Source organism: Streptomyces sp. NPDC047043 (assembly GCF_040644055.1).
In the GTDB taxonomy this organism is placed as follows: Bacteria; Actinomycetota; Actinomycetes; order Streptomycetales; family Streptomycetaceae; genus Streptomyces.
In genome coordinates this window covers 111,323-167,584 of the sequence record NZ_JBEYVO010000009.1, presented here as the reverse complement: position 1 = coordinate 167,584, position 56,262 = coordinate 111,323, and the positions used below count along the sequence as shown (strand labels likewise).

Sequence of the window (56,262 nt, the reverse complement as noted above, 5' to 3'; positions counted from 1 at the left end):
TCGCGGACCTCCTGGTAGATCACGAAGGCCAGCAGCGCGAAGCCGAGCAGCAGCGTGAGGTTGTGGTAGTTGGTGTTCGGGCCGACCTCCGGCAGGAAGCCGTTGCCGAGCTTCTGCAGGCCGTTCGGGAAGGGGCCGAGGGTCTGGCCCTGCAGGAAGATCTCCGTCAGGCCGCGGAAGAGCAGCATGCCGGCCAGGGTCACGATGAACGACGGTATGCCGAGATAGGCGATCAGGAAGCCCTGGATCGAGCCGGCCAGCGCGCCCACCAGCAGGCACAGCACCAGTGCGACCGGCCAGGCCACACTGTGCTGCACCGTCAGTACGGCCGCGAACGCGCCCACGAAGGCGGTCAGCGATCCGACCGACAGGTCGATGTGGCCGGCGATGATCACCAGCATCATGCCGATCGCGAGGATCAGGATGTAGCTGTTCTGCAGCACCAGGTTGGAGACGTTGCGCGGCAGCAGCAGGTCGCCGCCGGTCCACACCTGGAAGAGGACCACGATCAGGCCGAGCGCGATCAGCATGCCGTACTGGCGCATGTTGCGGCGCAGGCCGCCCAGGATCAGCTGCAGCAGATTGCCGTCGGCGGCCGGGCCTCCGCTCTTGCCGGGCGGCGCCGAGGCCGGGACCTTGTCCGTCACATCCGTGCTCATCGGGTTACCTCTTTGTCCTTCGTCATCTGGCGCATCAGCACTTCCTGCGTGGCCTCGGCCCGCGGGACCTCGCCCGTGAGCCGCCCGGCGGCCATGGTGTAGATGCGGTCGCACATGCCGAGCAGCTCCGGCAGCTCGGAGGAGATGAAGACGACCGCCTTGCCCTCGGCGGCCAGCTGGTCGATGACCGTGTAGATCTCGTACTTGGCGCCCACGTCGATACCGCGGGTCGGCTCGTCCAGGATCAGCACCTCGGGACCCGCGAAGATCCACTTGCTGAGGACGACCTTCTGCTGGTTGCCGCCGGACAGCCGGCCCACCGTCTCGAAGACGGTCGGCGCCTTGATGTTCATGGACTTGCGGAAGCGCTCGGAGACCTTCCGCTCCTCGTGCTCGTCGACCACACCGCGCTTGGCGACCTTGCCCAGGGCGGTCAGCGAGATGTTCCGGTTGATGTTGTCGATGAGGTTGAGGCCGTAGTGCTTGCGGTCCTCGGTGACGTACGCGATGCCGTGCTCGACCGCCTCCGCGACGGTCTTCGTACGGATCTCCTTGCCGTCCTTGAGGACCGTGCCGGTGGCGTGCCGGCCGTAGGTGCGCCCGAACACGCTCATCGCGAGCTCGGTGCGGCCTGCGCCCATCAGGCCCGCGATGCCGACGATCTCCCCGCGCCGCACGCTGATCGACACGTCGTCGACCACCTTGCGCGACTGGTCGATCGGGTGGTGCACCGTCCAGTTGCGGATCTCCAGCGCGGGAGCCGCGGCCACCTCGCCCTCGAACGGCGTGCGCTCGGGGAAGCGGTGGTCGAGGTCGCGGCCGACCATGCCGGAGATGATCCGGTCCTCGGTGGTCTCCGCCGACTTCACGTCCAGGGTCTCGATGGACTTGCCGTCGCGGATGATCGTCACCGAGTCGGCGACCCGGCGGATCTCGTTCAGCTTGTGGGAGATGATGATCGAGGTGATGCCCTGCTTCTTCAACTCCAGGATGAGATCGAGGAGTTTGCCGCTGTCCTCGTCGTTCAGCGCCGCGGTCGGCTCGTCGAGGATGAGCAGTTTCACCTTCTTCGACAGCGCCTTGGCGATCTCCACCAGCTGCTGCTTGCCCACGCCGATGTCGGCGATCCGGGTCTCCGGGTGGTCGGTCAGACCGACCCGGCGCAGCAGCTCGGTGGCGTGCTTCAGCGTCTCGTTCCAGTTGATGAGCCCGCGCGAGGCGTGCTCGTTGCCGAGGAAGATGTTCTCCGCGATCGACAGGAACGGCACCAGGGCCAGCTCCTGATGGATGATCACGATGCCGTGCTGCTCGCTCGCCCGGATGTCCTTGAACTCGCAGGTCTCACCCTCGAAGAGGATGTCGCCCTCGTAGGTGCCGTGCGGATGGACGCCGGAGAGCACCTTCATCAAGGTGGACTTTCCGGCGCCGTTCTCGCCGCAGATGGCATGGACCTCGCCCTGACGGACGGTCAGTGTGACGTCCGACAGCGCTTTGACGCCGGGAAAGGTCTTGACGATCGAGCGCATTTCCAGGACGGGTCCCGCCATGGTGTGCCCTTTCAATCCGTAGGAATGGCCGGCCTGTTCACCGACAGGGGGACTACTTCAGCTCGCTGGCCGTGTAGTAGCCGGTGTCGACCAGTTCCTTCGTGTAGTTGGTCTTGTCGACGCTCACCGGCTGCAGCAGGTAGGCGGGGACGACCTTGGTGCCGTTGTCGTAGGTCTTGGTGTCGTTGGTCTCGGGCTTCTTGCCGTTGAGCACGTCGTCGACCATCTTCGCGGCGACGTCGGCGAGCTTGCGGGTGTCCTTGTAGACGGTCTGCGTCTGCTGGCCCGCGATGATCGACTTCACCGAGGCGAGCTCGGCGTCCTGGCCGGTGATGACCGGGAGCGGCTTGCTCTTGGAGCCGTAGCCGTCCGACTTCAGCGCGGCGAGGATGCCGATGGAGATGCCGTCGTAGGGCGACAGGACGGCGTCGACCTTGGCGCTGCCGTAGGTGGAGGTGAGGATGTCCTCCATGCGCTTCTGGGCGGTGGCACCGTCCCAGCGCAGGGTGGTGACCTGGGTGAGCTTGGTCTGGCCGGACTTGACGACGAGCTTCTTCTTGTCGATGTACGGCTGGAGCACGCTCATCGCGCCGTTGAAGAAGTACTTGGTGTTGTTGTCGTCGTTGGATCCGGCGAACAGCTCGATGTTGAACGGGCCCTTGCCGTCCTTCAGGCCCAGCTTGTCGACGATGTAGCTGGCCTGCAGCTCGCCGACCTTGGTGTTGTCGAAGGACGCGTAGTAGTCCACGTTCTTCGTGCCGAGGATCAGGCGGTCGTAGGCGATCACCGGGATCTTGGCGTCGGCGGCCTGCTGCAGCACGTTGTTGAGCGACTTGTTGTCGATGGCCGCGACGATCAGGCCCTTGACGCCCTGCGTGATCAGGTTCTCGATCTGCGAGACCTGCTGGTCGGGGTCGTCCTCGCCGTAGACCAGCTTGGTCTTGTAGCCCTTGGCCTCAAGGTCCTTGACGACGTTCTTGCCGTCGGCGATCCAGCGCTCGGAGGACTTGGTGGGCATCGCGATACCGATGGTGCCGCCCTTGGCACTGCCCTTGTCCTCCTTGCTGCCGCCTTCACTGTTCTGTCCGCAGGCGGACAGGGTGAGGGCGAGGGAGGCGGCTCCGGCTATGAGGGTGAGGGCGCTTCTGCGAGTACGCATGGTGATCAGTCCTTGTTCTTCTCGTCGTTGAGAGGTCAGGCCCGGCAGGGCGGTCAGACGGGGAAGCGGTTGAGCGGTCCGGGCAGCCGGGAGCCGAGCGGCGCCATATCGCCGTCCGCACCGTGCCGGGCGAGCAGGTCGAGAGCGAGACGGCCGCGCCGCACCCGCTCCCGGGCGGTGTCCAGGGTCACGTCCCGCAGGTGGGTGCCCCACGGGTAGATGCCGGGAGCCTTGGACAGACCGAACTTCAGGTAGAGCGGTGCGCCGCGCCGGATGAGCTCGGCGACCTCGTACATCCGGATGTAGCCGCCGAGGTCGTCGGGGGCCTCGATGTACATGTCCATGGGGGCGGCGGAGACCCGCCGGATCTCGGTGAGGTGATCGAGCGTCAGATCGCTGGGCACGTTGAGCGAGTCGGCGCCCAGATGCTCGTAGACCGCGTAACTGGCCGGGTTGACCGGCCCGATGAGCGCGGACACCTTCAGGGTGGTGTCGGCCGGGATGATGCCGGTCTCGCGGGCCCGGTGCAGCGTCCACAGCACGCCCTCGTCGGCGACGAGGAGGCACTTGACGCCCAACTCCGTTGCGCGGACGGCGTCTTCGACACAGCCGGCCACGGCGTCATGGCCGCGTGCGCGCAGTCCGGCCCCCCGCGAGTCGGAGCGCACGGAGCCGCCGATGTCCCACGTGCCGCGCGGGCCGGTGAACAGGCAGAGCTCGATGTCGCGTTCGGCGGTGGCCTCGACCATCTCGGTGATCTCGGCGTCGGTCAGCATCCACACGCCGCTGCCCTGGCTGATCCGGTGGATCGGCACGTCCAGGCGCGAGGACTCCTTGAGGATGACGGCCAGCGCTTCGGGACCCTCGCACGAGGGGATCTCGGTGCGCCAGCGGCCGCCGCCGGGGAAGGTGTGCGGCGAGGCGTCGGCGGGGTCGAGGGCGGGCGCACCCAGGCCGAGAGCGGTGAGCGCCTGCTCGCCGGGTCGGCGGGCCGCCGTAGCGGAAGCGTCGGTCGTCACAAGCTGTCCTTCGTGTTCGATATTTCGGACAAGGTTCGCGGCTCAAAGCGTGGGGGGCTTGGGTGTACGCCGGTACGGGGGCCGTCAGGTCGCCCCCGTACCGGCGTACGTCTAGGGGCGGAGCAGCACCTTGCCCACCTTCGGATCGCCGGACCCCACCAGCTCGATGGCCTCCGGGAACTCGCCGAGCGGCAGCTCGTGCGTGACCAGCGGCAGCGGATCGAGCAGACCGGCCCCGAACACCCGCACCGTGTGCGCCCAGGCGTCCGGCGGCGCCCCGAAGACGGTGTGCACCTCCAGCTGCCGCACCACCAGATCGGTCGGGTCGAGGCCCTCGGCGCCCGGCGCCGGGATCCCCGTCAGGACCAGGCGTCCGCCGCGCCTGAGCAGGGAGGCGGCGGTGCGCGCGGCGGACGCGGACCCGGCGGTCTCGATGACGACGTCGAAGTCGTCGGGGAGCTCCTGGTCCTTGGTACGGAAGTCGCTGGCGCCGAAAGTTCTCGAAAGTTCCGCCCGGTCGGGCCGCGTCCCCACGACGAGCAGCTCCGCCGGAGAGCCCGCCTTCAAGAACTGCACGGCGAACATCCCGAGCGTCCCGGTGCCCACGACCGCGACCCGTTCACCCGGCAGCGCGTTCGCCTTGATCGCGGCGGCCGCGATACAGGCGGCCGGCTCCAGCAGAGCGGCGGCCGTCAGATCGGCGTCGTCCGGCAGAACGTGCAGGAGACGGGCCGGAAGCGTCAGCGTGGCGGCCATCGCGCCCGGCTGGGTGAACCCGGTCTCCTCGTACCCGGCGGTGCACAGCGTGGTCTCGCCCGCGTGGCAGCGGTCGCACACCTGGCAGTTGCGGAAGCCCTCACCGACGACCTTGCGGCCTACGAGAGTTGAAGGCACCCCGGCGCCCACGGCCTCGACCGTGCCGGACCACTCGTGGCCCGGCGTGAGCGGATACCGGACGTATCCCTCGGGCCGGTTTCCCTGGTACACCTCGCGGTCGCTGCCGCAGATGCCCACCGCGTGGACGCGCACCAGCGCCTCGCCGGCCTCCGGCTGCCGCGGCTCGTGCGAGGTCACCCGGTGCTCGCCCGGCGCCTCGACGACGACCTGGGTGCTCACTTCGTGCCCTTCGGCTTGCGCTGCTCCCAGCCCTCGGCCCACAGGTCGAAGCGCGCCTGCTGCTGCGGGAACTCGGCGGCCGCGTCGACGTCCAGCTCGACGCCGAGACCGGGGGCGTCGGAGAGGTGGAAGTACCCGTCGACGACCTGCGGCGCGCCCTTCACGACCTTCTTGATCTCCGCGTCCGCGAAGTCGTTGAAGTGCTCAAGGATCTTGAAGTTGGGGGAGGTGAAGCCGACCTGGAGGGAGGCCGCGGTCAGCACCGGCCCGCCCACGTTGTGGGGAGCGACGAGCACGTAGTGGGTCTCGGCGGTCGCGGCCAGCTTCCTGGTCTCCCAGATACCACCGATATGGCCGACGTCCGGCTGGATGATGTCGACGGCCTGGCTCTCGAACAGCTCCCGGAACTCGATCCGGTCGTGGATGCGCTCACCGGTGGCGACCGGGATGTCGACCTTGGCGGCGACCTTCTCCAGCGCCTTCAGGTTCTCCGGCGGGCAGGGCTCCTCCAGCCAGGCGGGCTTGAAGGGCGCGAGCTCGTGCGCGAGGCGGACGGCGGTGGCGGGCGAGAAGCGGCCGTGCATCTCCAGCATCAGCTCGGAGTCCGGCCCGATGGCGTCCCGCACGGCCTCGATCAGGGAGACGGCGTACAGGGTCTGCTCGTGGTCCAGCTCGAAGTGCCCCGTCCCGAAGGGGTCGATCTTCAGCGCCTTGTACCCGCGCTCCATGACCCCCTGCGCGGCCTTGTGGTACGCCTCCGGAGTCCGCTCCGTCGTATACCAGCCGTTGGCGTACGCCTTGACCTTGTCGGTGACCTTGCCGCCCAGCAGCTGCCAGACGGGCACACCCAGGGCCTTGCCCTTGATGTCCCAGCAGGCCATCTCGATCACCGCGATGCCGGACATCACGATCTCGCCGGCCCGGCCGTAGTCGCCGTACTTCATCCGACGTACGAGGTCTTCCACGGCGAACGGGTCGGAGCCCAGAATGTGGTTGGCCTCCGCCTCCCGCAGATAGCCGACCAGCGCGTCGGTGTGGCCCAGCATCCGGGTCTCACCGACGCCCGTGATTCCTTCGTCGGTGTGCACCTGGACGTAGGTCAGGTTCCGCCACGGAGTCCCGACCACGTGTGTGCTGATTCCGGTGATGCGCACGGCAGTTGCCCCTCGCGTTTCGTCGGCTCAGTTCTGTGTGTTCGAAATTTCGGCACACGTTCGAAATGCTGGCGTGACAGTAAGGACGGGGCGACGGGAGTGTCAATGGGTCGAACACATAACGGTTTCGACACTGCTTTCGACACGGCTGTCGGCGGCGGTTTCGGTGTGATCGGGAGGGGATGCCCGGGAGGTCCCTGCCGCAAGGCCGGGTGTCTCCTCAACTCGCCACGCCGGAAGCGGTAGTTCCGCACACAACCTTCACAGGCGTGACTATGAACGTTGCCTGTGAGGAACTTAGTCTTCCCGCGTCATGGACTTCTGCCACCCGTGCCGACGGCACCTCAATGGCGCCCTCGCCTGCCCCGGGTGCGGCGCGCCCGTCGAAGAACTCCGCGCGTACGCGGACGGTGGTGGCATGCCCGCGTACGGGTCCGAGGGCGGGCACGGAGTCGCCTACGACGGCCATGAGGGCGACGCGGAGGGCTCCTACGACGACGAGGGCGACGGGGACGACGCCGAGGATGCCGAGGACGCCGAGGGGGCCGGTGAGCCCGTCGGGCGGGCCGCGCGGCGCGGGCAGAGCCGCGGCCGCGGACGCGGTCGCGGGAGTGGCGGCCGGGACGCCGAGAGCCCCGCGGGTGCAGCCAGTCGACGCGATCGCAAAGCCGCCGCACACCGCCGGCGCCGCCGCCGGGTGCTGCTGATCACCGCGGCCTGCGTGCTCGCGGCCGGCGGCCTCAGCCTCGCGGAACTCGGCATCGACGCCCCCTTCTCCACCCCCAAGCCGGCTGCCGCCGGGGACGATTCGCCGGAGGGCGCGGCATCGTCCGAGGTGACGGCCAAGCCGACCGGCGACAAGACGGGCGCGGGGACGGACTCCCCCTCGCCGGGAGCCTCCGCGTCCCCCTCGCCCTCGAAGTCCTCGAAGGACAAGCCGAAGAAGGACAAGACCGACAAGGACACCGAGTCGGCCACGACGGGCAGCAATCCCGGCACCTCGACCACGGCCCCGGCGGCCACACCGCCCGCCTCCACTCCGACGCCGACGTCCGAGCCGACGAAGTCCGATCCGACGCCGGACCCGTCACCGTCGCAGACGTGCAATCGGTTCCTGTGGTGGTGCACGTAGCCCCGGGGGCTACGTGCACCTCAGGCGTCCAGCATCCGCTTCAGCAAATCGCGCAAAGACAGCCGCTCCTCGTCGGACAGCCCGGCGAGCGGCTCGCGCGCGAAGCGCAGACCGTCGCGCAGCTCTCCGGCAACCCGTCGGCCCTCGTCCGTCGCGGCCGCCAGCTTCACCCGGCGGTCGGCCGGGTCGGGGCGCCGCTCGACCAGTCCCCGTGACTCCAGCCGGTCCACGATCCCGGTGACATTGGACGGCTCGCACTTCAGCTTCTGCGCCAGCTTCCGCATCGGCAGCGGCTCCAGCGACAGCAGGCTCAGCAGCCGCGCCTGCGCCCCGGTCAGCGTGTGCTCGCCGGCCGCCTCCTCGTAGTCCGCGTAGAACCGGGCCACGACATCGCCGATGAGCTCGACGACCTCCATGGTCAGCGGGTCGGGGCGGCGGGTCTTCTGTGGAGTGGGCATGGTGTCAGGGTACCCCGTTACTTGACATACTGAAATATTCAGGAGCATGGTTGTTTCAGGTACTGAAGTATTTTCCCCGCACTCGGAAAGGCGCGTCTCATGATCAACCGCGAATGGCACCTGCTCAGCCGCCCCGTCGGCTGGCCGAAGCCCGAGGACTTCGCCCTGGTCGAGGCGGAGGTCCGGCAGCCCGGTGAGGGGCAGGTCCTCGTGCGGAACAAGTACCTCTCCGTCGACCCGTACATGCGCGGCCGCATGAGCGCCGCCAAGTCCTACGTCGCCCCCTTCGAGCTCGGCAAGGTCATGCAGGGCGGTGCGGTCGGCGAGGTCGTCGCCTCCAACGCCGAGGGCATCGCCGCCGGCGACCACGTCCTGCACTTCGGCGGCTGGCGCGAGTACGCCACCATCGACGCCGGGCAGGCCGTCAAGGTCGACCCCGAGGCCGCGCCGCTGTCGACGTACCTCGGCGTGCTCGGCATGACCGGCCTGACCGCGTACGCGGGCCTGCTGCGGGTCGGTGCCTTCAAGGAGGGCGACGCGGTCTTCGTCTCGGGCGCCGCGGGTGCCGTCGGCAGCCAGGTCGGGCAGATCGCCAAGCTCAAGGGCGCCTCGCGGGTCATCGGCTCCGCCGGATCCGACGAGAAGGTCAAGCTGCTGGTGGAGGAGTACGGCTTCGACGCCGCCTTCAACTACAAGAACGGCCCGGTCTGGGAGCAGCTCAAGGAGGCCGCCCCCGACGGCATCGACGTCTACTTCGACAACGTCGGCGGCGAGCACCTCGAGGCCGCGATCGGCGCGCTCAACCTCAAGGGCCGTGCCGTGATCTGCGGCATGATCTCGCAGTACAACTCGACCGAGCCGACCCCCGGCCCGCGCAACATGGTCAAGATCCTGCAGAACCGGCTCCGCGTCGAGGGCATTCTCGTCGGCGACCACTACGACCTGCAGCAGCAGTTCGTCCAGGAGGTCGGCCCGTGGGTCGCCTCGGGTCGGCTGAAGTACCGCGAGACCGTCGTCGAGGGCATCGAGAACAACCTGGAGGCCTTCCTCGGGGTGCTGCGCGGTGACAACACGGGGAAGATGATCGTCAAGCTCTGACGTCGTCCACCGGCCCTGCGGGCCTTCACTGGATTTCCGGCATGCGGTAACTTCTTTCCGAAATCCGTCGTCGATCGTGGGCGCGAGTCGCGGCGGACCGAGGAGGAAGACAACCGCATGTCCATCCAGCACACCGACGTCCTCTACACCGCCGTCGCCACCGCCGAGAACGGCCGCGACGGCCGCGTCGCCACCGACGACGGCACCCTCGACATCGTCGTCAACCCGCCCAGGGAAATGGGCGGCAGCGGCGCCGGCACCAACCCCGAGCAGCTCTTCGCCGCCGGATACAGCGCCTGCTTCCAGGGCGCCCTCGGCGTCGTCGCCCGCCAGGAGAAGGCCGACGTCTCCGGCTCCACCGTCACCGCCAAGGTCGGCATCGGCAAGAACGACGACGGGTTCGGGATCATCGTCGAGATCTCCGCCGCGATCCCCAACGTCGACGCGGAAACCGCCAAGGGCCTCCTCGAGAAGGCCCACCAGGTCTGCCCGTACTCGAAGGCGACCCGCGGCAACATCACCGTGACGCTGGTCTGACGACGCTCGTTCTGCAGCGGGGAGGGCCGCACCCTTGGACGTGGGGTGCGGTCCCCCTTTTTTTGCTTCGTTCGCCTACGGGGCGCCTTACGGCTCGGTCCGCGATTGATGGTCGAGAGTAGCTCCGTCTCGGGGGCAGCTGGTCTGGGGTGTTGCGACGACCGTTGACCTGCCCGGGGCATTGTGATGGGCGGTGCTCGGTCGGGATATTCGCTGGTCGCCGCTTGTTGATGGTGGTCATACTGCCGCGATGGATCCAGTGACTCTTGAGACCGACCGTCTGGTGCTGCGGGCCTTCACACCTGCCGACGTGGATGCGGTGTACGAAGCCTGCCAGGACGAGGAGATCCAGTTCTACACCCCGGTGCCGGTGCCGTACCGGCGTGCGGACGCCGAGAAGCTCGTCGGCGAGAAGCTGCCCGCTCAGTGGGCCGAGGACAGGGACTACACCCTCGGCGCGTTCCGCAAGGACACCGGCGCCCTGGTCGGCTCGTACTGCCTGACCCTCATCAGCCGTGGCGTCTGGGAGCTCGGTTACTGGGCGGTCAAGGAGCAGCGCGGACGCGGGTACTCGGCGGAGGCCGCCCGGGCCCTGTGCGACTGGGGCTGGGGCACGCTCGACGTGCACCGCATCGAGTGGTGGGCCATGGCCGGGAACACCGGCTCGCGTGCCGTCGCCGAGAAACTTGGCTTCACCGTCGAAGGGACGCTGCGCAATCGCGGCATCGCCAACGATGGCAAGCCGCACGACTGGTGGGTGGGCGGACTGCTGAGGCCCTGATGCTCGGGCCGGTGCTTGGCCGGCTGCGTTTGCTCTTCTGCAGGGAAGTTCCCAGCTCGGCCAGTTCCCGCAGACGAACCACACCCATTGACCATCGGCGGGCAGTGGTGACGTGGCAGTGGCCGCACGGGTTCTTCGAGTGTGACCAAGAAGTGGGCCCGTGCGGCCTTGACTCATCCTGCCTTCTGCGGCGTCTCGCATGCACATCTCGGCGATTTGATCGAAGAGTTGGCCGATCTGTGGCTCGCCCGGTGCGAGTCGGAGCTTCGTGAGCGGCGTGGTGCCGAGCGGCAGCGGGAGGCCGGTGCCGGCCCGAAGCACGACCTGGTCTTCACCGACCGCCTGCTCGTCACCCTGGTCCACCTACGCACCGGGCTCCCGCAGGCCGCGCTCGCCGCGCTGTACGGCATCGCCCGCTCCACGATCTCCCGCGCCATCGGGGAGATCCGCCCGTTGCTGGCCATGCGTGGCTTCGCAGTCCCCGACCACCACTCCGGCGTGCGACTTCGGACCCTGGCGGACGTGTTCGCCTACGCTGAGGCCGCGGGGATCCGGTTGCGGATCGATGGCGCCGAGACCCAGGTTCGCCGCCCGAAGGCAGGCAGGCCCGGACGGCGGGCCTTCGTCTCCGGCAAGAAGAAGCAGAACACCATCAAGACCACCACCATCAGCGACGGCCAGGGCCGTCTGCTGTGGTCGGGTGCGGACCGCCCGGGCCGCATGCACGACCAGACCGCGATGCGCACCGAGGGTATCGCCGAGCAGTTCCGGCTCCACCCGAAGGTGACGGCCGAGGTCGACGAGGGCTACAGGGGGCTGGCCAACGAGTTCCCTGAGCAGATCAGCGCCCCTCCGAAGAAGCCGAAGGGCGGCGCGCCGCTCGGCGAGCAGTACGCCTGGCGGGAGATGCGCCGACGGCAGTCCTCGGAGCGGATCTGCGTCGAGCACGCCAACGCCGAATTGCGGCAGTGGTGTCCGCTCCAGCGCTACACCGGCCCACGCGAGGACTACGCCGCGACCCACCAGGCGATCGCTTCATTGGTTTCGGACCGTTCGGCTCGCCGACCCACCCGACGCAAGCCGAGCACCGAGCTCGTGCTCGCCCGGCAGGCTTCCTGCTGATCAACCACCAGCCGACCCGCCAGGCCAGCACGCCCAAACCTCAATCGCGGACCAAGTCGTTAGTCGGTGTCGAGACGGCGATCGTGCTCAGCGCTTCGCGCCTCCGCGCGTTCGCCCTCTCGACACCGACGCGCCCCTTCGGCTCTCTACGCGGCCGGTGTCCGGCGGTGCGGTGGGCGTTGAAGGGCTCTCGCCGGAAGTGGGGTGTCTGGGGAGGGCGGTTTTGTGGCCCCGGTGGTCAGTGCTGTCTTGTGGCTGTCGTGAGGGCGGCTGTGTGTACTGCCTTGACCAGCTGGTTGTTCTCGGGGGCCGCTCCGCCGGGGAAGGCCATGCGGCGGCGGGTGTAGCCGTAGGCCAGGCCGCTGCGGGGGTCGGCGAAGGCCTGGGAGCCGCCTGCTCCGCTGTGGCCGAAGGCGCCGGCGCCCAGGAAGGGGTGCCAGGTGTCGGCGGTGGCCTGGAAGCCGAGGCCGTAGGAGCGGTGGGCGCGGGCCACCAGGTCGTAGCCGACGGAGTGGATCTGGCCCACCTCGGCGATGGTGTCCGGCTTGAGCAGGGGCGCCTTCTCGTCGACCTCGCTGATCGCCGCCGCGTACATCCGGGCCAGGCCGCGCGCCGCGGCCACGCCGCCCGCCGACGCCGGGCCCTTGGCGCGCACGGTGCGGGAGTTGGCGTAGTCGACGAGTGTTCCGGGGCCCTCCGCATGCGCGTTGAACGCGATCGAGGCCAGGGTGTGCGGGCCGGTCGGCGCCGCGTCCAGGATCGCCTGCTGCTTGGGGGTTGGGGCCATCGGCTGTACCGAGCGGAAGCGGGGTTCCAGGGCGGCCGGTAGTCCGAGGTGGAAGTCCAGGCCGTACGGCGCCCGGATGCGCTCCTCGTAGATCTCCTGGAGCGAGCGGCCCGTCGCCCGCCGGACCACCTCGCCCGTCAGCGCGCCTATCACCAGCGCGTGATAGCCGAAGGCGCTGCCCGGGCGCCAGAACGGCTTCTGGTCCGCGAGGCGTTCGGCCATCGCGCGGTCGTCGGAGAGCTCCTCCGTGGTGAACCCGGCGTCCGTGCCGACCAGGCCCGCCCGGTGGGAGATCAGGTCGCGCAGCGTCAGCGTGCCCTTGCCCTCGGCTGCGAACTCCGGCCAGTAGTACGTCACCTTGCGGTCCAGCTCCAGCGTGCCGTCCTGCACGAGCAGGGCCACCACGAGATGGGCGGCGCCCTTGGTGGACGAGTACACGCCGTAGAGGGAGTCGGCCTCGGCGCCGTCACCGGCCCACAGGTCGACGACCCTGCGGCCGTGCACGTACGCGCACAACTGGCCCTCGTAGTCCGGCAGTTCCCCCGCCACGAAAGCGGCGAACTCCTCGCGCACCGCCTCGAAGCCGGCGGCGACGGTGCCGTGGATCTCCTGCGTCATCCGCTCTCCTCACCTGAACCGATGTCCGGCTCGTACACGAAACCGTAGCCCGGGGCACTGACAGTCACCGGAGATCGGTACGGCGAGATGTGCCTATTCGACTCAAAGGCGACTCAACCGCTACAGGAGGTGGCCGATGTCACGGATGCCCCGGAGCACGCATCCCGAGGGGGCCGGAGGGGGCATGCTGAGGACGACCGCTGGCACCGCCCGTGAGGCGAGGAGAGCCCATGGCAACGATTCCTTCGCTCCCCAGCAGGGACGACGTGCTGCGCATGGCGCGCAACACCACCGATATCACCGGCCAACTCCTCGACACGGCCGGGAACATCACCAGAATCGCGATCAACACGTTCGACCCGCGGGACGGTTCGGGCGCGGAGGTGCTGCGCGTGCTGCGCGAGACCACCGCGGAACTGGCGGAGGCGAGCGCCTCGCCGCAGGCCCAGGAGGCGTTCTACCGGATCGTCGACACCCTGACCCGCTTGGGGACGAGTGGGGCCCCGCTGGCCGTCCACCCGGTGAGCGAACCCGCCCAGGCGCTGCTGACCGCGCTCGGCGACAGCCTGCTCCCCGTGCTGGACGCCGTGGAGCCGGCGGTCGAGGAGTTCGCGGACGCGTTGGGTGATCTGGTCGAGGCGACGTCTCCGCTGCTCCCCGCCGCGGCCGGACTGGCCGCGGGGGCGCTGCTCGCCGTGACACCGGTGCTGCGGGCCGCGGCCGACACCCTGCGCGACTCGTCCCCCGAACTGCGGCGCATCGCCGACGCGTTGACCGCGGCGCTGGCCCCGCTGATGCCGCTCCAGGTCGCGCTGGCGGAACGTGCGGCGGCCGCCGGGTCGGGCGTGGTCCGCGCGACGCTCCCACCCCTGGCCGACCTCACGGAGGCGGCAGCGGCAACGGCCAAGGCGGCCCGCCCGATGCTGATCGCCGGCGAGGAACTGCTGGTGTCGGGCCTGGAACAGATCCAGCCCCTGCTGCTGGCCGCCGCTTCGAGGGCGGGCCGTGTGGCGCGTGCGGCGGCGATACGAGTGCAAGCAGCGGTCTCACCGGCGGGCGACCAGGGAATCGTCGTAGCGGTGTCACCGGCGTGACGGCAGCCACCTCAGGGGCGCGGGGCTGTATCGATGTGCGGCTCCGCCGCGCGGGCGCGACCAGCCACAACGAACCCGCACCCCGCAGCCCGCGCAAGCCCCCCACCCCGCCCCGATAAAGTTCCCCCATGCGCGATCTTGGCACAGGCTTTACCTACCTCCTCAAGGGTCAGCGATGGGTGGCCCGGCACGGCAAGCAGTACGGCTTCGGCCTGCTGCCGGGCCTGATAACCCTCGTCCTCTACGCGGCAGCGCTCGTCGCGCTGGGCGTATGGGGCGAGGACACCGTCACCTGGGCAACCCCCTTCGCCGACGACTGGTCGAGCCCCTGGCAGGGAGTGTTCCGCGGCTTCCTCACCGCCGTGCTGTTCGCCCTGGGGCTCCTCCTCGCCGTCCTCACCTTCACCGCGGTCACGCTTTTGATCGGCCAGCCCTTCTACGAGAACCTCTCCGAGAAGGTCGACCGCGACGTCGATCCGAACGGCACCGCCCCCGAGTCCGGCCTCCCGCTCTGGCGCGAGCTGTGGATCTCGGCCCGCGACAGCCTCCGTGTCGTGGCCCGGGCGTTGATCTGGGGTGTGCTGCTGTTCGCGTGCGGCTTCATCCCGTTCGTCGGCCAGACCGTGGTCCCGGTGATCGGTTTCTTCGTCACCGGTTTCTTCCTGACGGAGGAGCTCACCGCCGTCGCCCTGCAGCGCCGCGGCGTCGAACTGCGGGCCCGCCTCACCCTCCTGCGCTCCCGCAAGACCCTGGTCTGGGGCTTCGGCACCCCGCTGGGCCTGTCCTTCCTGGTCCCGTTCGTGGCGGTGTTCCTGATGCCGGGCGCGGTCGCGGGAGCGACGCTCATGGCGCGGGACCTGCTGGGCGAGGAGATCGAGGAGGGTGACGGCGAGCGGGCCGAGGAGCCCGAGGACGTCACCTCGTGACCGAGGCGTTGAACGCCACGGTCACGATCGCCCGCACCTGAGCGATGATGTCGACCCGGTTCCGCACGAACTCGGGGTCGGTGATCGTCCCGGTCGCCGGATCGGTGTTGCCCGCCCCGAACTGCAGGACCGGCGTGTGCACATGGCCGCCCGGCAGCGTGTCGTGCAGCCCGAGCCGGTCCCGCAGCAGGGTGGCCCGGTAGGCGATCTCGTTCGAGAGGTAGTTGCCGCCGCCCCCGGCCCGCGCGGTCGACCCTTCCGTCGGCCCGTCCGGCCGTACGACCGCCGTCGTACCGCCCGCCGGGATCTCCGTCACCTCCGTGTGGTCGTACACCGGGAATCGTCCGGTGTTCGCGGCCACAATCTCCTTGTACGGCAAGGTCGTCGACGTCCACTGCGGCTGCGAGGCGGGGTCGGTGACCGGGATGGTCTCCGTCCTGCTGACGTTGTCGTTGTCGGGGAACCCGCCCCGCCAGGCCCCGTTGGTCCGCTCCACGTCGAACCGCCCGACCCGCCCCTGGCTCACGGTCGTGAACAGATCCACCGACTTCAGATACGGCCGCAGCGTCCGCTCCACCGTGCTGTCCGCGAAGTCCTGCCACCGCACCGGGAAGACGACCGTCTCGATGCGCGCCGGCCCGTGCTCCGTCTCGATCACCGTGCCGTCGAGGGCGAGCGCGGTGGCACCGGAGGGGTTGGAGATCCGGATGTCCCGGTCGAGCGTGAACGGGTCGAACCCGGTGACGAGGATCCGCGGGATCTTCCGGCCGTGCGGGTAACGGACGTCGGTCTGCCCGCGGGAGGTCCGCTCCAACTGATCGAGCAGAGCGGCCCGTCGACTGTCGCTCAGTGCGAACTCCGGCTCCCAGGTCCGCACTTCCCGCGTCAGCCCGAGCCGCGCCCAGTACAGGGGCCGGTCGTCGTCCCGGCTGAGGTCCCCGCCCGCCGGGCCGCGCCCCTGAGCCCGCTCGACCGCCCGCCGCCACAGCGCCGACCCTTCGCGTACGACGATCCGCCGCGCCTCGGCATAGGAGTGGGCGCGGCCCAACTCCTGTGCGAAGCGCGGGGTCACGTCGTCGAACCCGGACCGCTCGAGGATCTCCTGCGGCACCGCCTTGTCGAGCCGCTGTTCCTCCACGGTGGGGGAGGGGGCGGTACCGGCCGCCGTCGCCGTCGCGGGGGACGCGAGCCCCGCCATCAGTGCCAGCCCGAGGATGCCCATCCGAACACGTATGGAATTCAAGGGAGTTCAGGTCCTTCCGTCGCCGTCGTGGGGGAGCGTGGTGCGGACGGCCGCAGTATCGCGTGACGGAAGTGGTCTACGCCATGGGGTGGGGCTCAGGAGGACGACAGCATCAGCGTCGCGCGCACGAGGACGGGGATGAGCGGGAACACGGCGGCACTCCGCAGCCGGGCCGGCCACAGCACGGCGCCGCCGGCCGCCACCGCCCCGCAGAGCACACCCAGTCGGGCGAGCGGTGCCTCTTGCGGCTCGTCGGCCCAGACCACCGCCATCCAGCCGTAGCCCATGGCCGGCGCGTCGAGCGGCAGCAGCACGAGGACGGCGACGGTGTTCCTCCACCTCATGGGCTCATCGTCGTCCCGGGGGAGAGCGGGCGCCCGAGTACGGCTACTCAGCTACCCCGGAATGCGGGCCGCCGCCTCCCGCAGCGCCCCGATGAACGCCTGTGCGGCCGCTGTCGCCGAGCGGCCCCGTGGCGTTGCCGCGTACACCGCCCGGGCCGGGGCGTCCTCGTCCAGTACCGGCAGCAGGGTGATGTCCGGGCGTACGGACTCGGCGGCCAGGGCGGGGACCAGAGTCACGCCGAGGCCTGCGGCGACGTAGCCCTGCTTGGCGGTCCACTCGCCGACGACATGCGCCACGCGCGGGCGGAAACCCTGGCGCAGGGCCGCGTCCAGGAGGGTGCCCTCGGGGCGGGAGCTGCCGGAGATCCAGTCGGCGTCGGCGAGTCGGCCGAGGCGGACGGGGCCGGTGGAGGCCGCCAGGGGGTGGTCGGCGGGGACGGCGATGTACAGCGACTCGTCGAGGAGGTGGTGGAGTTCGTAGGACTCCAGGGGCGCGCCGCCCGTCGTGGAGACCACGGCCAGGTCGAGGTGGCCCGCGGTGAGCCGGTCCAGAAGCCGGGGGGTGAGGCCCTCCTCGCGGGAGAGGCGGACGCGGGGGTGGCGGGCGCGGAACGTGGCCAGGGCGTGCGGCACCAGTGCGGCGTCGGCGGTGGGGAACGCCCCGAACCGCAGCCGTCCGCCTGCCACTTGACGCAGCGCGGCCAGTTCCCGCCCGGCGCCGTGCAGGGCCTCGACGACGGCCTCCGCGTGTGGCACGAGGACGTGTCCGGCCTCCGTCAGCCGCACACCGCGCGGCAGCCGGTCGAAGAGCGGTCCGCCGCCCAACGCCCCCTCCAGCGCGGCGATCTGTCGCGACACCGCGGACTGCGTCCACCCCAGCGACTTCGCGGCGAGAGTGAACGACCCGTGCCGGGCCACGTCCAGGAACACCCGCAGCCAGACGGTGGAGAGCTCCGGCTCGCGATGCGTGTTCGGCATGGCTGCCATGCTAGACATTCGCTTGTCGCATCCCGCGGCCGTGCCTAGCGTCGAGGGCATGCAGGTCACCATCGGAAACCCCGCCTCCGCACCCCAGCCGCTGAGCCCCTACTACTCCCAGGTCGCCCGCGTCGAACACGCCGACGGCAGCGCCCTGTTGTTCCTCTCCGGGCAGATCGCCGAGGGCGCCACCCTCGCCGAGCAGACCCGGGGCGTCTTCGAGACGATCGACGCCCTGCTCAAGGCCCACGGTGCGGCCCTGGCCGACGTCATCAACATCCGGACGTACCTGACGGACATCGGCCGGCTCGAGGAGTACGGCTCCGTACGGCGGGAGTTCCTCACCGGGACGCCGCCCACCAGCATGACGTTCGAGGTGCCCCGGCTGTTCCGGCCGGAGGCCCTGGTCGAGATCGAAATCGTGGCGGCGGTACCGGCCGGCAGGTGATACTGCCGCGCGTGAAGACAGCGAAGGCAGCGAACCTCGGCGTCCTCTTCCTCATCGAGCTAGGCGCTCTGGCGGCCGTCGGCCACTGGGGGTTCACTCGGGACGTGGCGACCCCGCTCGCCTGGCTCCTCGGCCTCGGCGCCCCGGCCGTACTCATCGTGCTCTGGGCGCTGTTCGGCTCGCAGAAGGCGTCGTACAAGACCCGCGGCGCGGTCCGCGTCGTCTTCGAACTCCTCTGGTTCGGGGCGGGAGTTGCCGCGCTGTTCGCCGCCGGGGCGGATGCCTGGGCGATCGCCTTCGCCCTCGTGTGCGCCGCCAGCAAGACCCTCGCCGTCATCTGGCGCCAGTAGCGGGCGCGTTCACGCCTGCTCGCCCAGCAGCGCCAGAAAGTCCCGGAACGCCGCCGGCATGTCCACCGACTCCGGGTCCAGCAGCCACTGGTACTGCAGGCCGTCCATCACCGCGACGAGGAGCGGGGCCGTCCGCTCGGGCGTCAGGCCGTTCGGCAGGCGGTCGCCGTACTCCGTGCGCAGCACCGCCGCCATGCTCGACCGCACCTGCCGGTAGCGCTCGGTGAAGTACTCCCGCGCCGGATGCCCCTCCGTGACGCTCTCGCCCAGCAGCGCCGAGAAGGTCTGGATGATGCCGGGCCGCATCGCGTTGTACTCGACCAGCGAGGCCAGCAGATCCACCCGCCACTGGGTGGCCGGCACCGCGTCCCACTGGTCCCGCTCCTCCAGGACGGCGACCAGCAGCGCCTCCTTGGTCGGGAAGTGGTGCAGCAGTCCCTGCTGGGTGAGCCCCACGCGCTCCGCGACCGCGGCCAGGCTCGCACCCCGGTAACCGCGCTCGGCGATCACATCGAGCGCCGCCCGGACGATCTCCGCGCGCCGCTCCTCGCTCCTGACCCTGGCGTTCATGGCGTCACCGTACGGCATCGACACCCAGTCAATATTACGGCAAGATAACGAAACCTACCGGTCTACAGGTAACCGGTGCACGATGGGCCCAGGACGACACCGCACGCAGACGACATTGCACGGAATCAACGAGGAGGCACCCCGATGGCGGGAACCCCTGGAACCTCACCGGCCGACCGGGCGCGCGAGGCCGCCGTCGAGGCCGCCCTCGGCAAGCTGGACCTGGACGCCAAGGCCCGGCTGCTGTCCGGCCAGGACACCTGGTCCCTGCCCGCCCTGCCGGAGATCGGCCTGAAGTCCCTGGTGATGTCCGACGGCCCGATCGGGGTGCGCGGTGTGCGCTGGACCGCCGACGACCCCTCCATCGCCCTGCCCTCCCCGACCGCCCTCGCCGCCACCTGGGACCCGCAGCTCGCCCGCCGCGCCGGCACGCTGCTCGCCCAGGAGGCCCGCCGCAAGGGCGTGCACGTGCTCCTCGCCCCGACCGTCAATCTGCACCGCTCCCCGCTCGGCGGGCGCCACTTCGAGGCGTACAGCGAGGACCCGTATCTGACCGGGCTGATCGGCGCCGGGTATGTGAACGGGGTCCAGTCGGGCGGCGTCGGCACCACCGTCAAGCACTTCGTCGCCAACGACGCGGAGACCGACCGCTTCACCGTCAACAACCTGGTCTCCCAACGCGCCCTGCGCGAGCTGTACTTGGCCCCCTTCGAGATCATCGTCGAGAACGCCCACCCCTGGGGCATCATGACCGCCTACAACACGGTCAACGGCACGACGATGACCGAGCACCGCTACCTGGTGAACGAAGTCCTGCGCGGCGAATGGGGCTTCGACGGCTACAACGTCTCCGACTGGATGGCCGCCCGGTCCACCGTCGACGCCGTCGAGGGCGGCCTGGACGTCGCCATGCCCGGGCCGCAGACCGTGTACGGCCCGCCCCTGGCCCAGGCAGTCCGGGACGGCAAGGTCGAGGAGGCCGTCGTCGACGAGGCCGTCCGCAACGTCCTGCGGCTCGCCGCCCGCGTCGGCGCCCTGGAGAGCGCCGAGCCGGCCGTCACACAGCTGCCCGAGGCCGTCGACGGCGGCGAACTGGCCCGCGAGATCGCCCGCCGCGCCTTCGTCCTCGTACGGAACGAGAACGGCGCGCTGCCTCTCGAGCCCGGGACCGTGGCGTTGATCGGCGCCGCCGCCCGCGACGCCCGCGTCCTCGGCGGCGGCTCCGCCACCGTCTTCCCCGCCCGCGTGGTCTCCCCGCTCGACGGCCTCACCGCCGCCCTCCCCGAGGGCACCGTCAGCTACTCCCTCGGCGCCGACATCAACACCGAACTCGCCGTCGCCGACAAGGAATTCGAGCTGCGCGCCGTCTGCCGGGACGCCGACGGCAACGTCCTCGGCACCGGCTCGGCGCCCAACGGGCAGATCCAGTGGATGGGTTCGGACCTCCCCGAGGGCGTCACCCACGACCGTCTGCACACCGTGGAGTTGACCGGCACCTTCACCCCGCGCGCCACCGGCCCGCACACCTTCGGCATCAAGGGCACCGGCCACTTCACCCTCACCGTCGCCGGCACGACGTACTACGAGGACGTCCAGCGCCCCGCCGACGACAGCGACCCCTTCGAGGCCTTCTTCGGCGCCCCGGTGCCCCGCGCCCAGGCCGAACTCACCGCCGGCAAACCGGTCGAGGTCTGCCTCACCTACGTCTTCGCGCTCCCCGAGGAGATCCCCTTCAAGGTGGTCGCCTTCGCGCTCGCCCACCAGGAGCCGCAGCGCGACGGCGACGAGCTGATCGCCGAGGCCGTCCAGGCCGCACGGAACGCCGACACGGCCGTCGTCGTGGTCGCCACCACCGAGCGCGTCGAGTCGGAGGGCTTCGACCGCAAGGACCTCGAACTGCCCGGCCGCCAGGACGAGTTGGTCCGCGCCGTCGCCGCCGCCAACCCGAACACGGTCGTGGTCGTCAACTCCGGCTCCCCGGTGGAGCTCCCGTGGCGCGAGGACGTCGCCGCCGTCCTGCTCAGCTGGTTCCCCGGCCAGGAGGGCGGCGCGGCCCTGGCGGACGTGCTGACCGGCGCGCACGAACCGGGCGGCCGGCTGCCGACGACCTGGGGCTCGCTGTCCGACGCCCCGGTCACCCGGGTCATCCCGACGGACGGCGAACTCCCTTACGACGAGGGCGTGTTCATCGGCTACCGGGCCTGGGACAAGCAGGGACGCACCCCCTCGTACCCCTTCGGCCACGGCCTCGGCTACACCGACTGGACGTACGAGTCCGTCGAGGTCGACGGCACCACCGCCAGGGTCCGCGTCCGCAACTCCGGCGAGCGCCCGGGACGCGAGGTCGTCCAGGTCTACCTGGCGCCGAGCGGCACCGACCCCGACCGCCCCGCGCGTCTGCTGGCCGGGTTCGCGGCCGTGCAGGCGGGCCCGGGCGAGACGGCCGAGGCGGTCGTCGAGATCTCCCGCCGTGCCTTCGAGGTCTGGGACGAGGCGGCCAACTCGTGGTCGTTTGTGAAGGGTTCGTACGAGATCCAGGTGAGCCGCTCGATCACGGACCGCCGCCTCACCGCGACGATTAACGTCTGATGGGGGACAAGCCCTCCCACGAACAGCCCCGGTCCGGGACCTGACCCCTGGACCGGGGCTCGTGCGTTTTTCAGGAGCCGTACGGCCTACCGGACGCCGAAGCCGTACACCGTCTCCGACCGGAAGACCTCTCCCGGCCGCAGCACCGTGCTCGGGAAGTCCGGCCGGTTCGGGGAGTCGGGGAAGTGCTGGGTCTCCAGCGCGACGCCGTCGCCCGGCGCGAAGGGGTCGGACAGATGATCCGCGGTGTACAGCTGGAGCCCGGGCTCGGTGGTCGCCACGGTCAGCACCCGGCCGGACGCCGGGTCGTACAGCTCGGCGACCTCCCGGGCGTCCTTCGTCACCCCGCCGTCGAGCACGAAGTTGTGGTCGTAGCCGGCACTCACCTTCCGCGCCTGACGGAAGTCGAAGCGCGAGCCCGACACGTCCTCCAGGACACCGGTCGGGATCAGGTCGTCGTCGACGGGCGTGAAGCGCGCGGCGGCGAGCCGCAGTTCCTGACCGCCCGCGTTGCCCGAGCCGCTCAGGTTCCAGTACGAGTGGTTCGTCAGGTTCACGAGGGTCGGCGCGTCCGTCACCGCCTCGTACGCGATCCGCAGCGCACCGCCGGAGTCCAGCGTGTACGTCGCCGAGACCTCGACACGCCCCGGGAACCCCTCTTCCCCGTGCGCGCTGACCCGGCTCAGCCGCACCCCGTGCTCCCCGGCAGGCGTCACCTCCCACACCCGCTTGTCGAAGCCGCGCTCGCCGCCGTGCAGGGAGTTGGGCGCGTTGTTGGGCTCCAGGGCGTACGTCACGCCGTCCAGCGGGAAGCGGCCGCCCGCGATCCGGTTGGCGTACCGGCCGATCAGCGCGCCGAGAAACGGCTCCGGGTGCCCGAGATAGCCGTCCAGGTCCGCGAACCCCAGCACCACGTTCCCGGTACGCCCGTCCCGGTCCGGGATCTCCACCGACTGCACGATCCCGCCGTACGACAGGATCCGTACCCGTACGCCCGCCCGCTCCAGGGTCCACCGGTGAACCGGGGTGCCGTCGGAAAGTGTGCCGAAGAGTTCGTTCATGTGCGGAACACTAGGTCACGTCTTCTTCGCGGTGACGGTGCGGTAGGCGATCTCCGCCAGCCGGGCCTGGCCGTTCACACTCGGGTGGAACCAGTCCCAGTGACTCAACTGATCCGTGCCGAACCGGTATTCGTACACCGCGCCCCCGTCGAACCGGCAGCGCCGGTCCTTCTCGCACACCTCCTTCAGCACCTGGTTGTACGACTCCACCCGCTTCTGCACCGTGTCCCGCCGCAGCGTCGCCGCCGAGTCCAGCGCGTCCGCGTCGCCCAGCATGGAGGGGCAGATACCCAGCTTCCACACCTGCTTGCCCAGCGGGTTCGTGCGCCCCTGGGACCACAGCCGCTTCAGGTTCGGCACGCTCGCCACGTACACCTGGGTCTTGGGCAGCGACTCGCGCAGCGTGCTCAGCGCGTCCTCGAAGTCGGCGCGGAAGCTGGCCACCGAGGTCATCGCGGTGGTGCTGGCCCGGCAGGCGTCGTTCGCCCCCGCCATCACCGTCACCAACTGCGGCCTGCGCGTCGCCGCCTGCGCCATCTGCCCGGGCAGGTCCGCCATCCGTGCCCCGGTCACCGCGTAGTTCCAGCTGCGCGCGGCCGCCTGCGCCCTCCCCAGCAGCCGTACGGCGAGGCTGTCGACCTGGGCGCTGCTGCCGGTGGCCCAGGACACCTCGGGGCAGTCCGACAGGACCGTACAGGCGTCGAAACCACGGGTGATGGAGTCACCCACGGCGGCGATCGAACTCGGGCTCACGTCCCACGTCGGCGTCGGGGACGGCTTCGCCTTCTGCGCCTTCGTGCCGCTCGGCCCGGCGGAGTTGCCACCGACGGCGTCACAGCCGGCGACGCCCAGGACGGCCGCCACGACCATGGCGAGAACGGCCCGTGAGCGGTGGCTCTGCTTCCGCATCGGCTGCTGATCCCCTCGGTCGACGTACAGGACATGAAGACGAGACAGGAAGAGATGTCCCCCTCCATAACAACGCTCGAGGGTTCCCGATCCACGGCACCATGCAACGGTTCACACCCGTACAAGCGTCCTGCCGGGTGAATGGGGGGCGTTTCGGCGCATCGGGACCGACGGTACGTCACACTCCTTGCGCCGCCGCACGGTAGCCTCGCCATCAACGTGGCTGCCCGGCCACACCGTCCGCCAGTTCGCAAGATGTCCTGCTCTGCCCGGAGGTCCCGGTGACGACACGTGGAGTTCTGTACGTGCACTCCGCGCCGCGCGCGCTGTGCCCGCACGTCGAGTGGGCCGTCGCCGGCGTGCTCGGCACGCGCGTCAACCTCGACTGGATCCGGCAGCCCGCCGCGCCGGGCACCTGGCGCTCGGAGTTCTCCTGGCAGGGCGAGGTGGGCACGGCCTCCAAACTGGCTTCCGCGCTGCGCGGCTGGCACCTGCTGCGCTTCGAGGTGACCGCCGAGCCCTGCCCCACCGCGGAGGGCGAACGCTACAGCTGCACCCCCGACCTCGGCATCTTCCACGCGGTCACCGGCATCCACGGCGACATCCTGATCCCCGAGGACCGGTTGCGGGCCGCACTGGTCCGCTCCCAGCGCGGCGAGACCGACCTGGAGGCGGAACTCGCAAAGCTCCTGGGCAAGCCGTGGGACGACGAGTTGGAGCCGTTCCGGTACGCCGGTGAGGGCGCCCCGGTGCGCTGGCTCCACCAAGTGGTCTAGGGAACCGACACGCCCGAAGGGCCCCCACCGGGCGGTGGGGGCCCTTCAGTTGCGTGGGGGCGCTTCTCAGACCGTGCGGAACGCCAGCACCACGTTGTGGCCGCCGAAGCCGAACGAGTCGTTCAGCGCGGCGATACGGCCCTCTACGGGCAGCTTGCGCGCCTCGCCGCGGACGATGTCCGCGTTGGCCTCGGCCTCGGGGTCGAGGTTCTCGACGTTGATGGTCGGCGGAGCGACGCGGTTGTACAGCGCGAGGACCGTCGCCACCGACTCCACGCCACCGGCGCCGCCCAGCAGGTGACCGGTCATCGACTTCGTCGCGGAGACCGCCATGTGGTCCGCGTCGTCGCCGAACACCTTGCGCAGCGCCTTGAGCTCGGCCACGTCGCCGGCCGGCGTCGAGGTGGCGTGCGCGTTGACGTGCACGATCTCCGCCGGGTTCAGGTCGGTGCGCTCCAGCAGGTTCTGCAGGGCGTGCGAGATGCCGCGGCCCTCCGGCTCCGGCTGCACGATGTCGTGGCTGTCGGCGGAGATGCCCTGCCCGACCGCCTCGGCGTACACCCGGGCACCGCGCCGCGCGGCGTGCTCGGCGGACTCCAGGACGAGGACACCCGCGCCCTCGCCGAGGACGAAGCCGTCACGGGCGACGTCGTAGGGACGCGAGGCGCCCTCGGGGTCGTCGTTGTTCTTGGACATCGCCATCATGTTGCCGAACGCGGCGATGGGCAGCGGGTGGATGGCCGCCTCCGTGCCGCCCGCGACGACGACGTCGGCGCGGCCCGTGCGGATCATCTCGATGGCGTAGCCGATGGCCTCGGCGCCCGACGCGCAGGCGGAGACCGGCGTGTGCACGCCCGCGCGGGCGCCCACGAGCAGGCCCACGTTGGCGGAGGGGCTGTTCGGCATCAGCATGGGGACGGTGTGCGGGGAGACGCGGCGTACGCCCTTCTCCTTGAGCACGTCGTACTGGTCGAGCAGCGTCGTCACACCGCCGATGCCGGAGGCGATGACGGCACCGAGCCGGTCGGGGTCGACGGAGTCGTCGTCGCCCGCCTTCTCGGTGAAACCGGCGTCCGCCCAGGCCTCCTTGGCGGCGATCAGCGCGAACTGCGCCGAGCGGTCCAGGCGGCGGGCCTGCGGCCGCGGGATGACCTCGGTGGGCTCCACGGCGACGGGCGCGGCGATGCGGACCGCCTGGTCGGCGGCCCACTCCTGCTCCAGGGGCTTGACGCCGGACTTGCCGGCGATCAGGCCCTCCCAGGTAGAGGCTGCGTCGCCACCCAGCGGTGTGGTTGCGCCGATACCGGTGACGACCACGGTGCGATTGGTCGGGCTCACGGGAATTCTTTCTCCAACGATTACGAGGATTCAGCGGCGCCACCGCCGGGTGGCGGGGCAAGGCAGCCGGAGCTGAGACCCCTAAGGGGTCACTCAGGCCTGGTGCTTGAGGATGTAGTTCGTGGCGTCGCCGACCGTCTTGAGGTTCTTGACGTCCTCGTCCGGGATCTTGACGTCGAAGCGCTCTTCGGCGGCGACGACGACCTCGACCATGGACAGCGAGTCGACATCCAGGTCGTCGGTGAAGGACTTGTCCAGCTGGACGTCCTCAACCGGGATGCCGGCGATCTCGTTCACGATGTCGGCGAGACCGGCGACGATCTCTTCCTGAGTGGCGGCCATGTCAGGCGCTCCTTCTTTGTGATCCAGAGGGTTTGGCACCCGCCGCGGCAGCGGCAGATTGTTGCTGCTCCCGCACCGGACCCGTTGATGATCCGGCACGGAGTGCCTAGGGGAGGGTAACGACCGTCGCGGCGTACACGAGACCCGCCCCGAAGCCGATGACGAGCGCGGTGTCGCCGCTCTTCGCCTCGCCGGTCGCCAGAAGCCGCTCCATCGCGAGCGGAATCGAGGCGGCCGAGGTGTTGCCGGTGGTGCGTACATCACGCGCGACCGTGACGTGCTCCGGCAGTTTCAGCGTCTTCACCATCGAGTCGATGATCCGCTCGTTGGCCTGGTGGGGAATGAAGACGTCCAGGTCGTCCGCGGTGATTCCGGCCGCGTCCAGCGCCTGCTGGGCGACCTTCGCCATCTCGAACACGGCCCAGCGGAACACCGCCTGGCCCTCCTGCGTGATCGCAGGGAACTTGGCGACCTCGCCGTCGCGGTAGTCCGTCCACGGCACGGTCTGCTTGATGGTCTCCGACTTGTCGCCCTCGGAGCCCCAGACGGTCGGGCCGATCTCGGGTTCCTGGGACGGGCCGACCACGACCGCGCCCGCGCCGTCGCCGAACAGGAAGGCCGTGGCGCGGTCCTCGAGGTCGGTGAGGTCGGACAGCCGCTCCACGCCGATGACGAGGACGTACTCCGCGCTGCCCTCGACGATCATGCCCTTGGCGAGCGTGAGGCCGTAGCCGAAGCCGGCGCAGCCCGCGGAGATGTCGAAGGCGGCGGCCTTGTCCGTGCCGAGCTTGTCGGCGATCTCGGTGGCGACGGCCGGGGTCTGCTTGAAGTGCGAGACGGTCGAGACGATCACGCCGCCGATCTGCTCGGCGGAGATCCCGGCGTCGGCGATCGCCTTGCCGGACGCCTCGATGGACATCGCGGCGACGGTCTCCTCGTCGGAGGCCCAGTGCCGGGTCTCGATGCCGGAGCGCGAACGGATCCACTCGTCGGACGAGTCGATCGTCTCGAGGATCACCTCGTTCGGCACCACCCGGGTCGGACGGTAGCCGCCCACGCCGAGGATGCGCGCGTACGGGGCGCCCTTGCTGGGCTTGATCTTCGACATGTTCGTACGGCTCCTTGGGGGTCAGGCTTCGGCGTGCTCGGCGATGAGCTCGCGGGCCGCGTCGAGGTCGTCGGGGGTCTTCAGCGCGAGGGTCTTCACACCCGGCAGGGCGCGCTTGGCGAGGCCGACCAGCGTGCCGCCGGGTGACACCTCGATGATCGCAGTCGCGCCGAGCTCCTTGAAGGTCTCCATGCACAGGTCCCAGCGGACCGGGTTGGCGACCTGGCCGACCAGGCGCTGAAGCACCTCGGCGCCGGAGGCGACCGGCTGCCCGTCCTTGTTCGAGACGTACGTGAACTTCGGGTCGGCGGGGACCAGTTCGGCGGCGGCCTTGGCCAGCGCGTCGACGGCGGGCGCCATGTGGTGCGTGTGGAAGGCGCCGGCGACCTTCAGCGGGACGACCTTGCGGACGCCCTCGGGCTTGTCCTCGTTCAGCACGGCGAGCTGCTCCAGCGTGCCCGCGGCGACGATCTGGCCCGCGCCGTTGACGTTCGCCGGGGTCAGGCCCAGCTTCTCCAGGTGTGCGACGGAGACCTCGGGGTCGCCGCCGAGCAGCGCCGACATGCCGGTCTCGGTGATCGCGGCGGCGTCGGCCATGGCCAGGCCCCGCTTGCGCACGAGGGTGAGCGCGGCGGTGTCGTCCAGGATGCCCGCGAAGGCGGCGGCGGTGATCTCACCGACGGAGTGGCCGGCGACAGCGCCGGGAGCGACGTCACCCAGTGCCGCGGCGGACAGGATTCCGGCGGCGACCAGCAGCGGCTGGGCCACGGCGGTGTCGCGGATGGCATCGGCGTCGGCCTGGGTGCCGTAGTGGGCGAGGTCGAGGCCGATGGCGTCCGACCACGCGGCGACGCGGTCGGCGGCACCGGGCAGTTCGAGCCAGGGAGTCAGGAAGCCGGGCGTCTGGGCGCCCTGGCCGGGAGCGACGAGTACGAGCACTCTCACACTCTCTCTTGTGGACGGGCACGGCCGCCCGTGGGGACAGGGACGAAGAACACGAGGGGGTTTTGTATAGCCCCGACAAAAGCCTAGGCGGGGAGATCTCCATCGGCCAGACGCCCCAGGATCAGCGCGATCCGCAGCGTGAACGCGGAACGTACATCAGAGGGCGACCAGCCGGTGACGTCAGTCACACGTCGGAGCCGGTAGCGCACGGTGTTGGGATGGACGAAGAGCATCCGGGCCGCGCCTTCCAGACTGCTCGCCTGTTCGAGATAGACGGAGAGCGTCTCCAGGAGCGCGGACCCGGCCTCCTCGAGCGGTCTGTAGATCTCCTCCACCAACTGCTCGCGCGCGCTGGGATCGCCGGCGATGGCACGTTCCGGAAGCAGGTCGTCCGCCAGAACCGGCCGCGGGGCGTCCTGCCAGGCGGAACACGCCTTGAGCCCGGCGGCCGCGGCCTGCGCGGACCGGGTGGCGGCGAGCAGATCGGCTACGACGGGCCCGGCGACCACGGGTCCGGCGGCATAAGGCCCGATCAGCGACTTGGCGACGCCGATCGGATTGTCGCTGCCGCCGGCGATGACGACGAGCCGGTCGCCGAGCACGCCGGTGAGCACCTGCAGCTTGGCGTGCCGGGCGGCTCGCCGAATCGCCTCGACGGTCAGCTCGGAGTCCCCGTCGGGCGCGGTCCCCAGCACCACGCACACATGCTCGGGAGCGTTCCACCCGAGGGCGGCGGCCCGGCTGACGGCCCCCTCGTCGGCCTCTCCGCTGAGGACGGCGTTGACGACCAGGGACTCCAGCCGGGCGTCCCAGGCACCGCGTGCCTCGGCGGCCTGGGCGTAGACCTGGGCGGTGGCGAAGGCGATCTCGCGGGCGTACACGAGGAGGGCCTCGCGCAGCACGCTCTCGTCCCCGGGCGCCGCCACCTCGTCGATGGCGGACTCCATGACCTCGATGGTCGTCCGCACCATTTCCACGGTCTGCCGCAGTGTGATGGCCCGGGTCAGCTCGCGGGGAGCGGTTCCGAAGACGTCGGTGGAGATGGCCTGAGGGGCGTCCGGATGCCGGAACCACTCGGTGAAGGCCGCGATACCGGCCTGGGCGACCAACCCGATCCAGGAACGGTTCTCCGGGGGCATCGCCCGATACCACGGCAGCGTCTCGTCCATGCGCGCGATGGCCTGCGCGGCGAGCGATCCGGACGATTTCTCCAGCCGCTTCAGCGTCGCTGCATGCGCATGGACGTCGAGCGAGGCGGCTTCGGGCTTGCGGGATACGGGTTCGGGCACGGGGACAAGACTGCCTTATCCGGACGGGAGTGTGCGTTGCCGGGTCACGGGTGACCGCCACGGGGGCGTGCCCGCGCCGCTACCGTGGGGTTCGTGATGGACGTACGGCGCGCTGCGGAGCGCTACCCGGGGGGCGATGCGGCGGCCGGCATCGAGTCGTGGCACGCCTTCTCCTTCGGCCCGCACTACGACCCCGACAACCTCCGCTTCGGCGCGGTGATCGCCTGCAACGAGGAGCGCCTGGCCCCCGGCGCCGGCTTCGACGAGCATCCGCACAGCCACACCGAGATCGTGACGTGGGTGGTCGAGGGCGAGCTCACCCACCGCGACTCCACCGGGCACGAGACCCTGGTCCGCCCCGGCGACGTGCAGCGCCTGAGCTCGGCGGCGGGCGTCCGCCATGTCGAGCGCAACGACGGCGACGCCCCGCTGACCTTCGTCCAGATGTGGCTGGCCCCCCTGGAACCGGGCGGCGACCCCGCCTACGAGATCGTCCACGGCATCGCGGACTCGACCCCGTACGCGGTCCCGGAAGCGGCCGCCATGCTCCATGTACGCCGCCTGGCGGCGGGGGAGCGGACGGCGGTGCCCGACGGGGCGTATGTGTACGTGCATGTGGTGCGCGGTGAAGTGCGCCTGGACGGCGAGGAGTTGGGGGCGGGGGACGCGGCCCGGATCACCGACGCCAAGGATGTGGAGTCGACCGCCCTGACCGACACGGAGCTGCTGGTCTGGGAGATGACGGGCACGGCGTAGGAACGGGCAGGGCGGGACGGTCTCTACGCCTCCGGGCGTGTCAGACGCTCCAGTTGGGCGGCGAGGGACTCGCGGCCGGTGTTCTCCGCGCCCTTGCGCAGCTGCCACAGGTCGGGCACGTCGAGTTCCAGTTGCCGGGCCAGCCGGTCCACGAGTGCTTCCGCCCCGGCGCGGTCGATGCGCCGCACGGCGCCGAGACGCAGGTCCAGCCGCTCCAGCAGGGCCCGCTTGCGCAGGTTCTCGGCGGCGCACCACACGTGGAAGAAGCTGGCGCCGCGCACGGTGTAGGAGCCGACCCGGGTCAGCGGGACGCCGTCGTCGCCGAACGCCGACGCGGGCAGCGCCACCGAGTACGTGCCGTCGGGCCGGCGCTGCGGGCGGTGGTCGTCCAGACCCTGCTTCTGCAGCCACTCCTCGGCGGCCCTGCGGCCCGCTTCGGCGCGCTCCGCCTCCCGCTCCTCGGTCTCGATCGCCGTGAACACGTGCTCCGCCCGCTCGCACACGGCGGTCAGGTCCCGGTCGGGCTCGGCGCCGGCCTGGCCGTAGACGAGCAGCCCCGGGCGTCCGTTCTCACGCAGCCCGCGCACCACGTGGACCGGCAGGAACACCAGCTCCTCGCCGCCCAGGTTCTGTACGTCGTCCAGGGCGGCCGGCAGATTGAGCCGGTCCCGCTCCTTGTCGCCGGTGTCGCGGGTGAGGCGGGTGAGCGCCCGATCGTCGAAGCCGGACGTGGGATACACGCAGGTGAAGCGCGGGTAGTGGCCGCCGAGGGCCTTCTGCAGGGCGTCGCCGGACAGCATGGTGACGGTGCGTTCGTCGTAGTGGGTGCGGGCCAGCGGGGCGCAGGTGAGTGCTTCGAAGTACAGCTTGCGGCGGTCCTCGCGGGTGACGACGTAGCGCCGGTCGTCCTGGACGGAGCGCAGGCCGAGCGGGGTCAGGGCGAGCCGCCCGCCGCGCTCCTCGATGTGGCCGGTGCGGCTCAAAAACCGCACGGCCTGGGCGACCAGCGACTCCTCCAGGGCGAAGAATCCGGCCAGTTCGGCGACGGTGTCCAGACCGCCGTAGGCCAGTCCCCGTTCCAGGAAGCGGTCGATGAGGTGGAAGTCCTCGCCCTCGGTGACCGTGGCCCGGATCTCGACCCGCCACACCGGCAGCAGCAGGGCGTGCAGCCTGGTCGGCCTGAGTCCGCGCTCGACGGCGGCGTCCTCCAGGACGCGTTCCGGCGGGAACGGCATCAGCCGCCGTCCGTCGCTCATGCTCCGTCCCCTTCCGCCGCGGACTGCCGCAGCCGTTCCAGCACGTCGCGGTACGCCCGGATGTCGCCGCAGCTCCTGAGGTGTTCGTGCAGGTCGTGGACCAGGGCGCGGAAGTCCGGGTCGTCGGCGCGCAGCAGGGTGTTGAGGTCGCCGACCAGGACGAGCTGCCGCTGGGCGCGGGTGAAGGCGACGTTGGCGCGGCGCAGTTCCTTCAGGAAGCCGATGCGGCCCTCGGCGTTGCTGCGGGTGAAGCCGTAGAGGATCACCTCGCGCTCGCCGCCCTGGAAGGAGTCGACCGTGCCGACCGAGGCCGCGGCGCGCTGGGCGTCCCCGATGAGCCGGGTCACCTCGGCCACCACCGCGGCGACCTGGGCGCGGTAGGGCACGATGACCGTCCAGTCGCCGCCGCGCCGGTGGTAGAAGGCCGCGAGCCGCGCGAGCAGCCGTGCCTCGCAGCGGTTGAACACCCCGGTGCGGCCGAAGGACTCCTGGGCCCGGCCGCCCGAGGACTCCTGCCGTTCCCGGGCCGGCAGTGCGCCGGTGTCGACGAAGGCGATCGGGCTGTCGAACAGCGGGTCGTGGTGGGTGTGTTCCTTGTCGGTGCGCAGCAGGTTGCCGTAGAAGGCCGAGGAGACGAAGCCGGCGATCTCCACGGGCATACGGCGCTGCACGCTCAACTGGACGACGTGCGAGGACGGCAGCCCGTCGACCAGCCGCTCCAGGGCGCTCTTCGCCATCAGCCCGCGCAGCTCGGCCGAGGCGATGTCCTTGCCCCAGTCGGCCACTTCGGTGTCCAGGAACGGCGGAAGCTGCTTGTGGTCGCCGACGAGCACCCCGCGCCGCGCCCGTACGAGGGGGACGAGGGCGTCGGCGATGCCGATCTGGCCGGCCTCGTCGACGATGGCCAGGTCGAAGTCGATGCCGGACAGTTCGGGCCGCGAGGCGGTGCCGATGCAGGTGGCGCCGACGACATGGGCGTAGCGGATGAACTCGGGGACCAGCTGCTCCGGTTCGGCCGTGACGGCGGCCCGCCACTCGGCGGCGAGCCCGCGCCGGGCGGCGAGGAGCGGCAGCCGCTGCTCCAACCAGCCGTGCAGCGAACGCAGTTCATCGCCCTCGGGGGCGGGGCTCAGCGCGGGCGGGGCGTCCAGGTGGGCGGCGGCGGAGGCGGCCAGTTCGGCGGCACGGCCCGCCCGCCCCAGGCACTCCGTCCGGTCGGCGGCGGCCTGCCGGCGGGTCTGCTGGGCGTGGCGCACGGCGGGGTCCTCGCGGGTGATCCGCTCGAGCTCGCGGCGGGCCTCGGCGACGGCGGTGTCGGCGGCCGCGAGCGTGGCGTGCAGTTCGTCGTCGTGGGCCCGCAGGGCGTCGAGCCGCGTCTGCCGGCGCTGGGCCTGGGCGCGGAAGTACCAGCCGAGGGCGCGGCCGCCCGAACGCTCCTGTGCGCGGCGGTGCTTGGCCGACTCCTGCGTGACACTCCGTGCGACCTGCTCCCGTGCGGCCCGGTCGCTCTCGCGGCCGGCGGTCAGGGCGTCCAGCCGCTCCTGCGCCGGGCCGCCGGCGGCCCGGCGGGCCGCGTCCAGCTGCGCGGCCGCGGCGGTCTCCGCGGCCGACAGCGCGTCCAGCCGCGCCAGTTCCTTCGCCAGTTCGTCGGCCCAGGCGCGGGCGGTGTCGACCTGGGCGAAGCGTTCCTCGCGCAGGGTCATGGCGTTCACCACGACCCCGGCCAGATCGTTCATCTGGCGGTCCAGCAGATAGGCGCGGCCGTCCTCGTGGACCTTGCCCTCGTTGCCCACGCGGACCACCACGAGGTCGTCGGGCAGCTTCGCCAGGACGTTGTCCACGGCGCGGTTGGTGTGCGAGGTGATCAGCACCCGGCCGCCCGTGTCGTCGTCCGCCGGGCCGCCGGCCGGGCCGGTCGCGCAGGCGTGTGCGATCTGGGTGATGGTGCGGGTCTTGCCGGTGCCGGGCGGGCCCAGGACCACCAGGACGTCGTCCGTGGCGAGGGCCTTGCGGAACGCGGTCAGCTGATCGGCGTCCAGCGTCTCGGCCGGCGCCACGGACGCGGGCCGCACCTCGCGCACCAGGTGCTCCACCAGCGCGGGCAGCAGCCGTGGATTGCGGCTCTCCCCACTGCGCAGCAGGGCCACCGCCTCCCGCTGCTTGTCGAAGACGACCGAACTGGGCGTCACCGCGAGCTCGCCCTGTGGCGGAATGTGCGCGAACGACACGGGCTGGTCGAAACGGACTGTGACCAGGCCGCCGTCCGCGCGTGTGATCTGGCCGCGCATCCCTTCGGCCCCGCGCACCTCCACGAAGGCGCCCTCCTGCGGCGCGTCGGGAAGCGCGAGCCGGAACTCGTACACCGCGCGACGGCTGTGGCGCTGTGCGCCGGTGGCGGCGACGGAGGCGTACGGGTAGGGGCCGTCGCGTCGTTCCTCCCGGGTGGTGATCCGCTGGGTGGCGTCGACGAGTTGTCCGACCGTCTCGAGGAAGGCGGACTGCGCGAGGCTCGGTCCCGCGGTCTCCCGGTGCTCGGCGGGCACGGTTGCGAGGCGCTCCCAGGCCCGGCGCAGCCGGTCCCAGCCGGCCTCGGAGCCCTGCGGTATCTCGCGCAGCGCCAGGACCAGTTGCCACCGCGGCGGCCGCACCAGCAGGCAGGACCTGGCGAGTTCGTGGTGGTCGCGCAGCCGCACCGGGTCGACGCCGGCCAGGAAGTAGCCGGTCCTGCGGTCCGTCGGATACAGCCGCAGCCGGTAGGAGGCCGTGTGCAGCAGCAGGCTGGCGTCGCGCTTGCCGCCGCCGTCCTCGATCCGCGCGGGCACGCCGTTCTTGAGGGCGCCCAGGTCCTGGGCGATCCGCCCCAGCGAGGGCAGCCCCGGGTGCACGCGCGCCTTGTCGCGCAGTTGCTTCTCCAGGGAGTTGCCGGGCACCAGCACGACAGGGTGCGGCAGGTCGAGGGTGGCGAAGGACACGGGAGGGCTCACTGCTCCTCAGGGGCCAGGTTCTCGAGGCTGTCGATCAGGGCGTCCAGCGCGGTGAACAGCCCGCGCAGATCCGGGCGGACCCGGGGATCGGCGGCGACCGCGTCCTCGACGGTCTCGACGGCGGGGTCGGGCAGGGGTCGGCCGGGCCGCCGGAGGGCCGACGGCATTCCCGGTACGGGCGGGGCCCCGGCGAGCACATGGTGGGCGATCGCGCCGAGCCGGTAGACGTCCGTGGCCGCACCGCTCCCGCCCCGGCTGCGGTGGCCCAGCCGCTGCTCCGGCGCCTGGTAGGGGCCGGGTGCCTCGCCCGGCACGGGAGGGGTCGCCGCCAGCCCGAGATCGCGCAGGAGCAGGCGGCCGTCGTCGTCCAGGATCAGTGCGCTCGGCCGCAGCGCACGGTGGGCCAGCCCCTTCTCGTGCAGCCTGCCCAGGATCGGGTACGAGGCGGCCAGTCCCCGCAGCACGCGGTGCGAACGCCAGGTGTCGAGGGGCTCGGTGCCGTCGCCCAGCAGCGCGGCGAGGGTCTCGCACGGTGTGCCGGAGCGCCGGGACAGCGGCCACGCCAGCGCGAGGGTCGTGGTGTCGCCGCGCCGCCCGTGGTGGACGACGTCCGGTCCGCGGACCGGTCCGCGCAGCAGATCGTGCTCGTCGGACAGCGCGCGCAGCGCCGCCTCGGCCGCCGGGCCGTCGTAGGACACCACGACCTGCCGCAGCCACACGAAGCGCGAGCCGCTCCCCGGGCCGGACAGCGCACGGGCGAGCGCCTGCCGTCGTACGACGGAGTGGTCGGGGGAGGCGGTCTCTGCCAGCAGGTCGCTCGGGCCGTCGTGCAGCAGATACTTCTCCCCGTTCACGGCGACGACCGCCCCGCCCCGCCACTCCGCCGTCGCGTCGCGCAGGCCCGCGACCGGCGGGGAGGCGATCACGACGGTGGGCACCTGTGGAGGCTCCCGGCGCTCCGGCCGGGTGCGGGGAAGGGGCAGTTCGCGCAGGATGCGTACGGCCACGGCGGCGGCGTTCCGGGCGGCCACCGGCTGCGAGCCCTTCGCGTCCGCGACCGCTTTGCGGCCGTCCGCGAAGTCGCTGATGCCGCGCACGGCGAGCACCGGTAGGTCGTTGAGATGCGCGGCCTGCGCCATGCCCGCGCTCTCCATGTCGAGGGCGACGGCGTCGTTGTAGCTGCGATCGATCAGGTGGGCGAGGCGGGACGTCCGGGAGTTCAGTACGACATCACCCGCGACCAGCGGCTTGAAGTGCACCGAGGGGTCCTCGCGCACGACCCGGCGCACCCGCTGCTCCACGTCGTGCCGCAGTTCCCAGGCGCGGGGGCGGGCGCGGAAGCCGTCGTCGCCCTCCTTGCCGCCGTGGTGCAGATAGACCTTGCTGGCCACCACCACGTCGCCCAGCCCGACGTCGTCGCGCAGGGAGCCCGCGACCCCGACGAAGAACACCGCGGCGGGCCGGAAGAACGCGATCGCCCGCTCCGTGAGCGCCGCGGCGCCGAGGTTGCCGTCCCCGATCTCGACGAGCGCCACCTGCCAGGGCAGACCGGGCACCCGGCCCACGTCGAAGAGGGTGCCCTGCGGATGCGGGACGTCGTGGACGTGCGACAGAAGGCGGCGCACGGCCTGGAACTCGAGCGACAGTGCCGTCAGGACGACGACCGTGGGCGGCACTGACCCGTTCCCTCCCCCGACAGACAAGTGGCCTTGCACGCAAGGGAGTTACTTTAGCGAAAGAATCACAGCACGGGTGCGGGCGCTCAGATCTCCCCGAGCACGGCGTCCGTGAACGCCGGCCACACCTCGACCGCCCAGGGGCCGAACGCTCGGTCGGTGAGGGCGACGGCCGCCGCGCCTGCGACCGGGTCGATCCACAGGAACGTACCCGACTGCCCGAAGTGACCGAAGGTGCGGGCAGAGGAGGAACTCCCCGTCCAGTGCGGTGACTTGGAGTCGCGGATCTCGAAGCCGAGGCCCCAGTCGTTGGGGTTCTGGTGGCCGTAGCCCGGCAGGACGCCCTTGGTGCCCGGGTACTGGACCGTCATCGCCTCGGCGAGCGTACGGGGATCCAGCAGCCGCGGCGCCTGCACCTCGGCGGCGAAGCGCAGCAGGTCGTCGACGCTCGAGACGCCGTCCTTGGCGGGGGAGCCCTCAAGGGTCGTCGACACCATCCCGAGCGGCTCCAGCACCGCCTGGCGCAGGTACTCCCCGAACGGGATGTCCGCTGCCTTGGCGATGTGCTCGCCGAGCTGCTCGAAGCCGGCGTTGGAGTACAGGCGGCGCTCCCCGGGCGGCGCGGTCACCCGGTGCTCGTCGAAGGCGAGCCCCGAGGTGTGAGCCAGCAGATGGCGCACCGTCGAGCCGGGCGGACCGGCCGGTTCGTCGAGCTCGATCGCCCCCTCCTCGTACGCGACGAGGGCGGCGTACGCGGTGAGCGGCTTGGTGACCGAGGCCAGCGGGAAGCGCCGGTCGACCGGCCCGTGCGTACCCAGGACCGTCCCGTCCGCCCGGACGACACCCGCCGCGGCGGTGGGAACCGGCCAGTTTTCGATCAACGCAAGGCTCTGCAAGGACATGCCGACGAGCCTAAGCCGCTCAGAGCCTGCGCATCATCGTGGGGTCGGGCTTGTGGACGAAGCCGAGGGAGGCGTAGAGCGGCTCGGCCTCCGCGGAGGCGGTGAGCATGACCTGGCCGGCGCCCCGTTCGCGGAACCACTCCATGAGCTCCTCCATGCACGCGCGCGCGTACCCGCGACGGCGCGCGTCGGGGTCGGTGGCGACGCTGAAGACGTATCCGGCCCGCCCGTGCGGGTTGCCCGCCTTCCCGATCCGGTAGTCGACGGTCCCGACGACCAGTGCCGCCAGCGCCCCCGGCCGCTCCGGGTGGTCGACGACGAACGCCGCGAAGTCAGCGTCGGCCTCGCCCAGCCGCTCCCGCAGGATGGGCAGCGACTGCTCGTGCCAGTCCACGGACTTGTCCCCGCCGGGCAGATCGTCGATCATCACCTGGCGCAGCCGCAGCACTTCCGGCGCGTCCTCGGGCACGGCACGGCGTACGAGACTCATGAACCGCACGGTAGCCAGGGCCGCCACGTCGTGTCCTGCCGATTTCTTACGGGTTCTTACGGGTTCCGCTTGCTTGGAGTGCACTCGAAGGTCATAGCGTTGAGGCCATGACGGTGATGGAGACCACGCCCACCAGGACCGACAGCTGCGCCGCCCCGCCCCACCCGCACCGGCGCCCCGAAGGCCAGGACAGCTACACGATCAGCGAGGTCGTCGCCTTCACCGGGCTGACCGCGCACACCCTCCGCTGGTACGAGCGCATCGGCCTGATGCCCCACGTCGACCGTTCCCACACCGGCCAGCGCCGCTACAGCAACCGCGACCTCGACTGGCTCGACCTCGTCGGCAAGCTCCGGCTCACCGGCATGCCGGTCGCCGACATGGTGCGGTACGCGGAGCTGGTGCGCGAGGGCGACCACACCTTCGGCGAGCGGTTCGAACTCCTCGAGGCGACCCGCCGGGACGTGCTGGCCCGGATCGCCGAGCTGCAGGACACCCTCGCCGTACTCGACCGGAAGATCAGCTTCTATGCGGACGCCGGTCGCCCCTCGGCCCACGAAGCGGAGAAGGCTGCCCGATGACCGACAGCAGGATGGCGACCGCACGACTCGGCGAGGCCGGCCCCGAGGTCGGCGTACAGGGCCTGGGCTGCATGGGCATGTCCTTCGCCTACGGCCCCTCCGACGCGAAGGAGTCGCGGGCCGCCCTGGAGCGCGCGCTGGAGCTGGGCGTCACGCTGTTCGACACGGCGGACGCGTACGGGGCGGGTGAGAACGAGAAGTTCCTGTCCCCGTTCTTCAAGGCCAACCGGGACGAGGTCGTCATCGCGACCAAGTTCGCCCTGTCGATCCCGCCCGACGACCCCACGCGCCGGGTCATCCGCAACGACCCGCCGTACATCCGCCAGGCCGTGGAGGCCAGCCTGCGGCGGCTGGACGTCGACGTGATCGACCTCTACTACATGCACCGGCGCGATGTGAACGTGCCGATCGAGGAGACCGTCGCCGTCATGGCCGAGCTGGTGCGCGAGGGCAAGGTCAAGCACCTCGGGCTGAGCGAGGTGACGGCCGACGAGCTGCGTGCGGCTCAGGGGGTGCACCCCATCGCCGCCGTGCAGTCGGAGTGGTCGCTGTTCAGCCGGGACATCGAGGCCAACGTGGTGCCGGCCGCCCGCGACCTGGGCGTGGCCCTGGTGCCGTACTCGCCGCTCGGCCGCGGTTTCCTCACCGGCTCCTTCACCAACGCCGACAAGGATCTCACCTCCGACGACTTCCGCCGCCAGCAGCCCCGCTTCACCGGCGAGAACGCGGCCGCGAACGTGGCCCTGCTGGAGCCGGTCCGCGCGATCGCCGAGGCCCACGACGCCTCACCGGCCCAGATCGCCCTGGCCTGGGTCCAGCAACAGACGACGGTCCACGACCTCCCGGTCATCCCGATCCCGGGCACCCGCAAGCCGGGCCGGGTGGAGGAGAACGCGACGGCGACGGAAATCAACCTGACGGCGGACGAGCTGGCCTTGCTGGAGCCGATCGCGGCGAAGGTGGCAGGGGACCGGTACGCGGACATGTCCTTCGCCTCTGCAGGCAGGGAGTAGCGCACCGCCCCAAGGGGCGCGGGGCTGTATCAATATGCGGCTCCGCCGCGTGGGCGCGAGCAACCACGAACCACCCGCAGTCGGCGACCTACCTACAGTTCCGCGAGCAATTCCGCCTTTTTCACCGAGAACTCCTCATCCGTCACCAGGCCTGCCTGATGCAGTTCCCCCAGGTGACGGATCCTCTCGGCGATGTCGGCAGGGTCCCGCCGCACCGGCCCGGAGGGCACCGCGGCGGGCCCGCAGTCCCGCACAGCGGCCAGCACCGCCGCCGCGAACGGCAGTGACTCGTGCACCGGCCCGTACCCGAGCCCGAACACCACGGCCGCCGGATCCTGGTCGGCCTGTGCGGGCGCCGGTGCCCCGTCGCGCCGCATCAGCCGCAGGTGCCCCTCGAAGACCTCGGGGGAGCGCCACTCGACGCCGCTCAGCTCCGCGACCGGAAAGCTCTGGTCGCCCGCCTTCCACTTGGCCGAGGAAGCCCCGGTCCAGAACCAGCGGAAGTTCACCGTCCTGCCGTCGAAGGACGCCTTCGCGTCGTAGGCCTTGAACTGTCGGGGCGCCTCGGGTGCGGCCACCAGATACCGCTCGGCCGGCTCGCCGTCCGCCTTCAGCTTGGTCCGCAGTTCGTCGGCGTAGTACTCGGCGAGCGTCTCCCGCTCGGCGGGCAGCACGAGCCGATAGGGATCGCACACTTCCTTCAGCTGCCCGGCGGCCGCCTCCAGCAACGGGTCCGCGCCGGGCCGCACCTCGACGCGCAGGACGACGGTGCCGCGCTTGCCGGGGGCCAGCGTCACCCCGGAGATCGCCTCCAGCGGAACATGACGCTCACCCAGCGCCTGGAAGAGCTTGGGTGTTCGAATCCCCCGTTCGTAACGGATGCGCACGGAGTCGGACTCGAACTCCCAGGCAGCATGAAATCCGGCCAGTACGTCACCCATGCGGCTCATCGTATGCGGGACCCGCTCCTTCGTCGCCACCCTGCGCACACCGCAGTTTCTGCGCTTCTACGCGCGTCCGGCCGCGGCCGTGCCGGACAAACCGGCCCGGCACACGGCGTCCTCGTGCGCACAGTGCACCGACTGGTACGCGCCAATGCCGATCTCGGCGAAGTTCAGCAGGCTCTCCGTGTCCGGCTCGAAGTAGCCCGCGTGCCCCTTCGCACCCTGTGCGGACAGCACCCGTGCCCCGAAGGCGCGCGACACCGGGTCCGCTCCGTGGCCCAGCCCGCCGACCTCCATGTAGGGCACGTCCTGGATCCAGTCGCTCGCGTCCCGCATCGCCCACACCCGGGCCGCGGTGTGCAGGTTCGCGGCCTTCTCGACCCGCATGCCGGGGCTGCCGGCCACCGCTATGTCGGCCACCCGGCCCGGCAGCGAGCGCGCGGCGACACCGCACACCACGGAGCCGTAGCTGTGGCAGAACAGGGAGACGGGCGCGCTGCCGGGCAGGGCGCGCACCAGCGCGTTCAGCCGGACCGCGCCGTCCTCCGCGCGCATCGCCGTCGCCGAGTCGATGCCGAGACCGGCGGGCGCGGTGTAGTCGGCCCAGGCGATCACGGCCGTACGCGTCGTGGGGCTTGCCGCCTGCTCGGCCGCGTACAGCGATTTCGCCATGCCGACGGGCGCCGAGTACTGGCGATAGGTCCGCTGGAAGGTGAGCAGGTCGGTGTCGACGCCGGGGACGACGACCGACACGCGCTCGGCCTTCTGCAGGTTCCCGAACACCTCCGCGACCCGCCCCGAGCCCTCGGGGTCGAAGGCGAGGATCTGCCGGCCCTCGCTCATCAGGGCCTCGTAGCGGTGCATACGGCGGCCCGCGTCGTGCTGCCCGGCGGGGGAGAGCCGGGTGTCGTGCATGCGTTTGCGCTCGACCGTGCGCTGCTGCTGGAGCGCGAGACGGTTGGCGCTGTAGCGCAGCGCGACGGGGGCGCCGTTCATGTTGCCGACCGCGAGGGGATAGCGGCGGGCGAGGTCGGCTTGCTCCTGAGCGGTGAGCGAGGCGAAGAAACGGGACAGGCGCGCGGGGCTCGCGTCCGTGTCGGGCAGGTGGTGTCCGTGCAGGCGGCCGTGGTCCCAGGCGGAGAGGGAGGCGTGCAGCGGAGTGGCGCTGCGATGGCTGCGCAGGGCCGTCCATCCGGTGGTCGCCAGCATCACGAACACGACGGCCAGAGCGAGCAGTGCGCGCCAGACGTTCAGTTGCGGGGAGGTGTCGAAGGAAGTCACTGGGAGGACACACTAGGAGAACGAGAGGGTCTCGCGTGAGCCGAGTGACGACTATCACGTTTCGATAAACGTGGCGGTGACCTCGTCGTGTCTCAGTGTGTCCGCCAGTTCTCGGTGAGTGCGGGCCCCACCTGTTCGAGGTAGGCGATCGTCAGTGCGCGCATCGCCTCGAGGCTGAAGTCCTCGCCCGTGCTCCACTGCCGTTCGGTCACCCGCATCACCCCGCTGAAGACCGCCACGGCCAGGCGCGGGCGCGGATCGGTGTCCACGTCCAGGCCCTCGCGGTCGGCGAGGAGGCGGGCGAGGACGTCCTCGGTCTCGAGGTTGCGCCGCAGATGGGCGGCGAGCAGCACCGGCGTCGACTCGATCACCCGGTACATGCGCAGATACAGCTCGACGGGTACGACGGACTCGATGACGTCGTGCAGGCTGTCCCAGCCCTCCAGCACGGCCTGCCGCAGCGCCTCCAGCGGCGCCTCGCGGGCCGGCCGCTCGCGCACCGCCGCCACGAACCGGGCCACCGCCAGCGCCTCCAGGGCGAGCGCGGCCTCCTCCTTGCCGGCGAAGTAGCGGAAGAAGGTGCGCTGCGAGACGTCGACGGCCTCGGCGATGTCGTCGACGGTCGTGCGCTCGTACCCGCGCGTGGTGAACAGCTCGACGGCGGCTCTGAGCAGCGAGTCCCGGGTGCGCTGTTTCTTGCGTTCGCGCAGCGTTTCCATATGCGTCAGTTACTGACTTGTGAATTGGTTTGTCAACTGTCAGTGACTGTCATTAGCCTCGAACGCATGACTAGTCAGACCATCGACACGACGGGGTCGGGGGACAAGGCGCCGGTAACCCCGTCGGACCGGTCGCCGTCCTCCGGACTGCGCGGCCACCCCTGGTTCACCCTCATCACCGTGGCCGTCGGCGTCATGATGGTGGCCCTCGACGGCACCATCGTGGCCATCGCCAACCCGGCCATCCAGAAGGACCTGAAGGCGAGCTTCGCCGACGTCCAGTGGATCACCAACGGCTACTTCCTCGCCCTCGCGGTCTCCCTGATCACCGCCGGCAAGCTCGGCGACCGCTTCGGGCACCGCCAGACCTTCCTGATAGGCGTGACGGGCTTCGCGGCGGCCTCCGGCGCCATCGGCCTGTCCGGCAGCATCGCCGCGGTCGTCACCTTCCGGGTCTTCCAGGGCCTGTTCGGCGCCCTGCTGATGCCGGCCGCGCTGGGCCTTTTGCGGGCGACCTTCCCGGCCGAGAAGCTCAACATGGCCATCGGCATCTGGGGCATGGTCATCGGCGCCTCCACGGCCGGCGGCCCGATCCTCGGCGGCGTGCTCGTCGAGCACGTCAACTGGCAGTCGGTGTTCTTCATCAACGTGCCGGTCGGCGCCCTGGCCCTGGTCCTGGGCCTGCTGATCCTGCGCGACCACCGCGCCGAGAACGCCCCGCGCTCCTTCGACATCCTCGGCATCGCCCTGCTGTCGGGCGCGATGTTCTGCCTGGTCTGGGCCCTGATCAAGGCCCCGACGTGGGGCTGGGGCGACGGCAAGACGTGGGCGTTCATCGCCGCGTCGATCCTCGGCTTCGCCCTCTTCTCCTTCTGGGAGACGAAGGTCAGGGAGCCGCTGATCCCCCTCGGCCTGTTCCGCTCGATCCCGCTGTCGGCGGGTGTCGTACTGATGGTGCTGATGGCCATCGCGTTCATGGGCGGCCTGTTCTTCGTGACGTTCTACCTGCAGAACGTGCACGGCATGAGCCCGATCGACGCGGGCCTGCACCTGCTGCCCCTCACCGGCATGATGATCGTCGGCTCCCCGCTCGCGGGCGCGATGATCACCAAGCTGGGCCCGCGCATCCCGCTGGCCGGCGGCATGGCGGCCACCGCGATCGCCATGTACGGCATGTCGACGCTGAAGGTGGACACCGGCAGCGCCGTGATGGCCGTCTGGTTCGCCCTGCTCGGCCTCGGCCTGGCGCCGGTCATGGTCGGCGCCACCGAGGTCATCGTCGGCAACGCGCCGATGGAGCTGTCCGGTGTCGCCGGCGGTCTCCAGCAGGCCGCGATGCAGATCGGCGGCAGCCTCGGTACGGCCGTGCTGGGTGCCGTGATGGCGTCCAAGGTGGACGGCGACCTCGCCGGCAACTGGAAGGACGCCGGCCTCCCGCCGCTCACCCCGACCCAGCTGGACCAGGCCTCCGAGGCCGTCCAGGTCGGTGTGGCACCGGTGGCCAAGGGCACCCCGGAGGCGATCGCCGCGAAGATCGCGGACGTCGCGCACGACACGTTCATCTCCGGCATGAGCCTCGCCTCCCTCGTCGCCTGCGGGGTGGCGGTCGTCGCCGTCTTCGTCGCCCTGCTCACCAAGCGCGGCGAGAACGCGGAGGCGGGTGCGGGCGCGGCCCACATCTGAGGCGGGGAGACGCACCGAACCTGACGGTGTTTCAACGGACTTCGCCTATCAGGGTGAAGAGGCTAAAGATTCCTCGCACCCGGTGCGCAGCGCAGGCCACAGTGGGTCCAGCCCTCCACGCGGCATGTTCCACGGGCACGTTCGTACGGCGTGGAGGGCGCCCGGGCTGCGGCGCGCTGCCGGAGGGGGACAGCGCGCCGCATCCCGAGGATTAGGAGACGCACCGGGGGTACCCGGCCCGTTGAACCCCGAACAGACCCCGGGGTTCAGGGAGTTGATGATGGCGGGCTTCGGACACGGAACGCGCAGGTACCCCCGCTCACGTGGCCGTACGGGGTCACGGACCGGGCCGGATCGCGCGACGCTCGGAATCATCGGAGTCATCTGCGCGGTCGCGGGATTCTTTGTGCTGGGGATCATCCTCGGACCCGTGGCGATCGTCTGCGGCTGGCTCGCCATGGGCCGCAGCTGGGCGGGCAGCCGCTCGATCCCGGCCCTGGTCGCCTTCGTACTGGGCGCCATCGACACGCTCCTGGCGATCGTGTGGCTCGCCGGAGCGGCAACCCCGGGCAACGGGCTGTTCTGACCCGGGGCGAGTGAGGGAAGGGCCTCCGGCGGATGGGCCGGGGGCCCGCCTCCTCATGGCCTGCCGGACGGTTCCCGCGCAGTGCCGCGATCTCGTGTGGTCACGGACCGGGCCGGATTGCGCGACGCGCGGAATCATCGCCGGCCTCGTGGCCGCCATGGCTGCGGGCAGTCGTGCCGCTGGGGCCGCGCCCCTCCCGGTGAGAGCGGCACCCCGCAGGTGCGGGCGAGCGAAACCGCCCCCGCACCCCAGCGCCGGTCAGGTCTTGGCCGACGGCTCCCGCAGTGCCGCGACCTCGGCGCGCAGTGCCCGTACCTCCTCCGTCAGCGCCTCGATGGCCTCCGTCTGCCGGCGTTCCTCCACGTCGTCCATCTCGAACCGGGAGATGAACCATGCGGCGATGTTCGCGGTGACCACACCGAGCAGGGCGATCCCGGAGAGCATCAGCCCGACCGCGATCATCCGTCCCAGCCCGGTGGTCGGCGCATGGTCGCCGTACCCCACGGTCGTCATGGTCGTGAACGACCACCACACCGCGTCACCCAACGTGCGGATGTTCCCGTCCGGCGACTCGCGCTCGACCGACAGCACGGCCAGCGACCCGAACATCAGCAGCCCGACCACGGCCCCCGCGACATACGTCGTGAGCTGGATCTGCGAGGCCATCCGGGCCCGGCGTCCGACGAGTATCAGCGTCGACACCATGCGCAGCAGCCGCAGCGGCTGCAGGATCGGCAGCACCACCGCGCACAGGTCCAGCCAGTGTGTGCGGACGAACTCCCGGCGGTTGCGGGCCAGTCCGACCCGCATCAGATAGTCGATGGCGAACGCGCCCCACACCACCCACTCGATCGTCGTGCACACGACCGTGAGTGACCGCCCGGCCGAGGTGTCCACGATCGGCACGGCATACGCGACGGCGAACACCACGGCGAGCGCCAGCAGAGGCCGCTGGGTGAGGTGTTCCCAGCGCGCTTGCGCCGAATGTTGCTCCATGACCGCATCGTAAAGAAGAAGTAAGGGTGGGGAACGCCAAAGGCGGCGAGGCCCTTGAGGCCCCGCCGCCCTCGCACCGCGATCACTGGCGTTACGCGTCGCCTCCGGCGGCCCCCGGGTCCGCCGCCGACACGTCGAGCAGCTGGTAGCGGTCGATGGCCTGCTTCAGCACCGACCGGTCGACCTTGCCCTCCTTCGCCAGTTCGGTCAGCACGCCCACCACGATCGACTGCGCGTCGATGTGGAAGAAGCGCCGCGCCGCACCCCGGGTGTCCGCGAAGCCGAACCCGTCGGCGCCCAGCGACTGGTACGTCCCCGGCACCCACCGCGCGATCTGGTCCGGCACCGCCCGCATCCAGTCCGAGACGGCCACGAACGGCCCCTGCGCACCCGACAGCTTCTGCGTCACGTACGGCACCCGCTGCTCCTCCTCGGGGTGCAGCAGATTGTGCCGCTCGACCTCCACGGCGTCGCGCCGCAGCTCGTTCCAGGAGGTCGCCGACCAGACGTCGGCCTTGACGTTCCACTCCTCGGCGAGGATCTTCTGTGCCTCGACGGCCCACGGCACGGCCACACCGGACGCGATGATCTGCGCCGGGATCGATCCCGAAGTGCCCTCGGCGAGCCGGTGGATGCCCTTGACGATGCCCTCGACGTCGACGTTCTCCGGCTCGGCCGGGTGCTGGATGGGCTCGTTGTAGACGGTGAGGTAGTAGAAGACGTCCTCGCCGTGCGGGTGCTCGGCGTCGCCGCCGTACATCCGCCGCAGACCGTCCTGCACGATGTGCGCGATCTCGTACGAGTACGCCGGGTCGTAGGCGACACAGCCCGGGTTGGTCGAGGCGAGCAGCTGCGAGTGGCCGTCCGCGTGCTGCAGACCCTCACCGGTCAGCGTCGTACGGCCGGCGGTCGCACCCAGCACGAAACCGCGCGCCAGCTGGTCGGACATCTGCCAGAACTGGTCGCCGGTGCGCTGGAAACCGAACATCGAGTAGAAGACGTAGACCGGGATCAGCGGTTCGCCGTGCGTGGCGTACGCCGAGCCGGCCGCGATCAGCGAGGCCGTGCAGCCCGCCTCGGAGATGCCGTCGTGCAGCATCTGCCCGGTCGGCGACTCCTTGTAGGCGAGCAGCAGATCGCGGTCGACCGCCTCGTACTGCTGGCCCAGCGGGTTGTAGATCTTCGCGCTCGGGAAGAAGGAGTCCATGCCGAACGTGCGGTACTCGTCCGGCGCGATCAGCACGAACCGCTTGCCGAGCTCCTTGTCCCGCATGAGGTCCTTGAGCAGTCGTACGAAGGCCATGGTGGTGGCGATCGACTGCTGGCCGGAGCCCTTCTTCACGGTCGCGTACGTCTTGTCGTCCGGCAGTGCGAGCGGCTTGGAGCGCACGACGCGGGTCGGGACGTACCCGCCCAGCGACTTGCGCCGGTCGTGCATGTACTGGATCTCCTCGGAGTTGCGCCCCGGGTGGTAGTACGGCGGCGCCCCGGACTCCAGGTCCTTGTCGGCGATCGGCAGGTGCAGGCGGTCGCGGAAGCGCTTGAGGTCGTCGACCGTCAGCTTCTTCATCTGGTGCGTGGCGTTGCGGCCCTCGAAGTTCGGGCCCAGCGTCCAGCCCTTGACGGTCTTGGCGAGGATCACCGTCGGCTGGCCCTTGTGTGCCTTGGCCGCCGAGAACGCCGCGAAGATCTTCTTGTGGTCGTGACCGCCGCGGCCCAGGTGCAGGATCTGGTCGTCGGTCATGCCCTCGACCATGGCGCGCAGCCGCTGGTCGTCACCGAAGAAGTGCTCGCGGATGTAGGAGCCGGACTCGGTGGCGTAGGTCTGGAACTGGCCGTCCGGCGTCGTGTTCATCCGGTTGACGAGGAGGCCGTCGCGGTCCTGTGCGAGCAGCGGGTCCCAGGAGCGGTCCCAGATCAGCTTGATCACGTTCCAGCCGGCGCCGCGGAAGACCGACTCCAGCTCCTGGATGACCTTGCCGTTGCCGCGCACCGGGCCGTCCAGGCGCTGCAGGTTGCAGTTGACGACGAAGGTCAGGTTGTCCAGGCCCTCGCGGGCGGCGATGGTCAGCTGGCCGAGCGACTCCGGCTCGTCCATCTCGCCGTCGCCGAGGAACGCCCACACATGGGACTTGCTCGTGTCGGCGATCCCGCGCGCGTGCATGTAGCGGTTCATCCGCGCCTGGTAGATCGCACCGATCGGGCCGAGGCCCATCGACACGGTCGGGAACTCCCAGAAGTCCGGCATAAGCCGCGGGTGCGGGTACGACGACAGCCCGTACGGCGCCTTCGACTTCTCCTGGCGGAAGGCGTCGAGGTTGTCCTCGCTGAGGCGGTCGAGCAGGAAGGCGCGCGCGTAGATGCCCGGAGAGGCGTGGCCCTGGAAGAAGACCTGGTCGCCGCCGTCGCCCTCGTCCTTGCCGCGGAAGAAGTGGTTGAAGCCGACGTCGTAGAGCGAGGCGGAGGAGGCGAACGTGGCGATGTGGCCGCCGACGCCGATGCCGGGGCGCTGGGCGCGCGAGACCATCACCGCGGCGTTCCAGCGGGTCGCGTTGAGGACCTTGCGCTCGATCTCCTCGTTGCCCGGGAAGAACGGCTCGCTCTTGGTCGGGATGGTGTTGACGTAGTCCGTGCTGCGCATCTCGGGCACGGCCACACGCTTCTCGCGGGCCCGCTCGATCAGCCGCAGCATCAGATAGCGGGCCCGCTCACGGCCGCGCTCGTCGACGGCGGCGTCGAGGGAGTCGAGCCACTCCTGGGTCTCCTCGGGGTCGAAGTCAGGAACCTGACTCGGAAGGCCGCCAATGATGATCGGGTTGCGATCGGATCCGGAAGCCACGCTGTTCCTTACCTGTCAGAGGGCTGTCTTGAGCTGCATTTCGGTATGCCTGCACCGTTCCCCATCGTGTACCTCGGGGAAGCAAACGTCATCTCTACTGAGAGGTAACCGAGACCTCTGACGGCTTCCCCGGGTTCCCAATGCCACAAAGGGGGCAGAAAGGTGTGGTGTAGGTCACTTTCGATGGCGACGGCGTGCCTGGAGTTGCGGTGACACGGCCAGGATCGTCACCGTTTCGGCGGTCTGAACGGCCGGGTACTTGCGCGATCCGCCCGGCCCGTGTGGACTACGGCCAATGCTTCGCGCACGCGCGTGGCTGAACACTTTCCAATTCATGATCAGGAGGCAACCCGTGAGCGCGACCGCGGACCACGCGGAGACGAGCCCTGCCGTGAGGCTGGGGTTCCAGCCCGAGCAGGTGGTCCAGGAGATCGGCTACGACGACGACGTAGACCAGGAGCTCCGCGAGGCCATTGAGGAAGTCATCGGCAGCGACCTGGTGGACGAGGACTACGACGACGTCGCCGATGCCGTGGTGCTCTGGTTCCGCGACGAGGACGGCGACCTGACGGATGCGCTGGTGGACGCCACCACGTACATCGAAGAAGGCGGCTCGATCCTGCTCCTCACGCCCAAGACCGGCCGTGACGGTTACGTCGAGCCGAGCGACATCTCCGAAGCCGCGACGACGGCGGGCCTGTCCGCCTCCAAGAGCGTCAGCGTGGGCAAGGATTGGAGCGGCAGCCGGCTGGTGACGCCCAAGGCCGCCAAGTCCAAGAAGTGACCGCACCGGACGGGCCGGGCATCGCGCTCGGCCCGTCCGTCTGCTTTCGGTGATCGCTGCGTAGGGTTGGTCCCACCACCCGAACAGCCCCACCGAAAGGGACATACTGCGATGGCGATCCAGGTCGGCGACAAGGCCCCCGACTTCGAGCTCAAGGACAACCACGGCGCCACCGTGAGGCTCTCCGACTTCCGTGGCAGCAAGAACGTCGTCCTGCTCTTCTACCCCTTCGCCTTCACCGGTGTGTGCACCGGCGAGCTGTGCGAGGTGCGGGACAACCTGCCGAAGTTCTCCGACCGCGACACCCAGGTGCTCGCCGTCTCCAACGACTCCATCCACACCCTGCGCGTCTTCGCCGAGCAGGAGGGCCTCGAGTACCCGCTGCTGAGCGACTTCTGGCCGCACGGCGAGGCCTCCCGGGCCTACGGCGTCTTCGCCGAGGACAAGGGCTGCGCGGTGCGCGGCACCTTCGTCATCGACAAGGAGGGCGTGGTGCGCTGGACCGTCGTCAACGCGCTGCCGGACGCCCGCGACCTGAACGAGTACGTGAAGGCGCTCGACACCCTGTGATTGTCAGGTCCCAAGGCCTGCGTGGGACGGGAACCCGTCACTAGGATCGACTCGTTGATCCGATGTCAAACGCACGGCGGGGCGGCCCCGCCCCTGGACACCAATGGAGGACTCGTGGGAGTCAGCCTCAGCAAGGGCGGCAACGTATCGCTGACCAAGGAGGCCCCGGGCCTGACCGCGGTCATCGTCGGTCTGGGGTGGGACGTCCGCACCACGACCGGTACCGACTTCGACCTGGACGCCAGCGCACTGCTGCTGAACGCGTCGGGCAAGGTCGGCAGTGACGCCAACTTCGTCTTCTTCAACAACCTCAAGAGCCCCGACGGCTCGGTCGAGCACACCGGTGACAACATCACCGGCGAGGGCGAGGGCGACGACGAGCAGATCAAGATCAATCTCGCCGGTGTGCCGGCCGAGATCGAGAAGATCGTGTTCCCGGTCTCGATCTACGACGCCGAGAACCGCCAGCAGTCGTTCGGCCAGGTGCGCAACGCGTTCATCCGCGTGGTGAACCAGGCGGGCGAGGCGGAGATCGCGCGCTACGACCTCTCCGAGGACGCCTCGACGGAGACCGCCATGGTCTTCGGCGAGCTGTACCGGCACGGTGCGGAGTGGAAGTTCCGCGCCATCGGTCAGGGCTACGCCTCGGGCCTGCGCGGCATCGCGCAGGACTTCGGCGTGAACGTCTGAGACACGTCACAAGGTCTCACCATCCGGCGCCGCACCGTTTGCGTGCGGCGCCGGACGCGCAGGACAACCAAAAAGCACCATCTCGGGGAGGACCAGCATCATGGGCGTCACGCTCGCCAAGGGGGGCAACGTCTCCCTGTCCAAGGCCGCACCCAACCTCACGCAGGTGATGGTCGGGCTCGGCTGGGACGCGCGTTCCACCACCGGAGCCGACTTCGACCTGGACGCCAGCGCGCTGCTGTGCAACAGCGGGCGGGTGCTCGGGGACGAGTGGTTCGTCTTCTACAACCAGCTCAAGAGCCCGGACGGCTCGGTGGAACACACCGGCGACAACCTCACCGGTGAGGGCGAGGGCGACGACGAGTCGATCCTGATCGACCTCTCCAAGGTGCCCGCAAACTGCGACAAGATCGTCTTTCCGGTCTCGATCCACATGGCCGACGAGCGCGGCCAGACCTTCGGACAGGTGAGCAACGCCTTCATCCGCGTCGTCAACCAGGCCGACGGACAGGAGCTCGCGCGCTACGACCTCAGTGAGGACGCCTCCACCGAAACCGCGATGATCTTCGGCGAGGTGTACCGCTACCAGGGCGAGTGGAAGTTCCGTGCAGTAGGACAGGGGTACGCGTCGGGGCTGCGCGGCATCGCTCTAGACTTTGGGGTCAACGTTTCGTAAAGCCGAGTACGGCGCGGGGGAGACCCTCCCCCAAGCTTCGCTTGGGGGGACCCCCAGATACTGATTGGGTAGCCAGTGCTTCTGAAAACCTTCGGCTGGTCGTTCGCGATTACCGCGCTCGGCCTGGTCGCTGCGGTCTTCTACGGGGGGTGGGAGGCCTTCGGCATCGTGGCTATCCTCTCCATCCTCGAGATCTCGCTGTCGTTCGACAACGCGGTGGTCAACGCCGGAATCCTGAAGAAGATGAATGCCTTCTGGCAGAAGATCTTCCTCACGGTCGGCGTGCTCATCGCCGTGTTCGGCATGCGGCTGGTCTTCCCCGTCGTCATCGTCGCGATCAGCGCCAAGATGGGCCCCATCGAGGCCGTCGACCTCGCTCTGAACAACAAGGACCGCTACCAGCAGCTGGTCACCGACGCGCACCCGTCGATCGCCGCCTTCGGTGGCATGTTCCTGCTGATGATCTTCCTCGACTTCATCTTCGAGGACCGGGACATCCAGTGGCTGCGCTGGATCGAGCGCCCGCTGGCCAAGCTCGGCAAGGTCGACATGCTGTCGGTCTGCATCGCCCTGGTCGTCCTGCTGATCACCTCGTTCACCTTCGCGACCCACGCCCACCAGCACGGCGGCGCACATGTCGACAAGGCGCAGACGGTGCTGATCTCGGGCATCGCCGGCTTGATCACGTACATGGTCGTCGGCGGTCTCTCCGGCTACTTCGAGGACAAGCTCGAGGAAGAGGAGGAACGCGAGCACGAGGAGGAGGAAGAGGCCAAGCGCAGCGGCAAGCAGCGCTCGGCGGTCACCCTGGCCGGCAAGGCCGCGTTCTTCATGTTCCTCTACCTCGAGGTCCTGGATGCGTCCTTCTCCTTCGACGGCGTGATCGGCGCGTTCGCCATCACCAACGACATCGTGCTGATGGCGCTGGGTCTCGGGATCGGTGCGATGTACGTCCGGTCGCTGACCGTGTACCTGGTGCGTCAGGGCACCCTCGACGACTACGTCTACCTGGAGCACGGCGCGCACTACGCGATCGGTGCGCTGGCCGTCCTCCTCATGATCACGATCCAGTACCAGATCAACGAGGTCATCACCGGCCTCGTCGGCGTCATCCTGATCGCCTGGTCCTTCTGGTCCTCCGTGCGCCGCAACCGCGCACTCGCGGAAGCCGAGGGAAAAGCGGCGGGCTCGGACGAGAAGACTGAGGTCTCGTCCGGGGTGTGACGCACCTGCGGGTGAGGGAACGCTCTGTGCGGGGCGGCCGGGCCTCCGGCCGCCCCGCCGGGTTTTCGGGTGACCGGGTTTTCAGGTGATACGTGGGGGCGGGAATGGGATTCTTCGACGGTCTGCTGGGATCGCGCGCGGCCGACTTCGACTCCGGCAGCGCGGCCACGAACTCCATCGCGCTGACCAAACGGCACAACCAGGTCTCACTCACCAAGCAGGGGGCGGCCACCGGGCATCTGCGGGTCAATCTGAACTGGCGGATGCGTACGTCCGACATAGGCGGCTCGCAGCGGGAGTCCCTGCTGCGCCACCCCTTCAAGGCGCTGAAGCCGCCGGAGGTCATGGGGCACAGCCAGAGCATGGTCAACGTCGACCTCGACCTGGGGTGCCTGTACGAGCTGATGGACGGCACGAAGGGGGTCGTGCAGCCGCTCGGGGGCTACTTCGGGGACGTCAATGCGGCGCCGTACGTCAAGCTCAGCGGCGACGACCGGTTCGGGTCGGCGTCCGGCGAGACGATGTACGTCAACCTCGACCACCGGGACCAGATCAAGCGGCTGCTGGTGTTCGTGTACATCTACGACCAGACGCCGGCGTTCGACCGTACGCACGCGATCGTGACGCTGTATCCGAGCAACGGGCCGCGCATCGAGATCGGTCTCGATGAGCGGCATCCTCAGGCCCGGTCGTGTGCGGTGGTGATGATCGAGAACGTGAAGGGGGAGCTGGTTGTTCGGCGTGAGGTGAAGTTCGTCTACGGGTTCCAGGCCGAGCTTGATCGGTTGTACGGGTGGGGGCTGCAGTGGGGGCGCGGCTACAAGACCAAGGTGGAGCGGTAGCCGCCTCGGGGCTCGGGGCCCTGTGACGGTTGGCGACTGCGGGTTGTTTGTGGCTTGTCGCGCAGTTCCCCGCGCCCCTGAAAAAAGCCTGCAGCTAGCGGCCGATGAACTGCGGGCCCTGGGGCGGCAGGCGGAAGTCCGGGTTCGGGAGCGTGGTCACCGGAGGCGGATAGCCGTAGCCGGACTGGCCGATTGCTGCGGCGGCCGCCGCGGGCTGGGGGTAGCCGTAGGCGGGCTGGGTCGCCGGGGGCTGCTGGGGGTAGCCGTAGTCCGGCTGGGCGGGGACCGCTGTCGGCTGTTCCGGGGGGAGGGGCTGGGAGACCTCGGGGGTCGTCTCCGACTCGTCCACCGAGATGCCGAACTCCGTGGCCAGGCCCTTCAGGCCGTTCGAGTAGCCCTCGCCCAGGGCGCGGAACTTCCAGCCCTCGTCCCGGCGGTACAGCTCGCCGCAGATCAGCACGGTCTCCGTGCCCGTCTGGGGCTTGATGTCGAAGGTGATCAGCGGTTCACCCTCGGCGATCGCAGCGTCGTACAGCAGGATGCTGAGGCCCTGTACGCGGTCGAAGGTGACGTCGTCGGCCGATGCGACCAGGAGAATCCGGCCGACGTTGGCCTCGACGCCGGCCAGATCTGTCTGGATCGTGTCGGTGAGGCCTTCGGTGACGCGTTTCTTGCCGAGCCACCGGGCCTTCCCGGAGGGATGCCGGGGCTGGTTGTAGAAGACGAAGTCCTCGTCGGAGCGCACGCGCCCGTCGGGGCCGAGGAGCAGCGCCGAGGCGTCGACGTCCGGGACTCCCTGCCCGGGCGTCCAGCGCAGCACGGCGCGCACCGTGGTGGCCTTCAGCGGGACGTTCGACCCCTTCAGCATCGCGTGCGTCATGCGGTCATCCTGCCCTCTCGGTCCTGATCACGACAACGCGGGGTGCGGTAGCCCAACACGGTTGTGCCCACGGGCGTTACCAGAAATTCATGCCTGGCGGGAACCCCTGACATGGATCGGTACGTACTATTACCGGCCACCTGTTATCAGAGTCCACAGCATCCACAGCATTACATTGCGTCACGGGGGAGTTTTATGCGTCATTTCGGGCACATCGCCCCGGAGGTGCGACAGCGCCTCTTCCATCAGGAGCCGTGCGAGTTCACCACGGACTCCCCGGCCCGGCTGCTCTCCGTGGCCCTGGGCGCCACCCTCTACAGTCCGGCCACCCGGCCGCGCCTCGCCGACGACATCGTCAAGCAGGCCGGACTCGGCGTGGTCTCGATGGTGCTGTGCCTGGAGGACTCGATCGACGACGCGGACGTGCCGGCGGGGGAGGAGAACCTCGTCCGCCAGTTCGCCGACCTGGACGCGAGAGCCGGCGCCGGCCTGCCGCTGCTGTTCATCCGGGTGCGGACGCCCGAGCAGATTCCCGACCTCGTGGCGCGCCTGGGGGCGACCGTCCGGCTGCTGTCCGGATTCGTGCTGCCCAAGTTCACCGAGGAGCGCGGCATCCCCTTCCTGGAGGCCCTGGCGGCCGCCGAGACCGCGAGCGGGCGGCGGCTGTTCGCCATGCCGGTGCTGGAGTCGCCCGAGCTGCTCTACCGCGAGTCGCGCGTGGAGAGCCTGGAGGGCATCGCCCGCGCCGTCGACAAGTACCGCGACCGCGTGCTCGCGCTGCGCCTCGGCGTGACCGACTTCTGCTCCTCGTACGGCCTGCGCCGGGCCCCCGACATGACGGCCTACGACGTCCATGTCGTCGCCTCGGTGATCTCCGACGTGGTGAACCTGCTGGGCCGGGCCGACGGCACCGGGTTCACGGTGACCGGGCCGGTGTGGGAGTACTTCCGGGTGCCGGAGCGCATGTTCAAGCCGATGCTGCGGACCAGTCCCTTCCTCGAGGGGCAGGCCGTCGAGCTGCGCGAGAAACTGATTGAGCACGCCATGGACGGGCTGCTGCGGGAGATCTCCCTGGACCAGGCCAACGGCCTGCTGGGCAAGACCTGCATCCACCCCTCCCACGTACTGCCCGTGCACGCGCTGTCCGTGGTCAGCCACGAAGAGTTCGGCGACGCCTCGGACATCCTGCGGCCCGAGCGCGGCGGCGGGGGTGTGTTGAGGTCGGCGTACACGAACAAGATGAACGAGGTGAAGCCGCACCGTGCATGGGCCGAGCGCACCATGCTGCGGGCCGAGGTGTTCGGCGTCGCGCGCGAGGACGTCAGCTTCGTGGATCTGCTCGCCGCGGGAATCCCCGGCTGAGCCGCACTATTCGGGCCTCTCTTTAGGGACACATGATCAACGCAGTGAACGACCGGGTCTGGTCCGGCAGCTGGGTCGCCGAGCGGCTCGGCGTCGAACTCCTGGGCGACGACAAGCTGACCGAGCTGCTGGGGCTGGCGTTGCGCCGCAACCCCAAGCGGGCGCATCTGCTCGTGTCCAACGTGCTCGGCAAGCATGTGCCGCAGTCGCCGTCCGTGGTGTACGGGTACGGGTTCGCCCTCGGGCGCCGGGTACGGGAGCTTCTGGGTGCCGACGGGGCCGCGGCTGCGGTCGTACTTGGCTATGCGGAGACGGCGACGGGGCTCGGCCACTCGGTCGCCGACGGCGTGGGGCTCGCCCCGTATCTGCACTCCACGCGTCGTCCGGTCGCGGGTGTTGCGGCGGCGGGCGGCTTCGAGGAATCCCACTCGCACGCCACGTCCCATCTGCTGCTGCCGGAGGATCCCGCGCTGCTGGTCGGTGACGGGCCGCTGGTCCTGGTCGACGACGAGTTCTCGACGGGCAACACGGTGCTGAACACGATCCGGGATCTTCACGAGCGGTATCCGCGGGGGCGGTACGTCGTGGTGGCGCTGGTGGACATGCGGTCTGCCGCGGACGCCGGGCGGCTGGAGGAGTTCGCGCGGGAGATCGGTGCGCGGGTGGATCTGGTGGCCGCGGCTTCGGGGACGGTTCGGCTGCCGGAGGGGGTGCTGGAGAAGGGGCAGGAGCTGGTTGCGCGGTACGAGGCGGAGAGTGCGGCGAGTGGCAGTGCGTCGTCTGCGGCTGAGTGGGGGCTGGTCGCGCAGTTCCCCGCGCCCCTAAAAGAGAAGGGCGCTGCAGCCACCCCAGGGGCGCGGGGAACTGCGCGACAAGCCACGACGAATCCGCAGCCGGAAGACGACCGCACCCGGCAGACGCGACCCTCCACCCACATCACCCGCGTCGAACTGCGCTGGCCCCACGGCCTCCCCGACGGCGGTCGCCACGGCTTCACCCCGGCGCACCGCACCCGGCTCGAAGTCGCCCTC

54 protein-coding genes (2 of these 54 only partly in view) are annotated in these 56,262 nt (G+C 70.2%); 24 read left to right on the top strand and 30 right to left on the bottom strand.

All coding sequences use genetic code 11. From position 1 onward, the window contains the following. The 6 genes from mmsB to ABZ880_RS16150 form a co-directional block, all read right to left on the bottom strand. Positions 1–659, bottom strand: partial view of a multiple monosaccharide ABC transporter permease gene (mmsB, locus tag ABZ880_RS16175; protein ID WP_361262304.1) — the 5' portion only. Its footprint begins 589 nt before the window's first position; only the first 659 of its 1,248 coding nucleotides appear in the window; the start codon lies at positions 657–659; its stop codon lies off the left edge, out of view. Then, positions 656–2,206, bottom strand: coding sequence for a multiple monosaccharide ABC transporter ATP-binding protein (gene mmsA / locus ABZ880_RS16170; RefSeq protein WP_361262302.1), 1,551 nt, complete (start codon positions 2,204–2,206; stop codon positions 656–658). Before mmsA ends, mmsB begins: the two co-directional genes overlap by 4 nt. 52 nt (positions 2,207–2,258) lie before the next feature. Continuing rightward, positions 2,259–3,365 carry a multiple monosaccharide ABC transporter substrate-binding protein gene (chvE, locus tag ABZ880_RS16165; RefSeq protein WP_361262299.1) on the bottom strand — a complete coding sequence of 369 codons (1,107 nt, stop codon included), beginning with the start codon at positions 3,363–3,365 and terminating at the stop codon, positions 2,259–2,261. A 53-nt stretch (positions 3,366–3,418) separates the two neighbouring features. Next, on the bottom strand, positions 3,419–4,384 hold the full coding sequence (locus tag ABZ880_RS16160; RefSeq protein ID WP_361262297.1) for a hypothetical protein: 966 nt from the start codon (positions 4,382–4,384) through the stop codon (positions 3,419–3,421). A 111-nt stretch (positions 4,385–4,495) separates the two neighbouring features. Next, positions 4,496–5,500, bottom strand: a complete 1,005-nt coding sequence (locus tag ABZ880_RS16155) for an alcohol dehydrogenase catalytic domain-containing protein (protein ID WP_361262294.1) — start codon at positions 5,498–5,500, stop codon at positions 4,496–4,498. Next, positions 5,497–6,654 carry a mandelate racemase/muconate lactonizing enzyme family protein gene (locus ABZ880_RS16150; RefSeq protein ID WP_361262291.1) on the bottom strand — a complete coding sequence of 386 codons (1,158 nt, stop codon included), beginning with the start codon at positions 6,652–6,654 and terminating at the stop codon, positions 5,497–5,499. The genes ABZ880_RS16155 and ABZ880_RS16150 overlap by 4 nt, the downstream gene beginning before the upstream one ends. Before the next feature lie 313 nt (positions 6,655–6,967). On the opposite strand from ABZ880_RS16150, the gene ABZ880_RS16145 reads away from it, so the two are divergent. After that, on the top strand, positions 6,968–7,786 hold the full coding sequence (locus ABZ880_RS16145; RefSeq protein ID WP_361262289.1) for a hypothetical protein: 819 nt from the start codon (positions 6,968–6,970) through the stop codon (positions 7,784–7,786). A 20-nt stretch (positions 7,787–7,806) separates the two neighbouring features. On the opposite strand, the gene ABZ880_RS16140 is transcribed toward ABZ880_RS16145, so the two are convergent. Continuing rightward, positions 7,807–8,244, bottom strand: coding sequence for a MarR family transcriptional regulator (locus ABZ880_RS16140; RefSeq protein WP_361262287.1), 438 nt, complete (start codon positions 8,242–8,244; stop codon positions 7,807–7,809). 99 nt (positions 8,245–8,343) lie between these two features. Here ABZ880_RS16140 and ABZ880_RS16135 point away from each other — a divergent pair, with 99 nt between their 5' ends. The 4 genes from ABZ880_RS16135 (at position 8,344) to ABZ880_RS16120 (ending at position 11,782) form a co-directional block, all read left to right on the top strand. Then, positions 8,344–9,342, top strand: coding sequence for an NADP-dependent oxidoreductase (locus ABZ880_RS16135; RefSeq protein WP_361262284.1), 999 nt, complete (start codon positions 8,344–8,346; stop codon positions 9,340–9,342). A gap of 117 nt (positions 9,343–9,459) precedes the next feature. Beyond that, the gene (locus ABZ880_RS16130) at positions 9,460–9,879 is read left to right on the top strand and encodes an organic hydroperoxide resistance protein (protein WP_361262281.1); all 420 of its coding nucleotides are present in this window, start codon (positions 9,460–9,462) and stop codon (positions 9,877–9,879) included. Between the two features lie 250 nt (positions 9,880–10,129). Then, complete coding sequence (locus ABZ880_RS16125; RefSeq protein WP_361262278.1) at positions 10,130–10,660, top strand: GNAT family protein; 531 nt, start codon at positions 10,130–10,132, stop codon at positions 10,658–10,660. A gap of 219 nt (positions 10,661–10,879) precedes the next feature. Next, entirely contained in the window at positions 10,880–11,782 is a 903-nt protein-coding gene (locus ABZ880_RS16120) for a transposase family protein (RefSeq protein WP_361262721.1), read from the top strand. A 238-nt stretch (positions 11,783–12,020) separates the two neighbouring features. On the opposite strand, the gene ABZ880_RS16115 is transcribed toward ABZ880_RS16120, so the two are convergent. Next, the gene (locus ABZ880_RS16115) at positions 12,021–13,187 is read right to left on the bottom strand and encodes a serine hydrolase domain-containing protein (protein ID WP_361262275.1); all 1,167 of its coding nucleotides are present in this window, start codon (positions 13,185–13,187) and stop codon (positions 12,021–12,023) included. A gap of 230 nt (positions 13,188–13,417) precedes the next feature. On the opposite strand from ABZ880_RS16115, the gene ABZ880_RS16110 reads away from it, so the two are divergent. Both ABZ880_RS16110 and ABZ880_RS16105 read left to right on the top strand, forming a co-directional pair. Beyond that, positions 13,418–14,281, top strand: coding sequence for a hypothetical protein (locus ABZ880_RS16110; RefSeq protein WP_361262272.1), 864 nt, complete (start codon positions 13,418–13,420; stop codon positions 14,279–14,281). A 128-nt stretch (positions 14,282–14,409) separates the two neighbouring features. Then, a complete protein-coding gene (locus tag ABZ880_RS16105; RefSeq protein WP_361262270.1) occupies positions 14,410–15,207 on the top strand; it encodes an EI24 domain-containing protein in 798 nt (265 codons plus the stop codon). Here the strand turns inward: ABZ880_RS16105 and ABZ880_RS16100 are convergent. The 3 genes from ABZ880_RS16100 to ABZ880_RS16090 form a co-directional block, all read right to left on the bottom strand. Further along, on the bottom strand, positions 15,197–16,450 hold the full coding sequence (locus ABZ880_RS16100; protein WP_361262267.1) for a pyroglutamyl peptidase: 1,254 nt from the start codon (positions 16,448–16,450) through the stop codon (positions 15,197–15,199). The two genes, ABZ880_RS16105 and ABZ880_RS16100, sit on opposite strands and share 11 nt — an antisense overlap. Positions 16,451–16,545: 95 nt before the next feature. After that, positions 16,546–16,794 carry a hypothetical protein gene (locus ABZ880_RS16095; RefSeq protein ID WP_361262264.1) on the bottom strand — a complete coding sequence of 83 codons (249 nt, stop codon included), beginning with the start codon at positions 16,792–16,794 and terminating at the stop codon, positions 16,546–16,548. A gap of 51 nt (positions 16,795–16,845) precedes the next feature. Then, complete coding sequence (locus ABZ880_RS16090) at positions 16,846–17,772, bottom strand: LysR family transcriptional regulator (RefSeq protein WP_361262261.1); 927 nt, start codon at positions 17,770–17,772, stop codon at positions 16,846–16,848. 58 nt (positions 17,773–17,830) lie between these two features. Here ABZ880_RS16090 and ABZ880_RS16085 point away from each other — a divergent pair, with 58 nt between their 5' ends. Then, positions 17,831–18,220: a RidA family protein gene (locus ABZ880_RS16085; RefSeq protein WP_361262258.1), complete on the top strand. Its 390-nt coding sequence runs from the start codon at positions 17,831–17,833 to the stop codon at positions 18,218–18,220. An 11-nt stretch (positions 18,221–18,231) separates the two neighbouring features. Next, the gene (locus ABZ880_RS16080) at positions 18,232–18,570 is read left to right on the top strand and encodes a YrdB family protein (protein WP_361262255.1); all 339 of its coding nucleotides are present in this window, start codon (positions 18,232–18,234) and stop codon (positions 18,568–18,570) included. 9 nt (positions 18,571–18,579) lie between these two features. On the opposite strand, the gene ABZ880_RS16075 is transcribed toward ABZ880_RS16080, so the two are convergent. After that, the gene (locus ABZ880_RS16075) at positions 18,580–19,158 is read right to left on the bottom strand and encodes a TetR/AcrR family transcriptional regulator (protein ID WP_361262719.1); all 579 of its coding nucleotides are present in this window, start codon (positions 19,156–19,158) and stop codon (positions 18,580–18,582) included. Positions 19,159–19,284: 126 nt separating this feature from the next. Here ABZ880_RS16075 and ABZ880_RS16070 point away from each other — a divergent pair, with 126 nt between their 5' ends. Further along, on the top strand, positions 19,285–21,729 hold the full coding sequence (locus ABZ880_RS16070; protein ID WP_361262252.1) for a glycoside hydrolase family 3 C-terminal domain-containing protein: 2,445 nt from the start codon (positions 19,285–19,287) through the stop codon (positions 21,727–21,729). Between the two features lie 86 nt (positions 21,730–21,815). Here ABZ880_RS16070 and ABZ880_RS16065 read toward each other — a convergent pair whose 3' ends face one another. Together ABZ880_RS16065 and ABZ880_RS16060 are read right to left on the bottom strand one after the other, a co-directional pair. Further along, positions 21,816–22,790 carry an aldose epimerase family protein gene (locus ABZ880_RS16065; protein WP_361262249.1) on the bottom strand — a complete coding sequence of 325 codons (975 nt, stop codon included), beginning with the start codon at positions 22,788–22,790 and terminating at the stop codon, positions 21,816–21,818. 15 nt (positions 22,791–22,805) lie between these two features. Continuing rightward, a complete protein-coding gene (locus tag ABZ880_RS16060) occupies positions 22,806–23,699 on the bottom strand; it encodes an SGNH/GDSL hydrolase family protein (protein ID WP_361262245.1) in 894 nt (297 codons plus the stop codon). A 281-nt stretch (positions 23,700–23,980) separates the two neighbouring features. Here ABZ880_RS16060 and ABZ880_RS16055 point away from each other — a divergent pair, with 281 nt between their 5' ends. After that, positions 23,981–24,475, top strand: a complete 495-nt coding sequence (locus ABZ880_RS16055; RefSeq protein WP_361262242.1) for a DUF3145 domain-containing protein — start codon at positions 23,981–23,983, stop codon at positions 24,473–24,475. A gap of 66 nt (positions 24,476–24,541) precedes the next feature. Here ABZ880_RS16055 and fabF read toward each other — a convergent pair whose 3' ends face one another. The 5 genes from fabF to ABZ880_RS16030 all read right to left on the bottom strand — a co-directional run bounded on the left by fabF (position 24,542) and on the right by ABZ880_RS16030 (position 29,497). Next, on the bottom strand, positions 24,542–25,813 hold the full coding sequence (gene fabF, locus ABZ880_RS16050; RefSeq protein WP_361262239.1) for a beta-ketoacyl-ACP synthase II: 1,272 nt from the start codon (positions 25,811–25,813) through the stop codon (positions 24,542–24,544). A gap of 93 nt (positions 25,814–25,906) precedes the next feature. After that, positions 25,907–26,155: an acyl carrier protein gene (locus tag ABZ880_RS16045; protein ID WP_030931809.1), complete on the bottom strand. Its 249-nt coding sequence runs from the start codon at positions 26,153–26,155 to the stop codon at positions 25,907–25,909. 106 nt (positions 26,156–26,261) lie between these two features. Beyond that, entirely contained in the window at positions 26,262–27,263 is a 1,002-nt protein-coding gene (locus tag ABZ880_RS16040) for a ketoacyl-ACP synthase III (RefSeq protein ID WP_361262235.1), read from the bottom strand. Positions 27,264–27,284: 21 nt separating this feature from the next. Next, positions 27,285–28,202: an ACP S-malonyltransferase gene (locus ABZ880_RS16035; RefSeq protein ID WP_361262232.1), complete on the bottom strand. Its 918-nt coding sequence runs from the start codon at positions 28,200–28,202 to the stop codon at positions 27,285–27,287. A gap of 89 nt (positions 28,203–28,291) precedes the next feature. Further along, the gene (locus ABZ880_RS16030) at positions 28,292–29,497 is read right to left on the bottom strand and encodes a helix-turn-helix domain-containing protein (protein WP_361262229.1); all 1,206 of its coding nucleotides are present in this window, start codon (positions 29,495–29,497) and stop codon (positions 28,292–28,294) included. A gap of 93 nt (positions 29,498–29,590) precedes the next feature. Here ABZ880_RS16030 and ABZ880_RS16025 point away from each other — a divergent pair, with 93 nt between their 5' ends. Further along, positions 29,591–30,253 carry a pirin family protein gene (locus ABZ880_RS16025; protein ID WP_361262226.1) on the top strand — a complete coding sequence of 221 codons (663 nt, stop codon included), beginning with the start codon at positions 29,591–29,593 and terminating at the stop codon, positions 30,251–30,253. Positions 30,254–30,276: 23 nt separating this feature from the next. Here the strand turns inward: ABZ880_RS16025 and ABZ880_RS16020 are convergent, their stop codons facing one another. The 5 genes from ABZ880_RS16020 to ABZ880_RS16000 all read right to left on the bottom strand — a co-directional run bounded on the left by ABZ880_RS16020 (position 30,277) and on the right by ABZ880_RS16000 (position 37,561). Continuing rightward, positions 30,277–31,509 carry a hypothetical protein gene (locus ABZ880_RS16020; RefSeq protein ID WP_361262223.1) on the bottom strand — a complete coding sequence of 411 codons (1,233 nt, stop codon included), beginning with the start codon at positions 31,507–31,509 and terminating at the stop codon, positions 30,277–30,279. Continuing rightward, positions 31,506–34,493, bottom strand: coding sequence for an AAA domain-containing protein (locus ABZ880_RS16015; protein WP_361262220.1), 2,988 nt, complete (start codon positions 34,491–34,493; stop codon positions 31,506–31,508). Before ABZ880_RS16015 ends, ABZ880_RS16020 begins: the two co-directional genes overlap by 4 nt. Beyond that, a complete protein-coding gene (locus ABZ880_RS16010) occupies positions 34,490–36,169 on the bottom strand; it encodes a hypothetical protein (RefSeq protein ID WP_361262217.1) in 1,680 nt (559 codons plus the stop codon). Before ABZ880_RS16010 ends, ABZ880_RS16015 begins: the two co-directional genes overlap by 4 nt. An 86-nt stretch (positions 36,170–36,255) precedes the next feature. Further along, a complete protein-coding gene (locus ABZ880_RS16005; protein ID WP_361262214.1) occupies positions 36,256–37,071 on the bottom strand; it encodes a serine hydrolase domain-containing protein in 816 nt (271 codons plus the stop codon). A gap of 19 nt (positions 37,072–37,090) precedes the next feature. After that, the gene (locus tag ABZ880_RS16000; RefSeq protein ID WP_361262211.1) at positions 37,091–37,561 is read right to left on the bottom strand and encodes a GNAT family N-acetyltransferase; all 471 of its coding nucleotides are present in this window, start codon (positions 37,559–37,561) and stop codon (positions 37,091–37,093) included. 107 nt (positions 37,562–37,668) lie between these two features. On the opposite strand from ABZ880_RS16000, the gene ABZ880_RS15995 reads away from it, so the two are divergent. Further along, complete coding sequence (locus tag ABZ880_RS15995) at positions 37,669–38,142, top strand: MerR family transcriptional regulator (RefSeq protein ID WP_361262208.1); 474 nt, start codon at positions 37,669–37,671, stop codon at positions 38,140–38,142. Further along, positions 38,139–39,155: an aldo/keto reductase gene (locus tag ABZ880_RS15990; RefSeq protein ID WP_361262205.1), complete on the top strand. Its 1,017-nt coding sequence runs from the start codon at positions 38,139–38,141 to the stop codon at positions 39,153–39,155. The genes ABZ880_RS15995 and ABZ880_RS15990 overlap by 4 nt, the downstream gene beginning before the upstream one ends. Before the next feature lie 92 nt (positions 39,156–39,247). Here the strand turns inward: ABZ880_RS15990 and ABZ880_RS15985 are convergent, their stop codons facing one another. From ABZ880_RS15985 to ABZ880_RS15975, 3 genes are all read right to left on the bottom strand, one after another. Then, on the bottom strand, positions 39,248–40,105 hold the full coding sequence (locus ABZ880_RS15985) for a DUF4429 domain-containing protein (RefSeq protein WP_361262202.1): 858 nt from the start codon (positions 40,103–40,105) through the stop codon (positions 39,248–39,250). A gap of 57 nt (positions 40,106–40,162) precedes the next feature. Further along, positions 40,163–41,380, bottom strand: a complete 1,218-nt coding sequence (locus tag ABZ880_RS15980) for an alpha/beta hydrolase (RefSeq protein ID WP_361262199.1) — start codon at positions 41,378–41,380, stop codon at positions 40,163–40,165. A 92-nt stretch (positions 41,381–41,472) separates the two neighbouring features. Further along, positions 41,473–42,099 carry a TetR family transcriptional regulator gene (locus ABZ880_RS15975; protein WP_361262197.1) on the bottom strand — a complete coding sequence of 209 codons (627 nt, stop codon included), beginning with the start codon at positions 42,097–42,099 and terminating at the stop codon, positions 41,473–41,475. 66 nt (positions 42,100–42,165) lie between these two features. Here ABZ880_RS15975 and ABZ880_RS15970 point away from each other — a divergent pair, with 66 nt between their 5' ends. Both ABZ880_RS15970 and ABZ880_RS15965 read left to right on the top strand, forming a co-directional pair. Further along, a complete protein-coding gene (locus tag ABZ880_RS15970; RefSeq protein WP_361262194.1) occupies positions 42,166–43,782 on the top strand; it encodes an MFS transporter in 1,617 nt (538 codons plus the stop codon). 277 nt (positions 43,783–44,059) lie between these two features. Beyond that, positions 44,060–44,368 (top strand): small hydrophobic protein, encoded by a 309-nt coding sequence (locus tag ABZ880_RS15965; protein ID WP_361262716.1) that lies wholly within the window; start codon positions 44,060–44,062, stop codon positions 44,366–44,368. A 258-nt stretch (positions 44,369–44,626) separates the two neighbouring features. On the opposite strand, the gene ABZ880_RS15960 is transcribed toward ABZ880_RS15965, so the two are convergent. Both ABZ880_RS15960 and aceE read right to left on the bottom strand, forming a co-directional pair. Next, positions 44,627–45,364, bottom strand: coding sequence for a potassium channel family protein (locus tag ABZ880_RS15960; RefSeq protein ID WP_361262190.1), 738 nt, complete (start codon positions 45,362–45,364; stop codon positions 44,627–44,629). Between the two features lie 91 nt (positions 45,365–45,455). Then, complete coding sequence (aceE, locus tag ABZ880_RS15955) at positions 45,456–48,203, bottom strand: pyruvate dehydrogenase (acetyl-transferring), homodimeric type (RefSeq protein ID WP_361262187.1); 2,748 nt, start codon at positions 48,201–48,203, stop codon at positions 45,456–45,458. A gap of 352 nt (positions 48,204–48,555) precedes the next feature. Between aceE and ABZ880_RS15950 the strand changes: the two genes are divergently transcribed. From ABZ880_RS15950 to ABZ880_RS15925, 6 genes are all read left to right on the top strand, one after another. Beyond that, on the top strand, positions 48,556–48,987 hold the full coding sequence (locus ABZ880_RS15950) for a DUF3052 domain-containing protein (RefSeq protein WP_361262184.1): 432 nt from the start codon (positions 48,556–48,558) through the stop codon (positions 48,985–48,987). Positions 48,988–49,098: 111 nt separating this feature from the next. After that, positions 49,099–49,557, top strand: coding sequence for a peroxiredoxin (locus ABZ880_RS15945; RefSeq protein WP_361262181.1), 459 nt, complete (start codon positions 49,099–49,101; stop codon positions 49,555–49,557). Positions 49,558–49,671: 114 nt separating this feature from the next. After that, positions 49,672–50,247, top strand: coding sequence for a calcium homeostasis/redox stress adaptation protein (locus ABZ880_RS15940; protein ID WP_361262178.1), 576 nt, complete (start codon positions 49,672–49,674; stop codon positions 50,245–50,247). A 100-nt stretch (positions 50,248–50,347) separates the two neighbouring features. Further along, positions 50,348–50,923 carry a TerD family protein gene (locus ABZ880_RS15935; RefSeq protein WP_361262175.1) on the top strand — a complete coding sequence of 192 codons (576 nt, stop codon included), beginning with the start codon at positions 50,348–50,350 and terminating at the stop codon, positions 50,921–50,923. Between the two features lie 75 nt (positions 50,924–50,998). After that, on the top strand, positions 50,999–52,147 hold the full coding sequence (locus ABZ880_RS15930; protein ID WP_361262172.1) for a DUF475 domain-containing protein: 1,149 nt from the start codon (positions 50,999–51,001) through the stop codon (positions 52,145–52,147). A 104-nt stretch (positions 52,148–52,251) separates the two neighbouring features. Beyond that, positions 52,252–52,989, top strand: coding sequence for a Tellurium resistance (locus tag ABZ880_RS15925; protein ID WP_361262169.1), 738 nt, complete (start codon positions 52,252–52,254; stop codon positions 52,987–52,989). 94 nt (positions 52,990–53,083) lie between these two features. On the opposite strand, the gene ABZ880_RS15920 is transcribed toward ABZ880_RS15925, so the two are convergent. Continuing rightward, positions 53,084–53,869 carry a TerD family protein gene (locus ABZ880_RS15920; RefSeq protein WP_361262166.1) on the bottom strand — a complete coding sequence of 262 codons (786 nt, stop codon included), beginning with the start codon at positions 53,867–53,869 and terminating at the stop codon, positions 53,084–53,086. Positions 53,870–54,064: 195 nt separating this feature from the next. Here ABZ880_RS15920 and ABZ880_RS15915 point away from each other — a divergent pair, with 195 nt between their 5' ends. Next, on the top strand, positions 54,065–55,231 hold the full coding sequence (locus tag ABZ880_RS15915; RefSeq protein ID WP_361262163.1) for an HpcH/HpaI aldolase/citrate lyase family protein: 1,167 nt from the start codon (positions 54,065–54,067) through the stop codon (positions 55,229–55,231). Positions 55,232–55,263: 32 nt separating this feature from the next. Beyond that, positions 55,264–56,262, top strand: the beginning of a protein-coding gene (locus ABZ880_RS15910; RefSeq protein WP_361262160.1) for a phosphoribosyltransferase. 1,581 nt of this gene lie beyond the right edge of the window; only the first 999 of its 2,580 coding nucleotides appear in the window; its start codon is at positions 55,264–55,266; its stop codon lies beyond the right edge, outside the window.

Bases quoted from the DNA above. Each gene is read 5' to 3' on its own strand.
- ABZ880_RS16045 (WP_030931809.1), bottom strand. From the start codon at position 26,155: ATGGCCGCCACTCAGGAAGAGATCGTCGCCGGTCTCGCCGACATCGTG.
- ABZ880_RS16110 (WP_361262272.1), top strand. From the start codon at position 13,418: ATGGCAACGATTCCTTCGCTCCCCAGCAGGGACGACGTGCTGCGCATG.
- ABZ880_RS15985 (WP_361262202.1), bottom strand. From the start codon at position 40,105: ATGAGCCGCATGGGTGACGTACTGGCCGGATTTCATGCTGCCTGGGAG.
- ABZ880_RS16115 (WP_361262275.1), bottom strand. From the start codon at position 13,187: ATGACGCAGGAGATCCACGGCACCGTCGCCGCCGGCTTCGAGGCGGTG.
- ABZ880_RS16140 (WP_361262287.1), bottom strand. From the start codon at position 8,244: ATGCCCACTCCACAGAAGACCCGCCGCCCCGACCCGCTGACCATGGAG.
- ABZ880_RS16095 (WP_361262264.1), bottom strand. From the start codon at position 16,794: ATGAGGTGGAGGAACACCGTCGCCGTCCTCGTGCTGCTGCCGCTCGAC.
- ABZ880_RS15965 (WP_361262716.1), top strand. From the start codon at position 44,060: ATGATGGCGGGCTTCGGACACGGAACGCGCAGGTACCCCCGCTCACGT.
- ABZ880_RS15960 (WP_361262190.1), bottom strand. From the start codon at position 45,364: ATGGAGCAACATTCGGCGCAAGCGCGCTGGGAACACCTCACCCAGCGG.
- ABZ880_RS16145 (WP_361262289.1), top strand. From the start codon at position 6,968: ATGGACTTCTGCCACCCGTGCCGACGGCACCTCAATGGCGCCCTCGCC.
- ABZ880_RS16085 (WP_361262258.1), top strand. From the start codon at position 17,831: ATGCAGGTCACCATCGGAAACCCCGCCTCCGCACCCCAGCCGCTGAGC.
- ABZ880_RS16020 (WP_361262223.1), bottom strand. From the start codon at position 31,509: ATGAGCGACGGACGGCGGCTGATGCCGTTCCCGCCGGAACGCGTCCTG.
- ABZ880_RS15970 (WP_361262194.1), top strand. From the start codon at position 42,166: ATGACTAGTCAGACCATCGACACGACGGGGTCGGGGGACAAGGCGCCG.
- chvE (WP_361262299.1), bottom strand. From the start codon at position 3,365: ATGCGTACTCGCAGAAGCGCCCTCACCCTCATAGCCGGAGCCGCCTCC.
- ABZ880_RS16000 (WP_361262211.1), bottom strand. From the start codon at position 37,561: ATGAGTCTCGTACGCCGTGCCGTGCCCGAGGACGCGCCGGAAGTGCTG.
- ABZ880_RS16040 (WP_361262235.1), bottom strand. From the start codon at position 27,263: ATGTCGAAGATCAAGCCCAGCAAGGGCGCCCCGTACGCGCGCATCCTC.
- ABZ880_RS15915 (WP_361262163.1), top strand. From the start codon at position 54,065: ATGCGTCATTTCGGGCACATCGCCCCGGAGGTGCGACAGCGCCTCTTC.
- ABZ880_RS16060 (WP_361262245.1), bottom strand. From the start codon at position 23,699: ATGCGGAAGCAGAGCCACCGCTCACGGGCCGTTCTCGCCATGGTCGTG.
- ABZ880_RS15935 (WP_361262175.1), top strand. From the start codon at position 50,348: ATGGGCGTCACGCTCGCCAAGGGGGGCAACGTCTCCCTGTCCAAGGCC.
- ABZ880_RS16075 (WP_361262719.1), bottom strand. From the start codon at position 19,158: ATGCCGTACGGTGACGCCATGAACGCCAGGGTCAGGAGCGAGGAGCGG.
- mmsA (WP_361262302.1), bottom strand. From the start codon at position 2,206: ATGGCGGGACCCGTCCTGGAAATGCGCTCGATCGTCAAGACCTTTCCC.
- ABZ880_RS15990 (WP_361262205.1), top strand. From the start codon at position 38,139: ATGACCGACAGCAGGATGGCGACCGCACGACTCGGCGAGGCCGGCCCC.
- ABZ880_RS16130 (WP_361262281.1), top strand. From the start codon at position 9,460: ATGTCCATCCAGCACACCGACGTCCTCTACACCGCCGTCGCCACCGCC.
- ABZ880_RS15925 (WP_361262169.1), top strand. From the start codon at position 52,252: ATGGGATTCTTCGACGGTCTGCTGGGATCGCGCGCGGCCGACTTCGAC.
- ABZ880_RS15975 (WP_361262197.1), bottom strand. From the start codon at position 42,099: ATGGAAACGCTGCGCGAACGCAAGAAACAGCGCACCCGGGACTCGCTG.
- ABZ880_RS15920 (WP_361262166.1), bottom strand. From the start codon at position 53,869: ATGACGCACGCGATGCTGAAGGGGTCGAACGTCCCGCTGAAGGCCACC.
- ABZ880_RS16135 (WP_361262284.1), top strand. From the start codon at position 8,344: ATGATCAACCGCGAATGGCACCTGCTCAGCCGCCCCGTCGGCTGGCCG.
- ABZ880_RS16105 (WP_361262270.1), top strand. From the start codon at position 14,410: ATGCGCGATCTTGGCACAGGCTTTACCTACCTCCTCAAGGGTCAGCGA.
- ABZ880_RS16065 (WP_361262249.1), bottom strand. From the start codon at position 22,790: ATGAACGAACTCTTCGGCACACTTTCCGACGGCACCCCGGTTCACCGG.
- ABZ880_RS16005 (WP_361262214.1), bottom strand. From the start codon at position 37,071: ATGTCCTTGCAGAGCCTTGCGTTGATCGAAAACTGGCCGGTTCCCACC.
- ABZ880_RS16090 (WP_361262261.1), bottom strand. From the start codon at position 17,772: ATGCCGAACACGCATCGCGAGCCGGAGCTCTCCACCGTCTGGCTGCGG.
- ABZ880_RS15995 (WP_361262208.1), top strand. From the start codon at position 37,669: ATGACGGTGATGGAGACCACGCCCACCAGGACCGACAGCTGCGCCGCC.
- ABZ880_RS16070 (WP_361262252.1), top strand. From the start codon at position 19,285: ATGGCGGGAACCCCTGGAACCTCACCGGCCGACCGGGCGCGCGAGGCC.
- ABZ880_RS15945 (WP_361262181.1), top strand. From the start codon at position 49,099: ATGGCGATCCAGGTCGGCGACAAGGCCCCCGACTTCGAGCTCAAGGAC.
- ABZ880_RS16125 (WP_361262278.1), top strand. From the start codon at position 10,130: ATGGATCCAGTGACTCTTGAGACCGACCGTCTGGTGCTGCGGGCCTTC.